The organism is Flavobacterium alvei (assembly GCF_002920895.1).
Classification (GTDB): Bacteria; Bacteroidota; Bacteroidia; order Flavobacteriales; family Flavobacteriaceae; genus Flavobacterium; species Flavobacterium alvei.
Genome location: NZ_PQVG01000007.1, coordinates 1 through 57,671 on the forward strand (window position 1 = coordinate 1; position 57,671 = coordinate 57,671).

General features: G+C 34.0%; 48 protein-coding genes (1 of these 48 running past the window's edge). 13 read left to right on the top strand and 35 right to left on the bottom strand.

What is annotated here, in order from left to right; translation table 11 throughout:
* From C3L50_RS12360 to C3L50_RS16355, 4 genes are all read left to right on the top strand, one after another.
* The coding region (locus tag C3L50_RS12360) for a T9SS sorting signal type C domain-containing protein (protein WP_133158881.1) at positions 1-1,880 on the top strand (1,880 nt) is incomplete at its 5' end.
* Between the two features lie 42 nt (positions 1,881-1,922).
* Positions 1,923-2,150 (top strand): hypothetical protein, encoded by a 228-nt coding sequence (locus tag C3L50_RS16225; protein WP_133158882.1) that lies wholly within the window; start codon positions 1,923-1,925, stop codon positions 2,148-2,150.
* Between the two features lie 674 nt (positions 2,151-2,824).
* Complete coding sequence (locus C3L50_RS12365; RefSeq protein WP_103806496.1) at positions 2,825-9,292, top strand: LamG-like jellyroll fold domain-containing protein; 6,468 nt, start codon at positions 2,825-2,827, stop codon at positions 9,290-9,292.
* Positions 9,293-9,444: 152 nt separating this feature from the next.
* A complete protein-coding gene (locus tag C3L50_RS16355) occupies positions 9,445-9,615 on the top strand; it encodes a hypothetical protein (RefSeq protein WP_165784011.1) in 171 nt (56 codons plus the stop codon).
* A gap of 97 nt (positions 9,616-9,712) precedes the next feature.
* Here the strand turns inward: C3L50_RS16355 and hisS are convergent, their stop codons facing one another.
* On the bottom strand, positions 9,713-11,083 hold the full coding sequence (hisS, locus tag C3L50_RS12370) for a histidine--tRNA ligase (protein WP_103806497.1): 1,371 nt from the start codon (positions 11,081-11,083) through the stop codon (positions 9,713-9,715).
* Between the two features lie 144 nt (positions 11,084-11,227).
* On the opposite strand from hisS, the gene C3L50_RS12375 reads away from it, so the two are divergent.
* Entirely contained in the window at positions 11,228-12,469 is a 1,242-nt protein-coding gene (locus C3L50_RS12375) for an ABC transporter permease (protein WP_103806498.1), read from the top strand.
* A 90-nt stretch (positions 12,470-12,559) separates the two neighbouring features.
* Here the strand turns inward: C3L50_RS12375 and prmC are convergent, their stop codons facing one another.
* The gene (gene prmC, locus C3L50_RS12380; RefSeq protein WP_103806499.1) at positions 12,560-13,414 is read right to left on the bottom strand and encodes a peptide chain release factor N(5)-glutamine methyltransferase; all 855 of its coding nucleotides are present in this window, start codon (positions 13,412-13,414) and stop codon (positions 12,560-12,562) included.
* A 53-nt stretch (positions 13,415-13,467) separates the two neighbouring features.
* Positions 13,468-13,953: a GNAT family N-acetyltransferase gene (locus C3L50_RS12385; protein ID WP_103806500.1), complete on the bottom strand. Its 486-nt coding sequence runs from the start codon at positions 13,951-13,953 to the stop codon at positions 13,468-13,470.
* 117 nt (positions 13,954-14,070) lie between these two features.
* Between C3L50_RS12385 and ribD the strand changes: the two genes are divergently transcribed.
* From ribD to C3L50_RS12400, 3 genes are all read left to right on the top strand, one after another.
* Positions 14,071-15,114, top strand: coding sequence for a bifunctional diaminohydroxyphosphoribosylaminopyrimidine deaminase/5-amino-6-(5-phosphoribosylamino)uracil reductase RibD (ribD, locus tag C3L50_RS12390; protein ID WP_103806501.1), 1,044 nt, complete (start codon positions 14,071-14,073; stop codon positions 15,112-15,114).
* Positions 15,107-15,715, top strand: a complete 609-nt coding sequence (locus tag C3L50_RS12395; protein WP_103806502.1) for an HAD family hydrolase — start codon at positions 15,107-15,109, stop codon at positions 15,713-15,715. The genes ribD and C3L50_RS12395 overlap by 8 nt, the downstream gene beginning before the upstream one ends.
* A 233-nt stretch (positions 15,716-15,948) precedes the next feature.
* Positions 15,949-16,551 (top strand): IMPACT family protein, encoded by a 603-nt coding sequence (locus tag C3L50_RS12400; protein ID WP_103806503.1) that lies wholly within the window; start codon positions 15,949-15,951, stop codon positions 16,549-16,551.
* Positions 16,552-16,604: 53 nt separating this feature from the next.
* On the opposite strand, the gene C3L50_RS12405 is transcribed toward C3L50_RS12400, so the two are convergent.
* Positions 16,605-17,006: an acyl-CoA thioesterase gene (locus C3L50_RS12405; protein WP_103806504.1), complete on the bottom strand. Its 402-nt coding sequence runs from the start codon at positions 17,004-17,006 to the stop codon at positions 16,605-16,607.
* Positions 17,007-17,191: 185 nt separating this feature from the next.
* Between C3L50_RS12405 and dnaA the strand changes: the two genes are divergently transcribed.
* From dnaA to C3L50_RS12420, 3 genes are read left to right on the top strand one after another with little or no spacing between them, the layout of a single operon-like run.
* Positions 17,192-18,619, top strand: coding sequence for a chromosomal replication initiator protein DnaA (dnaA, locus tag C3L50_RS12410; RefSeq protein WP_103806505.1), 1,428 nt, complete (start codon positions 17,192-17,194; stop codon positions 18,617-18,619).
* A gap of 7 nt (positions 18,620-18,626) precedes the next feature.
* A complete protein-coding gene (locus C3L50_RS12415) occupies positions 18,627-19,094 on the top strand; it encodes a low molecular weight protein-tyrosine-phosphatase (RefSeq protein ID WP_103806506.1) in 468 nt (155 codons plus the stop codon).
* 35 nt (positions 19,095-19,129) lie between these two features.
* Positions 19,130-19,855: an SAM-dependent methyltransferase gene (locus tag C3L50_RS12420; protein WP_103806507.1), complete on the top strand. Its 726-nt coding sequence runs from the start codon at positions 19,130-19,132 to the stop codon at positions 19,853-19,855.
* Between the two features lie 63 nt (positions 19,856-19,918).
* Here the strand turns inward: C3L50_RS12420 and C3L50_RS12425 are convergent, their stop codons facing one another.
* From C3L50_RS12425 to dapF, 6 genes are all read right to left on the bottom strand, one after another.
* The gene (locus C3L50_RS12425; RefSeq protein WP_103806508.1) at positions 19,919-20,557 is read right to left on the bottom strand and encodes a peptidoglycan-binding protein LysM; all 639 of its coding nucleotides are present in this window, start codon (positions 20,555-20,557) and stop codon (positions 19,919-19,921) included.
* Between the two features lie 100 nt (positions 20,558-20,657).
* Positions 20,658-21,473: a DUF2279 domain-containing protein gene (locus C3L50_RS12430; RefSeq protein ID WP_103806509.1), complete on the bottom strand. Its 816-nt coding sequence runs from the start codon at positions 21,471-21,473 to the stop codon at positions 20,658-20,660.
* Between the two features lie 103 nt (positions 21,474-21,576).
* The gene (gene mltG, locus C3L50_RS12435) at positions 21,577-22,617 is read right to left on the bottom strand and encodes an endolytic transglycosylase MltG (RefSeq protein ID WP_103806510.1); all 1,041 of its coding nucleotides are present in this window, start codon (positions 22,615-22,617) and stop codon (positions 21,577-21,579) included.
* A gap of 12 nt (positions 22,618-22,629) precedes the next feature.
* Entirely contained in the window at positions 22,630-23,163 is a 534-nt protein-coding gene (locus tag C3L50_RS12440; protein WP_103806511.1) for a GNAT family N-acetyltransferase, read from the bottom strand.
* Positions 23,164-23,244: 81 nt separating this feature from the next.
* Positions 23,245-23,652 carry a hypothetical protein gene (locus C3L50_RS12445; protein ID WP_103806512.1) on the bottom strand — a complete coding sequence of 136 codons (408 nt, stop codon included), beginning with the start codon at positions 23,650-23,652 and terminating at the stop codon, positions 23,245-23,247.
* Positions 23,653-23,684: 32 nt separating this feature from the next.
* Entirely contained in the window at positions 23,685-24,467 is a 783-nt protein-coding gene (gene dapF / locus C3L50_RS12450) for a diaminopimelate epimerase (protein WP_103806513.1), read from the bottom strand.
* Between the two features lie 136 nt (positions 24,468-24,603).
* On the opposite strand from dapF, the gene C3L50_RS12455 reads away from it, so the two are divergent.
* Positions 24,604-26,001 carry a trypsin-like peptidase domain-containing protein gene (locus tag C3L50_RS12455; protein ID WP_103806514.1) on the top strand — a complete coding sequence of 466 codons (1,398 nt, stop codon included), beginning with the start codon at positions 24,604-24,606 and terminating at the stop codon, positions 25,999-26,001.
* 74 nt (positions 26,002-26,075) lie between these two features.
* Here C3L50_RS12455 and C3L50_RS12460 read toward each other — a convergent pair whose 3' ends face one another.
* Positions 26,076-26,534 carry an Lrp/AsnC family transcriptional regulator gene (locus tag C3L50_RS12460; protein WP_103806515.1) on the bottom strand — a complete coding sequence of 153 codons (459 nt, stop codon included), beginning with the start codon at positions 26,532-26,534 and terminating at the stop codon, positions 26,076-26,078.
* A 211-nt stretch (positions 26,535-26,745) separates the two neighbouring features.
* Between C3L50_RS12460 and ald the strand changes: the two genes are divergently transcribed.
* Entirely contained in the window at positions 26,746-27,876 is a 1,131-nt protein-coding gene (ald, locus tag C3L50_RS12465) for an alanine dehydrogenase (protein WP_103806516.1), read from the top strand.
* A gap of 113 nt (positions 27,877-27,989) precedes the next feature.
* Here ald and C3L50_RS12470 read toward each other — a convergent pair whose 3' ends face one another.
* The 24 genes from C3L50_RS12470 to C3L50_RS12585 all read right to left on the bottom strand — a co-directional run.
* Positions 27,990-29,396: an APC family permease gene (locus tag C3L50_RS12470; protein ID WP_103806517.1), complete on the bottom strand. Its 1,407-nt coding sequence runs from the start codon at positions 29,394-29,396 to the stop codon at positions 27,990-27,992.
* 251 nt (positions 29,397-29,647) lie between these two features.
* On the bottom strand, positions 29,648-31,594 hold the full coding sequence (locus tag C3L50_RS12475; RefSeq protein ID WP_103806518.1) for a polysaccharide biosynthesis protein: 1,947 nt from the start codon (positions 31,592-31,594) through the stop codon (positions 29,648-29,650).
* Between the two features lie 357 nt (positions 31,595-31,951).
* Positions 31,952-32,821 carry a glucose-1-phosphate thymidylyltransferase RfbA gene (gene rfbA, locus C3L50_RS12480; RefSeq protein WP_103806519.1) on the bottom strand — a complete coding sequence of 290 codons (870 nt, stop codon included), beginning with the start codon at positions 32,819-32,821 and terminating at the stop codon, positions 31,952-31,954.
* Between the two features lie 54 nt (positions 32,822-32,875).
* Entirely contained in the window at positions 32,876-33,733 is an 858-nt protein-coding gene (gene rfbD / locus C3L50_RS12485; protein ID WP_103806520.1) for a dTDP-4-dehydrorhamnose reductase, read from the bottom strand.
* On the bottom strand, positions 33,733-34,281 hold the full coding sequence (rfbC, locus tag C3L50_RS12490; RefSeq protein ID WP_103806521.1) for a dTDP-4-dehydrorhamnose 3,5-epimerase: 549 nt from the start codon (positions 34,279-34,281) through the stop codon (positions 33,733-33,735). Before rfbC ends, rfbD begins: the two co-directional genes overlap by 1 nt.
* A gap of 38 nt (positions 34,282-34,319) precedes the next feature.
* A complete protein-coding gene (locus tag C3L50_RS12495; protein ID WP_103806522.1) occupies positions 34,320-35,387 on the bottom strand; it encodes an EpsG family protein in 1,068 nt (355 codons plus the stop codon).
* Between the two features lie 18 nt (positions 35,388-35,405).
* A complete protein-coding gene (locus tag C3L50_RS12500) occupies positions 35,406-36,563 on the bottom strand; it encodes a DegT/DnrJ/EryC1/StrS family aminotransferase (RefSeq protein ID WP_103806523.1) in 1,158 nt (385 codons plus the stop codon).
* 50 nt (positions 36,564-36,613) lie between these two features.
* The gene (locus C3L50_RS12505) at positions 36,614-37,585 is read right to left on the bottom strand and encodes an MraY family glycosyltransferase (protein ID WP_103806524.1); all 972 of its coding nucleotides are present in this window, start codon (positions 37,583-37,585) and stop codon (positions 36,614-36,616) included.
* Between the two features lie 2 nt (positions 37,586-37,587).
* Positions 37,588-38,484 carry an NAD-dependent epimerase/dehydratase family protein gene (locus C3L50_RS12510; RefSeq protein WP_103806525.1) on the bottom strand — a complete coding sequence of 299 codons (897 nt, stop codon included), beginning with the start codon at positions 38,482-38,484 and terminating at the stop codon, positions 37,588-37,590.
* Positions 38,484-39,614: a glycosyltransferase family 4 protein gene (locus C3L50_RS12515; RefSeq protein ID WP_103806526.1), complete on the bottom strand. Its 1,131-nt coding sequence runs from the start codon at positions 39,612-39,614 to the stop codon at positions 38,484-38,486. Before C3L50_RS12515 ends, C3L50_RS12510 begins: the two co-directional genes overlap by 1 nt.
* Entirely contained in the window at positions 39,614-40,453 is an 840-nt protein-coding gene (locus C3L50_RS12520; protein WP_103806527.1) for a glycosyltransferase family A protein, read from the bottom strand. Before C3L50_RS12520 ends, C3L50_RS12515 begins: the two co-directional genes overlap by 1 nt.
* 26 nt (positions 40,454-40,479) lie before the next feature.
* Entirely contained in the window at positions 40,480-41,349 is an 870-nt protein-coding gene (locus tag C3L50_RS12525; RefSeq protein WP_103806528.1) for an alpha-1,2-fucosyltransferase, read from the bottom strand.
* A gap of 3 nt (positions 41,350-41,352) precedes the next feature.
* Positions 41,353-42,240, bottom strand: a complete 888-nt coding sequence (locus C3L50_RS12530) for a glycosyltransferase (RefSeq protein WP_103806529.1) — start codon at positions 42,238-42,240, stop codon at positions 41,353-41,355.
* Position 42,241: 1 nt separating this feature from the next.
* Positions 42,242-43,456 carry an O-antigen polymerase gene (locus C3L50_RS12535; RefSeq protein ID WP_103806530.1) on the bottom strand — a complete coding sequence of 405 codons (1,215 nt, stop codon included), beginning with the start codon at positions 43,454-43,456 and terminating at the stop codon, positions 42,242-42,244.
* Between the two features lie 6 nt (positions 43,457-43,462).
* Positions 43,463-44,878, bottom strand: coding sequence for an oligosaccharide flippase family protein (locus C3L50_RS12540; RefSeq protein ID WP_103806531.1), 1,416 nt, complete (start codon positions 44,876-44,878; stop codon positions 43,463-43,465).
* A gap of 113 nt (positions 44,879-44,991) precedes the next feature.
* Positions 44,992-46,065 carry a Wzz/FepE/Etk N-terminal domain-containing protein gene (locus C3L50_RS12545; RefSeq protein ID WP_103806532.1) on the bottom strand — a complete coding sequence of 358 codons (1,074 nt, stop codon included), beginning with the start codon at positions 46,063-46,065 and terminating at the stop codon, positions 44,992-44,994.
* A gap of 61 nt (positions 46,066-46,126) precedes the next feature.
* On the bottom strand, positions 46,127-48,553 hold the full coding sequence (locus C3L50_RS12550) for an SLBB domain-containing protein (protein WP_103806533.1): 2,427 nt from the start codon (positions 48,551-48,553) through the stop codon (positions 46,127-46,129).
* Positions 48,554-48,966: 413 nt separating this feature from the next.
* Positions 48,967-49,437, bottom strand: coding sequence for a UpxY family transcription antiterminator (locus C3L50_RS12555; RefSeq protein ID WP_103806534.1), 471 nt, complete (start codon positions 49,435-49,437; stop codon positions 48,967-48,969).
* A gap of 46 nt (positions 49,438-49,483) precedes the next feature.
* Entirely contained in the window at positions 49,484-50,530 is a 1,047-nt protein-coding gene (gene rfbB / locus C3L50_RS12560; protein WP_103806535.1) for a dTDP-glucose 4,6-dehydratase, read from the bottom strand.
* A gap of 80 nt (positions 50,531-50,610) precedes the next feature.
* Positions 50,611-51,894 (bottom strand): nucleotide sugar dehydrogenase, encoded by a 1,284-nt coding sequence (locus C3L50_RS12565; protein ID WP_165784012.1) that lies wholly within the window; start codon positions 51,892-51,894, stop codon positions 50,611-50,613.
* Between the two features lie 174 nt (positions 51,895-52,068).
* Positions 52,069-53,460, bottom strand: a complete 1,392-nt coding sequence (locus C3L50_RS12570; RefSeq protein WP_103806536.1) for a nucleotide sugar dehydrogenase — start codon at positions 53,458-53,460, stop codon at positions 52,069-52,071.
* Between the two features lie 104 nt (positions 53,461-53,564).
* The gene (locus tag C3L50_RS12575) at positions 53,565-54,545 is read right to left on the bottom strand and encodes an SDR family oxidoreductase (RefSeq protein WP_103806537.1); all 981 of its coding nucleotides are present in this window, start codon (positions 54,543-54,545) and stop codon (positions 53,565-53,567) included.
* Between the two features lie 33 nt (positions 54,546-54,578).
* A complete protein-coding gene (locus C3L50_RS12580) occupies positions 54,579-57,038 on the bottom strand; it encodes a polysaccharide biosynthesis tyrosine autokinase (RefSeq protein WP_103806538.1) in 2,460 nt (819 codons plus the stop codon).
* A gap of 12 nt (positions 57,039-57,050) precedes the next feature.
* Positions 57,051-57,671, bottom strand: the 3' portion of a protein-coding gene (locus tag C3L50_RS12585) for a polysaccharide biosynthesis/export family protein (RefSeq protein ID WP_103806715.1). The gene runs 168 nt beyond the window's last position; only the last 621 of its 789 coding nucleotides appear in the window; its start codon lies off the right edge, out of view; the stop codon is at positions 57,051-57,053.

The window sequence follows — 57,671 nt, forward strand, 5'->3', positions numbered from 1 at the left end:
CATCAACTCCGTTCCCTATAACCACACAAGGAACAACAATAGTAACTTGGTCTTTCAATGATGGAAATGGTCAAATTGTAACTGCTGATCAAAATGTGATTATTGATGATACCGTAGCGCCAGTCACTCCAGTTTTAGCCAACATAACTGGGCAATGCGCTGTAACACCCACTGCTCCAACAACTACCGATGCTTGTGCAGGAACTATTACAGGCACAACCTTAACCGTTTTCCCAATCACTAATGCTGGAACAACTGTAATTACTTGGAACTTCAATGACGGAAATGGTCAATCCATAAATGTAAATCAAAATGTGATTATTGATAGTACAACCTGGAATGGTACAACTTGGTCTAATAGCGCACCAACAAGTGCTACTGCAGCAATCATATCAGGAAATTATACAGCAACTGGAAACCTAAACGCCTGTACATTAACTGTCAACAACAACGCTGTAGTTTCAATTCCTTCTGGTTTTAATGTCACTTTAGGTGGCGCGCTAACAGTAAGTTCGGGCAGTTTTACTTTAGAAAATAATGCCAATTTGATTCAAACTACCAATGCAGCCAATTCAGGAAATATTATCATTAAAAGAAATAGTTCGGCCTTATTCCGTTTAGATTATACTTTGTGGTCATCACCTGTTACTGGAAGCCAAACCTTAGGGCAGTTTTCACCTTTAACATCTACAAACCGCTTTTACGAATACAATACAACTACCAATCTATACAATACCATAGCTAACACAAATACCTTTAATTTAGCCAAAGGCTATTTAATTCGTATGCCTAACACTTGGGTAGATTATGGCGCAGGTTCGGCAGCTTCTTGGGCAGGGACTTTCGCAGGTGTTCCTAATAATGGAACCTTCACTTATACAATGTCCTTGGCAGGAACAGGTTTTAATGCTGTAGGAAATCCATACCCTTCTAATTTGATTATAGACAATTTCATTAGTGGCAACATGGGTAATATCAATGGGACTTTGTATTTCTGGAGAAAAAGAAATGATGCGGCAAATCTAACGTCCTACTCTACTTGTACTACAGCAGGATGCTCATTAGTGAATAGTCACATCTATCCAAATACCGATTACATCTCTATCGGACAAGGGTTTCTTGTTAAAGCTACTTCAACGACATTGAATTTTAATAATACAATGCGAATAGCCAATAACCAAAATCAGTTTTTCAAAACCAAAGTAGTCGAAAAAAACAGAATCTGGTTGAATCTTTATAATGATGCAATTCCTGTAAACCAAATGTTATTGGCTTATATGACTGGTGCTACTATGGAAATTGATCCTACTATAGATGGAGCTTACATCAACGATAGTCAAACGGCATTAAACTCTCTAATTGGAAGCGAAGAATATGCAGTTCAAGGGCGTGCCTTACCTTTTGATACTACTGACGAAGTGCCTTTAAGTTTCAAAGCACAAAATGCAGGAAATTATTCTATTGCAATTGACCATGTTGATGGTCTATTTTCCGAAAATCAAGACATTATCCTAAAAGACAATAGCAACGGAACAGAAACTAATTTGAAAAATCAAGCCTATGCTTTTACTGCAGCAGCTGGAGCGACAAATACCCGTTTTTCTTTGAAATACCAAAAAACCTTGGGAATCAGCAATCCTGCTTTTGATGAAAACAGCATCATAGTTTTCAAAAGTAATGACAAAACGCACATCAAATCTAGTACTAAAGCTATCGATAATGTCAAAATTTATGACATTAGAGGAAGATTGCTACTCGAAAAAAACAAAGTAAACGCAAACGAAACGAGCTTCGATAGTTCAAAATTTGCTAATCAAGTTTTAATTGTACAAATCACATCCGAAGATCAAACAATCGTAAAAAAGAAAGTAATTAATTAATCGCTTTAGATGAAAAATCAATTAAACCTCAAAATCCCAAACATGAAAAATCAATATACTAAATATTACTTGACGTTCTTTTATTTATGCTCAACCCTAATGCTTTTTGCCCAGCCTGGAGCTACCGATGAAACAGGCAATCTAGAAAGCACCGATGCTCCTGCTCCAATAAATGATTACATCTGGGTTTTAGCCTTAATTGGTTTAATTCTTGTCTTTTGGAAATTAAAAAGCTTGCAAAACGAAAAAATGGATTTAAAAACAAAATAAATTAATGAGCATTAACGCTTAAAAAAAAGACACGAATTTGGTTTGCATGTTCTCTAACGCTCGGTTACAAATTTACACGAATAAGCATTTATTTAATTTCACGGATTTTCAGAATCCGTGAAATTAAATTATTAAAACCATAAAATCAGTAAAATTCTTATCGAAAAGCTTTTGCTAAAAAAAATAAATAAAACCTTTCTGCCTCTTAGAATTAATTTTAAGATTACGGCACTTTTTTAATACTCTAAAACTAATTCCACCTATTGATTTTAAAATTCTAAATTAATATTAGGAATCTGGTTCTTGACAAACCAATTCTTAAAACAGTTTCCAAATCACCATCCTAGGGTTCAAAATTACTCCTTACATAAGTTAAGGAGCTATTTTTTTCATGTTGAAAATTTTGATATTGCTGATGACAACCACTTACAAATAAATAATTATATTAAATTTCCTACTTATTTATTTAATATTGTGCATTTCATCGATAAATAGTGCATTTAATCGGTAAAAAATTATTTTATTCTATTTTACTTTCCTACATTTGATGACTCAATCAAACCAAAATTAGATTTACTTGGTTTATTTGAGATTAAATTGAAATAGAAAATGTTCTTTTTTAGAATAATATAAAAATATTAAAATTAGCTATTCATCCTTTTTACCTTAAAGTCATGAAAAAAAATACTCTTTTTACAAAAACATTCCTCACACTAGGTTTACTATTAACAACCTATTTAGGATATGGACAATCTCCTAAAACTTATTCTTCTTCGGGTACTTTCACTGTTCCTGCAGGTGTTACTTCTGTAACCGTTCAAGCATGGGGTGGTGGTGGAAAAGGAGGTTCAAGAACTTCCGGAACTAACGGATATGGTGGTGGTGGTGGTGGTGCTTATGCTTCATCAGCAGTAACAGTAAATGCACTTAACGCACCATATACTGTTACAGTTGGTACTGGAGCTACAACAACGGCAGCTGGAAATGATTCTTGGTTTTCGACAACAGGAACTGTTCTTGCAAAAGGAGGACAATCTGTAGCTGACAACGCCACTACAGGAGCAACAGGTGGTTTAGCTTCTGCGAGTATTGGAACAACAAAATTCAATGGAGGAACAGGAGTTAGTGGAGTTGCTGGCACATATGGTGGTGGTGGCGGGTCTTCTGCAGGCACAGGATTAGCGGGTCTTACAGGAGTTACATTCACAGGTGGAATCGCTCCAGCAGGTGGAGGTAACGGAGGTAATGGTAGATCAGCTAGTAACGGAAATGGCTCGGCAGGAATTGTTCCTGGTGGTGGTGGTGGTGGTGCTTTGAGAACAAGCGGAAGCCCAACAGGTGGTAGCGGTGCAAATGGCCGAGTAATCCTTACTTGGAGTAATTTTACTTACAGCCTTACCAGTACAGCCATAGCTAGTCCGCTATGTACTGGAAATGGAGCTTCGGTTACCCTTACTGGAGGAGCTGGATTACCAACTGGTAACTACACAGTAACTTATAACCTTACTGGAGCAAATACAGCTACAGGAGCTACTGCTTCTATGAGTGTAACCACTGCTGGAACTGGAGTTTTCACAACTGGAACTTTGTCAAACACTGGTTTAACCAACATACAAATTACCAATCTTTCGAGTGGTGTATCGCCAGATAATTGTAGTAATGCAATTGGAGCTAACAATACAGCTAGTGTTACACTAACTTCTGTTCCTGCACAACCAAGTGCTATAACAGGAAATCTAACTGCCTGTTCTGGTACATCACAAAACTATAGTGTAACTGCAGTAGCTGGAGTAACTTATTCTTGGAGTTTCCCTGCCGGTTGGGTACAAACTGCTGGAGGAACAACAAACTCAATAACCGTTACTACAAGTAGTACATCTGGGAACATTACTGCTACCCCATCTAACAGCTGTGGAAACGGTACTGCAAGTACTATAGCAGTTACAACCTCCCCAACTGCCAGCGCTGGAAGTCCATTAGCAAACATCTGCCAAGGTCAAACCACCATAGCATTAGGTGGCTCTTTTGGAGGTAGCGCCACAAGTGCAATTTGGTCTGACGGAGGCGTTGGCGGAACATTTACAAACAATACAGGAAGTACACCAAACACAACCACTTGGACTCCTCCTATAGCATACACAGGTACAGCTACATTAACATTGACTACTGCTGGCGGTAGTTGTGGTATAGCTACAGCTTCTAAAACACAAACTGTAGTAGTAGGTGTATTTGCAACGGTAGCAAGTTCTGCTATAACTGTTAATGGTTCATTAACTTCTCCAGCATTAGGTGGAAGTCCATCATCAGGAACTTGGACTAAAATTTCTGGACCTTCTGGTACATTCTCATTTAGTAATGCTTCTAGTGGTTCATCAACAGCAACAGTATCATCAGTAGGAACTTATGTTTTCAGATGGACGGTGACGAATACTTGCGGAACAACTACAGCAGACATTACCGTAACTTATTTAGATGCAAATTTCCACAGAGATTACACCTTGTTCTATGAAGATTTTGATGCTACAGATGGAGGATGGACAAATACCACTAACACCAATGGATCTTGGCTACGAACTGATTCATTTCCTAGTGTAGCCGAAATTGGTGAAAATTCGTTTTGGAGAACAAACAATTTTAATGATTATGCAAACAATGCAGTTATAGAAATAACCAGTCCTGCTTATGATTTTACAGGTTATGAGGATATGCTTTTCAATATAGATGTACGTTATGACACTGAATCAAATAGAGACGGAATGCGCATTTTGTATTCTATAAACAATGGTGCATTCGTTCAATTAGGTGCCAGTGGAAGTGGCATAAACTGGTATAATTCTACATCTGTAAATGCATTAGGAAGTAATGGATGGAGTGATAACAATGCTACTGCTGCCCTAGCATTTACTCCAATTGGAGTAGGTCCTAATAGGTTTATAAGAGCTACGACTCAATTGGCCGATGCCACTTTTAGAAATCAATCGAATGTGCGTTTTAAAGTTGAATTTAGATCAGATAGCAATACAACAGACAACGGAGTAGCTTTTGATAATGTTGCTGTAGAAGGAAGTGCTATAGTAGCATTAGCAGACTCTCCTATTGCTCCAGCAAATATCAACCAAAATTTAAGTCTATGGTTCAAAAGCAATGCTGGAATATCCGCTACAGATGGAACACCATTAACCGAATGGGAAGATCAAGCATTCGATACTACAAGAGCTGATTTAATAAATAAGGAAAGTGTAAAAGCATTAGCCACAGATGCACCAACCTATCGTGACAACGCTACAAGAAACTTAAACTTTAATCCAGTAGTAGATTTTAATGGAGCCAACAAAGATTATATGAACGGTAAAGGAGGATTATACTCTCAAGATTACTTTGTAGTAGTATACCCTGAAGATGTCGTACAAAACACAATGACAACTAATACAAGACAAGTTCCTTTGGGAGGTAAAAGTGACGAACAAAGCTTTCACGAAGATCCAACAGGATTGGGACTTGGAAATACAACAGCTCGATATAGTAGTCCCGAGGTTATAGCACATAACGTTGGAGCTTATGCTCCTGGATCGGGTTCTCCTGCACCCGGGGTTGACTCTTATGGAAAATCATTTTCATCTACAACTGTCACTTATAACGAACCACTTATTATCAATGTAAAAACCAATGTAAGTGGTACTTCTACTGAAATTTATAAAAACGGAATAAAAATAGACAATCTTGATGGTAGAACTGGAGATACTGGAACTGGTAGCTTATTAAACTTTTATGAATATAAAAATTTACCTTTCTATCTAGGAACAGGACGTAGTGGAATTAGCGGTAGAGCATTATCTGCCTTAAACGGAAGACTTTCAGAAGTGGTTGTTTATACTTCTCCAAACAGTGCGCTAAACCAACAAAAAATACAAAGTTATTTAGGTATAAAATACGGAATAACGCTACATGCAACAACAAGCGACAATCAATCTGGAGTAAGTGACGTTACTAGACTAAATGATGTAAACTACATTGATTCTGCTGGAAACATCATTTGGGATACAAATACAAATACAGGACATAATTACGACATTACTGGTATCGGGAGAGACGATGATTCTCAATTATACCAAAAACAATCCAAAACTGTAAACACAATCGATGACATTACAATTGGCTTGTCTGACATTGCTACTACTAACAATTTAAACTCCAATACTTGTGGTAACAAACATTTCCTTGTATGGGGTAATAATCACGGAACATTGGCCGCTCAACCTGCTGTAATAGTCAACATGAGTTCAGGGATAACTCCCTCTTTGACCAGCGAAGTAAGTTTCATTTCATTAGGCAGAACTTGGAAAGTAGTGGAAACAGGTGGAAATGTAGGGCCAACTAAGATATCAATCCCATTAAGTATGCTTTCTTTATTACCTCCTCCTCCTGGCGATTATTTAATGTTTATTTCGAGTACTACCAATTTTGACCCTACAGCTGAATATAGAATTATGACCGTAAATGGCACTAACCTTGAAACATCTTATGATTTTGATGGTACAAAGTACATTACTTTTGGTTTTGCTCCCGAAAAAACATTTGTTCGTTCAATAGCATTTGATGGTGTAAATGACTACCTCGATGCTGGCAAAGTATTAAACTTAAACACGTCTTTCACCGTCTCTTCTTGGATAAAAAGAAACAGTACGAATCAAACTATCCTTTCTAAAAGAAATAATACTTTTACTACTGGATATGATTTGAGCATTAACAGTGCTGGAAAAGCAGAGATGAGTTGGATGAATGGTACCAAACAAACTATTACCTCATCAGTTGTAATTCCATCTGGAATTTGGCACAATATTGCTGTTTCTTATGATGGAATAACAGCCAAACTATATATTGATGGCGTTCTTGATGTTTCAAAAACAATGTCAAATGTCCTTACTAATACTCAATCTTTCTTGATTGCAGCAGCCGATGGCACAACTCCAACTTCTTTTTTCAACGGAAACATCGATGAGGTTCGTGTTTGGGATGTTGCTCTTACAGACAAACAATTGCGCTATGTTATGAATCAAGAAATCAGTAGAGATGCAACTCTAACAGGCGGAACATCTATTCCAAATTCAATAACCCTCAATGATATAAAAAGTATTCCTTGGGTAAATCTTAGTGCCTATTATCCAATGTCAACTTATACATTTACTAATGCTAAAGACATTTCGTCAAATAATTATACTGCAGCTCTAAAAAACTTAACTACTGTAGATACACAAACAGCTCCATTACCTTATGAAACTGCTAACGATGGCAATTGGACAACACCTGCTACATGGTTAAATTATCAGGTACAAGATATACCTAATAGTGCATCGCCTATTGAAGGAACTATCGATTGGAATATCGTAAAAACATCACACAATGTTTCCTCAACTGGCAATAAAACAGTTTTAGGGTTAATGGTTAATAGTAATACCATAACAGCATCAAATGACACGAAAATAGAAATAACTAATTACTTAAAATTAGACGGAAAAATAGATTTACAAGGTATGTCGCAATTGGTTCAAACATTAGATTGCGATTTAGATGTAACCAGCTCTGGTTCTATCGAAAGAGACCAACAAGGTCAGTCAAATAAATTTAATTACAACTATTGGAGTTCTCCAGTAAGCCCAATAAATACCTCTGCAAATAATACAAATTACACTGTAAATGGAGTATTTAAAGATGGAACTACATCAACTCCACAGAACATTACTTGGGTTTCAACTTACAATGGGTCAGCTACAAGTCCAATTACTTTGTCTAGATACTGGTTATATAAATTTGATGATTTAATTAATGATTATGCAAATTGGACTCAAATTACCGAAACAAGTTCTTTAAAAGTAGGTCTTGGTTTCACTTTAAAAGGTAGTGGAGCAGGTACATCTAACCAAAACTACACCTTTGTCGGAAAACCTAACAATGGGCTTATCAATACTAATGTAGTTGGCATAGACCGATTATTATTAACCGGTAATCCATATCCATCCGCCTTAGATGCTACTGAATTTATTAATGACAATTTAGTATCAACTGATGGTACTTTGTATTTCTGGGAACATTCTTCAACTAACAGTACCCACATTTTACAGGATTATCAAGGAGGCTATGCTGTTCGTAATTTAATAGCAGGAGTTGCACCAGTTGCACCTGCAGAAATTAGCGGTATAGGTTCTAGTTCAAAAATTCCAGGACAATATATTTCTGTAGGACAAGGTTTTTTGGTAAACGGAAGTGAAACTGGAGGAACTATAACTTTCAAAAATAGCCAAAGAAGTTTCCACAAAGAAAATGAAACTCCTGATGGATTTGGAAATGGAGGATCCAATACCTTGTTTAGAACTTCTGCGAACCATAAAACCAAAAACACTGTCACTAACAACAATAACAATGATCCAATAGCAAAAGACACCATAATGAAACTTCGCTTAGGATATAATTTCTTGAACAAATACCATCGACAAGTAGTTTTAGGATTCATCGACGGAAAAGCTACAAGTGGTATGGATTTTGGTTATGATGCATTGAATATTGATGAATCTCCAAATGATATGTATTTATTAAATGGCAATAATCAACTCGTTATTGAAGGCGAAGGCGCTTTTAATGAAAATGCCTCCTATCCTATTGGTGTTCGATTAGAAACAAGCGGAAAAGTTTCTTTTAGTCTTGATGCTATAGAAAATTTTGACGCTAACCAACCTGTTTTTGTTTATGATAAGGAAACAAACATTTATCATTCCATAAAAAATGAATTGTATGAACTAGAGTTACCTGCGGGAACTTACAACACTCGTTTCGCATTGCGATTTAAAGACAATTCGGTTACAGAAAAAACTTTAAGCCTTGATGAAAACAAAACCAATGATGATACCATTAAAATTGCACATATTCAAAACAGCAACACCCTTAAAATAACTAATAATTCTATAGAAAACTTAGTTGAAAAAGTCACATTATATAGCATCAACGGTCAATCTATAGCTAATTGGAAAATTGAAAACCAAGACCAACAAAACATTCAAATTTCAATTAACACAATTAGTTCAGGAATTTACATAGCAAAACTAAAAACAACAACTGGAGAATTGAGTAAAAAAATTATCATTAATTAATCTAATTATTTTGGAAAAATCAGCCAAATCAAAAATGCGATTTATTAAGGAAACATTAACTTGCTTAGTGGTTTTATATGCTTTTTTCTTACTATATTTGCTACTGATTTTGAACACTATACTTAGTTAATAACAATTAATTCAATATTAAAATGAAAAAATTATTTACCGTATTAGCAATAGCTTTATTCACTATTACAATTAGTGCACAACAAACAAAACCAGCAACTTCTACTAAAAAAGAAGCAACTGCAAAAAAATGCACCGCTGAAGAAAAAGCAAAATGCGAAAAAACAACTAAAAGTTGTTGTTCAAAAAAATAACAACCGCTTTTATATTTACAAAAAATGCCTCGAAATTTCGAGGCTTTTTTTTATGTAATTCTATTTTCAAATCTTCATTCAAAAATCAAAAGCTAAATTATTTCAAAACTTCTTTCAATCCCTCGAAATCAAGCAAATTTTGTTCTCCAGTTGCCAAATTCTTCAAGGCAAACTTCCCTTCACTCATCTCCGTTTCTCCAACGATAACGGCAAACGGAATTCCACGTTTATCAGCGTGTTGAAACTGTTTGCCCACCTTGGCTTTATCGGGATACAATTCTACTTTTATTCCAAAACTGCGCAATTGTGTGATGGCTTGCATTGAATAAAAAGCCTCTTTTTCACCATAATTAATAAACAATGCCTTCGAAGTTGAAGTCACGGTTTCTGGAAACAAATTCAATTCTTCGAGAACCAGATAAATTCGGTCTAAACCAAAAGAAATACCAACTCCACTCATATCTTTCAAACCAAAAATTCCGGTCAAATCATCATATCTTCCGCCACCGCCGATAGAACCCATCGAAACTGTTTTTGGTGCGGCTACTTCAAAAATAGCTCCTGTATAATAATTCAATCCACGAGCTAAAGTTACATCTAAATCTAAAACCGCTTTATTCAAACCAAGGTTAGTCACGTTGTCACAAATAAATCGCAACTCTTCTACTCCTTTCAATCCTTCTTCAGATTCTACCAACAAAGCCGAAAGTTTCTCGATTTTCTCAGAAATTGTTCCTGTGAAATTGAATAACGGTTGCACTTTTTCGATTGCAGATTCCGCAATTCCTTTTTCGATCATTTCCTTTTTTACACCATCCTCACCTATTTTGTCGAGTTTGTCCAAAGCCACCGTAAAATCAATTAATTTATCTTTGGCACCAATCACTTCGGCAATTCCTGAAAGGATTTTTCGGTTATTGATTTTAATCGTCACGCCTTCCAAACCTAATTGCGTAAAAACGGAATCGTACAATTGCACCAATTCTACTTCTTGCCACAACGATTTCGACCCCACCACATCGGCATCGCATTGAAAAAACTCTCTGAAACGCCCTTTCTGCGGACGATCGGCACGCCAAACCGGTTGAATTTGGTATCTTTTGAATGGAAACTCAATCTCGCTTTGGTGTTGCACCACATATCTTGCAAACGGAACGGTTAAGTCATAGCGAAGTGCTTTCTCAGAAATACTAGAAGTCAGTTTATTGCTTTCTTTATTTTGCAATAATGCAGCATCGGCTTTCGCCAAATAATCACCAGAATTCAAAATCTTAAAAATCAATCGATCGCCTTCTTCCCCATATTTTCCCATCAGGGTTTCGGAGTTTTCGAACGAGGGTGTTTCTATGGGTTGAAATCCAAATTTCTCGAAATTACTTTTTATAGTTGCTATAATATATTGACGTTTTGCCACCTCAGCTGGTGAAAAATCTCTGGTTCCTTTTGGAATGCTTGGTTTTGATGCCATTTTAATGAATTACGAATTATCAATTAAGAATTAACAATTGTCAATTATTAATTCTCACTGCAAATATCTTGTTTTTAAAATAAATATCCCATCTTCTAAAACAAACTTGTAACAAAAATTGTAATTTCGTGTCAAATAAGCACTATGTTTAAATTATTTAGAGAAAACGTCCGAATTGCTTTTGGTTCTATCCGAACCCAATTGTTGCGTACCATCCTAACGGTGTTGATTATCGCTATTGGAATTATGGCTTTAGTAGTTATTTTGACGGTAATTGCTGCTTTAGAAAATAAATTGACCTCCAACTTTGCTTCGATGGGCGCTAATACTTTCAACATCAATCAATATGAAAACACATCCCGAAGAAGAGGTGGCGAAGAAAGAGAGATTATAAATCCCATCATTTCTTACCCTGAAGCAGTGGCTTTCAAAAACAAGTACAAATTTCCCTTGACCGAAACCTCTATTTCATTTACAGCAACTTCTACTGCTGAGATAAAATTTGAATCCAACAAAACCGATCCCGAAAATAAAATTGTAGGTGTAGATGAATTTTTTATGGCAAACTCAGGTTTAGAAACCAGTTCAGGCCGAAATTTTACTGGATTTGACATCCAAAACAACACTTATTCTTGCATCGTTGGATCTGATTTTGAAAAAGGATTGCTAAAAGATGTCAACCCTATAGATAAAATAATTTCAATTCGTGGAGCCAAATTCAAAGTGATTGGAGTATTAAAAGAAAAAGGCTCTACCTTTGGCAACAGCCAGGATTTAAGAGTTTTAATTCCTATTCAACTGGCTCGTTCCTTGTTTACCGCACCTAATATAAATTACACCGTGAGTGCGATGGTAAGTAAAAACGAATTATTAGAGCAAGCTGTTGATAATGCAATAATTACAATGAGGAAAGTTCGAAAATTAAGTCCCGTAAAAGACAATAATTTTGCTGTTTCAAGAAGTGATGATTTGATTCATAGAATTGAAGATATGACAGGTTATTTAAAAATTGCCGCCTTTGTAATTGGACTGATTACCATTTTAGGTTCCTCTATAGCTTTAATGAATATTATGATTGTTTCGGTTACCGAACGCACACGAGAAATTGGTGTTCGTAAAGCATTGGGAGCCAAAAAAAGCACTATTGCCTTCCAGTTTTTCATAGAAACGTTGCTAATTGGTCAATTAGGTGGTCTTGTTGGAGTTTTACTAGGTATTTCGATTGGAAACCTTATCGCATTAGCAATGGAATTTGATTTTGTAATTCCTTGGGATGCCATAATTGTTGCCTTTGGCATCAGTTTCATTGTCGCAGTAGTTTCAGGTTCATATCCTGCCGTTAAAGCTTCTAAACTAGACCCGATTGAGGCGTTGAGATATGAATAAATAAACGATTTACGATATTTAATTGATTTCGAGAATCCATTTTTATTATAAAACCTAAAATTTTACATCGTATATCAAATATCGTAATTCTTAAATCGTACCTCGAATCATTCTGTCATTTCCATAAATATCTTTTCGTAATTCGATGTTTTTGAAACCCATTTTTTCTAATAAATCAATCATTTCTTTTCCTAAATATTGATTGATTTCGAAGAATAATTGTCCGTTTGGGGATAGGTTTTTTTGAGCCAATTCGGCTATTTTTCGATAAAAAATAAGGGCATCATTATCATCAACAAATAATGCCAAATGCGGTTCATTGTCTAAAACATTTTTCTTGATTTCTTGTTTTTCTAACTCCCGAACATAGGGCGGATTCGAAACTATAATATCAAATTGTTGTTCTAAATCTTCGGTTTCAAGGATGTTTTTCAAAAGAAAAGTGACATTCACTTCATTGATTTTAGTATTTTTTTGGGCTGTGGCCAATGCTTTTTCCGAAACATCAATCGCAAAAACTTGGGCATTCGGAAGATTTTTTGCCAATGAAATGGCGATGCAACCACTCCCCGTTCCTATATCCAAAATTTTAATCTTTTGACTTTCGGCTTTCGACTTTTGACTTTGAATAATCCATTCGACCAATTCTTCGGTTTCTGGTCTTGGAATTAAAACATTAGGATTTACCTCAAATTCCAAACCATAAAAACTGGTTTTTCCTAATAAATATTGAATCGGTATTTCCTTTTTTAATTGGTTTAAAATTAAATTCCAAACTTCGATTTCGTCATTTGAAAAAGTCAATTCAGGATTTAATGCTAGGTCAATTCTTTTCAGATTTCGTTTTTCTTCCAAAATCAAATAAAAAAAACTTTCTGCTTCACCAGCATCATAAATGGGCAAAAGTTCTTGAATGAATTGAGCTCTGTATTCTTTTATTTTCATTTTATTGGGTTATCTATACTATGAATTAATATGCTCAATTCATAACTCATAATTCATAATTCCTTTAACATCCATACCGGACAAGAAGTGTGTCCTGTGCTTCCCATTGGCGAACAAATAAATTCAAAACCTACTTTTTTGTAGAGTTTTTGGGCATCGTGCATAAAAGGCATCGTTTCGAGATAACATTTCTTGAAACCAAAATCCTTGGCCGCTTGCAAGCAAATTTCCATCATTTGGCTACCAATTCCCAAACCACGAGTTTCAGGTAGAAAATACATTTTTTGCAATTCACAGATTGCCTCGGTTTCATTTTCGAGTGGTGCGACTCCAGCTCCACCCACAATTTTACCCTCACTTTCAACCACAAAATACGCAGATTTCGGCTTACTATATTCCTCAAACATCAAATCCAAATATGGGTCAGCATAAGCAGTTCCCACTTTCGGAATATTCAATTCGTCAAAAACCGCTCTTATTAACTGAGCAACCGACTGATTGTCTTTCTTTTCTATTTTTCGGATAATCCAATTCACCATTTTTAAAATTGCTGATTGATGACGCAAAAATAGCTATTGTTTATGGTAATTTTGTAAAGATTCAAAACTAATCCCGAAGTCTCGGGACTAAACTCAAAATTCACTATTTTTGAAACCGTGAAAATTCAAGAAAAATACATCCGTCGCTGCATAGAATTGGCCAAAAATGGTATGGGAACTACTTATCCTAATCCAATGGTAGGTAGCGTGATTGTATATAATGACAAAATCATTGGCGAAGGCTGGCACAAAAAATCGGGCGAACCACATGCCGAGGTGAATGCTATAAATTCGGTTAAAGATAAGTCATTACTCAAAAAATCGACCATTTATGTGAGTTTAGAACCTTGCAGTCATTTTGGAAAAACACCACCTTGTTGCGATTTGATTATTCAAAATGAGATTCCAAATGTAGTTGTCGGTACAGTTGACCCGAATATAAAAGTGGCAGGAACCGGAATTAAAAAATTAATCAAAACTGGCGCAAAAGTCACTGTTGGCATTCTTGAAGCCGAATGCTATGAATTGAATAAACGCTTTTTTACATTTCACGAAAAGAAAAGACCTTATGTGATTTTGAAATGGGCCGAAACTCAAGATGGATTTATCGCTCCTTTGACCAAAATAGAACAAAAACCCGTTTGGATCACCAATGAATTTTCACGCCAATGGGTTCATAAATGGCGAACTGAAGAACAGGCAATTCTTGTGGGAACCAACACCGTTATCGAAGACAATCCGAAATTGGACGCGAGAGATTGGACAGGAAATAACCCAATTAGAATTGTTTTGGATGCTAATAATCGAATCCTAAAAAACAGTCCTATTTTTGATAACCGAGTAAAAACCATCATTTTTTCGAATATCATAAAGCCAATTAATACAGAAAACATTATCTTTGAAGGAATCGATTTTAAGAAAAATATTGGAAAACAAATACTAAATGTATTGTATAAACACCAAATTCAATCCGTGATTATCGAAGGAGGCTCTCAAACTTTGCAAACATTTATTGACGAAAATCTTTGGGATGAAGCACGAATATTTATAGGAAATCAAAATTTTGAAACAGGAATTAAAGCACCCATTTTAGCTTTAAAAAACACCGAGAAACAAATCATCGAAAACGACATACTTCTAATATCTAGAAATTATGATTAACACAATTATTTTTGATTTTGGCGATATTTTTATCAATTTAGATAAAGAAGCCTCTATCAATGGACTGAAAAAACTGGGTTTGACAGCTTGGAATGAAGATTTGAGCCAACTAAATTTTCAATTTGAAAAAGGACAAATCTCAGAAGAGAATTTCCTACTTGGCATTCAAAAACACGTCCCAAACGCTTCTATCGATGAAATCCTAACAGCTTGGAATGCCATTCTACTAGATTTTCCGTTGCGTCGATTGGAATTCCTTCAAAAACTCACCACTAAATACCGCTTGTTTTTATTGAGCAATACCGACTCCATTCATATCGAAACTTTCGAGAGAGAACATGGCGCTTCGTTTTACAGCGATTTTTACCAATGTTTCGAAAAAGTATATTATTCGTTCGAAATGGGAATGCGCAAACCCGATGCCGAGATTTTTAATTATGTCTTAAAAAAACACGATTTAACTCCAGCTTGTACCTTATTTATTGATGACAAAAAAGAAAATACTGATGCAGCAACTGCCCTTGGAATTCAGGTATGGAATTTGCAAGTAGGTCAAGAAGATGTTATAAATTTGTTCTCTAAAAAAGAATTATCACTTTGACAAAATAAACCACTATAGACTCAAAGTCAATAGATTTGGTTTGGCTGACTAAAAGTCTGCAAGGCTAGAAAACTTTATTTCAACCACAAATTGCACAAATTTCCACAAATTAATCTGTGAAAATTTGTGCAATTTGTGGTAAAAAGCATTTTTAGAAGCTGAAAGCGAAATGCACTAAAATACATAGTTTTAACTATTTTTGAGACCTATAAATTTCAATCCCTAAATTTCATTTGGAAGATACTTACAAAACCATTGCATTTCCGTCATCGGAGATTCTTTTCAAAGAAAAAAGCAGTAAATTCTTTGGCTATGCCTTTCCCATTCAATTTGAAGAAGAAGTAAAACCCCTAATTGATGACTTGCGCAAACAACACCCTCATGCTGTACATTATTGTTATGCTTATAAAATTGGCGTAGAAAATGTAATTTACAGAGCCAACGATGATGGAGAACCTAGCAATACTGCAGGAATGCCTATTTATGGACAAATTCAGTCTTTTGGAGTAACCAATATTTTGGTTGTAATTGTCCGAATTTTTGGTGGTGTAAAATTAGGCGTTGGCGGATTAATTTCTGCCTATAGAACAGCAGCTCAAATGACCCTAGAATCTGCTAAAATAATCGAAAAAACAATCGATGTTCGTTTCCTAATTGCTTTCGATTATAAAAACATCAACAAAGTGATGCGTGTGGTGAAGGAAAAAAATGTAGAAATCGTTTCCCAAAAAATGGAAATGAGCTGCGAAATAGAAATTATAACCCGAAAAAAAAATGCCGAAATGATTTTCGACATTTTTAATTTGATGTTTGAAGTGGAAATTAAACAGCTATAAAAGCTTCAAAAAAAGTTGTTTTTTATCAAATTTGCAATAAAATAGTCCAATTTCTAAACTCTATTCAAAATGTCTATAATATTTTGTGGGGGACTAATTGGTTTTCCTGATTTCATATCAACAAATACCAAAATCGAGTTACCAGTTGTTAATAACTCCTCCTTTTCATTATAGAGTTCGTAGTCAAATTCAATCTTAACAGTTGTCCTATTTTTTAGTATAGTTTTTAAAGTTAAAAGTTCGTCATAACGAGCTGATTTTTTGTAATTCATAGTCAAAGAAACCACCGGAAGCATAATTCCGTTGTCCTCCATCCATTTATAAGAAATCCCTTTGTTTCTAAGCCATTCGACTCTTCCTATCTCAAAATATTGAGCATAATTCCCGTGATAAACCACACGCATTTGATCGGTTTCTGAATAACGAACACGAATTTGAGTTTGATGATATTCCATTAAATTACCTGTTAAAAAATTAAACCTAAAAAAAACCCATACAACAATATTTTGTAAAAATTACATCTAAAATATTTTTTTTTAGCTAAATTTATTCACATATTTGTTATCCCAAAAATAAAGATAAATTTAACCTTATTTTTTATTAGAAATCATTACCAAAACGAAATAATTTAACCAAATTTATGAATAAGACTGCACAATCAGTATGGGAAAACTGCCTATCTTTTATAAAAGACAATATCGCAGACCAAGCTTTTAAAACTTGGTTTGAACCTATTAAGTCAGTTGAGCTTACCGATAATGCATTATACATTCAAGTTCCAAGTAAATTCTTTTACGAATGGCTAGAAGAACATTATGTTAAATTATTAAAAGTGGCACTAACCAAAGAACTCGGTAAAAATGCAAAGTTACTCTATAAAATCAAAATGGAAAACACTTATGGCAATAAACAACCGTTTACTGAACAATTGCCTAGTGCAAATCGTGTGCCCATGAAACCACAAGATGTTGATGCCCCATACAAAAATCTAAATCCAGAATTAAAAAACCCTTTTGTAATTCCAGGTATTCGAAATTTAAAAATCGAATCACAACTGAATCCCAATTATAGTTTTGACAATTTTTTAGAAGGTGATTCTAATAGATTAGCTCGTTCAGCAGGTATGGCTGTGGCCAATAAACCGGGCGGAACATCCTTTAATCCATTATTGATTTTTGGTGGTGTTGGTTTAGGAAAAACCCATTTAGCACACGCAATTGGTGTTGAAATTAAAGATAAATACCCAGAAAAAACGGTCTTATATATTTCGGCCGAAATTTTCACTCAACAATATATTGATTCTGTAAAGAAAAATAATCGAAATGATTTTATTCATTTCTACCAATTAATAGATGTTTTAATCATTGACGATGTTCAATTCCTATCTGGAAAATCAGGAACTCAAGATGTGTTTTTCCATATTTTTAATTATTTGCACCAAAATGGCAAACAAGTTATCCTAACTTCGGATAAAGCGCCAGTAGATATGCAAGACATTGAACAACGACTGTTATCCCGTTTCAAATGGGGATTGTCGGCAGAATTGCATCAACCCGATTATGAAACCAGAATTTCAATCTTAAAAAACATACTTTATCGTGATGGCGTTGAAATTCCAGATGAAATCATAGAATATGTAGCTCGAAATATCAAATCGAATGTAAGAGAATTAGAAGGTGCTATAATTTCCTTAATAGCTCAATCGTCTTTCAACAAAAAAGAAGTAACTCTTGAACTAGCCAAAAATGTTGTCGAGAAATTCGTCAAGAATGTAAAAAGAGAAATTTCTATTGATTACATTCAAAAAATTGTTTCTGATTATTTTCAATTGGATTTAGAAACACTTCAATCTAAAACTAGAAAAAGACATATTGTTCAAGCCCGTCAATTAGCTATGTTTTTCGCTAAGAAATTTACCAAGGCATCATTAGCAAATATTGGTTCCCAAATAGGTGATCGCGATCATGCTACCGTTTTACACGCTTGTAAAACCGTTGACAATTTAGTGGCCACTGACAAACAATTCAAAAAATTTGTTGACGATATCAATAAAAAATTAACGCTATAAACGCTGTATGCCCATCAAAATTTTAATGGTTTGCTTAGGTAATATTTGCAGGTCTCCTTTGGCCGAAGGAATATTAGCTTCAAAACTTCCCAAAAAAGAATTCCATATAGATTCAGCTGGAACAGGTTCTTGGCACATTGGCCGACAGCCTGATGAGCGTTCTATTGCAGTAGCAAAAAAATACAGAATAGATATTTCAAATCAAAAAGGCCGACAATTCTCTAAAAAAGATTTTGATGCTTTTGACTATATTTATGTGATGGATAATTCCAACTATCAAGATGTAATTAGACTTGCCACCACCATAGAACAAAAAAACAAGGTACAACTCATCTTAAATGAATTGTTTCCCAATGAAAATGTTGATGTACCCGATCCATATTATGGCGTTGCCAATGGTTTTGAAGTAGTTTATAAAATGCTAGATGAATCTTGTGAAATTATCGCACAGAAACTCCTAGAAAAACACTCGTAACTATTTTTTTTCAGATTTTTCTAAAAACCAAATTTATGAAACCCAACCTTTTTTTAGGAAAACTATATTTAATTCCAACTACTTTAGGAGAAGAAGGCGACCCGAATGATGTTTTGCCACAAACCATAAAAAGAAGCATTGATTTCATAGATGATTATATAGTAGAAAACGAGAAAACAGCTCGAAGATTCATCAAAAGTATTCAACCTCAAAAAGTTCAAGCCTCACTTAGACTTAGTGCTCTAAACAAACACACCGAAATATCCGAACACGCCAAAATGCTACAGGCTTGTATGGAGGGAAAAAATGTGGGTTTAATGAGTGAAGCAGGTTGTCCAGGAGTTGCCGATCCAGGCGCTGTGATCGTAAAATTGGCTCACGAAAAAGGAATTCAAGTCATACCACTAGTTGGTCCATCCTCTATTTTATTGGCGATTATGGCTTCTGGAATGAACGGACAAAGTTTTGCTTTCAATGGTTATCTTCCTATTGATAAAGGAGAGAAAAAATCGGCTTTAAAGAGTCTGGAAAAATTATCTCAAGACAAAAATCAGTCCCAAATTTTTATTGAAACTCCATATCGAAACAACAAAATGCTAGAGGATATCATTCAAGCTTTGAATCCTTCGACTTATATTTGTGTTGCTACAGACATCACTATGCCAACTGAATTTATCAAAACAATGCGAGCATCTGAATGGAAAAAAACGCAGGTTGATTTACACAATCGCCCTACGATATTTATTATTCATAAAATGTAAAAATACTACTCGAAAAAAAAACCACGCTAAGGTGGTTTTATTATTTTTTACACAAAACTGAAATTACAATTTCACACTTGCTTTACTATCTGCAACGATTCCTGAAGTTTCATAACCTCCAAATTCTCTCATATAACTTCGTATCGAAGTTCCATAAGCATCTTTGAAATAACGCTTTCCATCGTACTTAAAAAACTTTTTAACTGAACCTACTCCACCAAGATGAGCAGCCGCCAAGATACCCGATTCCGTAACGAGAACCCCTGCGACAACTTGCCCCTCGTATTTTTGGATAATATCTTTCAATTCTGACTTGTTTTTGGCTATAAGTGCCACAAAGGCTTTTTCTTGAATTCTAGGATTATTCAAAAAATGATTGCTATCGTGAATTCCAATGGTTTTTAAGGTTTCCTTACCGAACTGGTATTTTCCCATATACCCTAAAGTATTCACTTTTTTATATTTTCCTTGAGATTCTTTGAAGGCAATCGCTTCTTTGTAACCGATAAAAAATTTTCCAGTATAAGGAACATTCAAATTCGAATAATCGGTTTGTTTTTGTGATGGAAATAAGTAGTGAGTTCCATCTGTTTCATTCGTTAGAAACCATTGATTGGAATCTATATCGGAAGGCTTAAAACCTGAGCTTAAAAAAGCAATAATTAAAGTCAAACTAGTATAAAAAGACCATTTGTTTATCATAAATTGTTTTTCTTCAAAACGCTGTCCCGTTATGAAATTTCTACGGTGCAAATATACAATAAAAAATATTTATGCTGATTATCAAGCAGTTAAAAAAAACCTAAAAATACAAGGCGTGAAATTTCAATCCTCGCTGAGGCGAGTATTCAAGGGCAGGCGCAGGGATTTTGACCGTATTTAAAACTGAAAAAACAGTCTTCAAAAAGTGTGATTTTGAGTTAATTTTTGTCAAATCTAAATCCAAACTTAGGTAAAATTGTCGGTAATTTTCTTGTTTTGTAGCTAAAATAAGATTGTTTTTAGTGTCGTTTTCACCCAACATTCCTTCGGCTCCATAACCCAAAGCAATATTAAACCACTTTGGAATTTTCGATTTTTTGGCAAAAGAGTATAAATTTACCGAAAACCAATAGGTTTGTCCGTTGTAATCTTTTAGGATTTGTTCTGAGAGTGAATTTCCTAATAAATCAGGTCTATAATTAGCATATTGAGTGGTATGAAAAGAGAATTTTGGAATGATGCGTTGTTCGTTCCAAACCAGTTCTTGCGAAACATACAACGCTGTTCCTGTAGCATTGGCAAAAACATCGCCTATCGAGGCTCCCCATTCAGCAGAATGACCATCCATAACCTCAACTGCCGTTAAGAATACAAAACCTAAACTAGCTCCATAAATCAATTGATTCTTTTTGCTTGCACCACTCCAATTCAGAACTTCTGCACCAAATCTTCCAATGTGATAAGACGAATACATATGTCCCAATTTATCCATTTGCAACCACTCGGAATTGTCATTTATAAAATGAAAATCGGATTGGGGATAATCGGCATACCAAAGTTGGTTCAAGCCAATCAAAGCGCCAGAAGCCAAAACGGCTTCGGTAATGAATACCGAATTTTGCCTTTTCTGGTTCAAAGAATCGGAAGGTTTTAGAAAAGATTATCGAATGAATTTTGCGCCAAAACACTTTGGAACACCAGAACAAACAAAAAACAAATCGTCTTTTTGTAAATCAAAATTACCTATTTACACCCTGACTATTAATCCAATCGGCATATTTTGCAGCATTTACATTATGCTCAGGCAAAGTAGCAGCAAATTCGTGATACCCAAAACGTTCTACACTAGCACAGAAATAAATAAAGTTGTGTTTCTCGGGATCCAAAACCGCATCAAGAGCAGTAACGTCTGGCATAGCGATGGGTCCTGGCGGAAGTCCAATTACTTTGTAAGTATTATAAGGTGAGGTTAAAAACAAATCATTATAAAAAACTCTTTTGATAACTTGATCAAAATCATTGTCTTTCTTTTTTATGGCATAAATCACAGTGGGATCAGCCTGAAGTGGCATACCAATTTTCAAACGGTTCAAATAAACACCTGCAATTCTAGGTCTTTCGTCTTTTTTGACAGATTCTTTATGCACAATTGAAGCTAAAATTGTTGCTTCAACAGGAGTTAGCCCTTGTGCGGATGCTTTTGCTATTCGCTCTTTATTCCAGAAGCTGTGGTATTCCTTGATCATTTTATCACGGAATTTAACAGCTGAAATATTCCAATACACCTCATATGTATTAGGAATAAACATAGCAAATACATTCTCTTCGGTAAAACCATTTTCTTTCAAAAAAAGAGAATCCTTGAAGGTATTCATCAACATCAAACTATCGGGCTCAATTTGCGAACTCACTCTTACTGCAAAATCCTCTAATCTTTCTTGATTATTGAAAGCCAATTTCACAGGAATATTGCTTCTCAGAGCTTTTACCAATTGGTAACTATTCATTCCTTTTGTGAATAAAAAGCGCCCTGATTTTACATTTTCGGGATAGCTTCTTTTATTGGCTACCATTTCAAAACGATCCATATTATCAACAAAAGGCTCTATTATTTTTTTGACTTCTTCATAAGTTGAACCTGTTGGCACAAATACATATACTTCAGTTTGAGAAAATTTGGTGTTTTTAGAAAAAATTTGATTAGCCAATATTCCGCCATAAATTAGTAATCCTGTTATTACTACTAGAGTTGCTATCGTTATGATTTTTTTTAAATTCAAAATTGAAATTTTTTAAAGTTGATGATTGATTAATTGAAAAATAGCCTCGTCTTTATAAACGCCATTGACCAAAGTCCAATCTTTTTTTGTGCCTATTTTTTGGAATCCAAATTTAGTAAAAAGAGCTATACTAGCTTCATTTTCGGTGCTAATATTTGCATAAAATTGATGTAGATTGAGATGATAAAATCCATATCGAATTAACAACTCCAAAGCTTCAGAACCAATATTTTGTCTTCGATTTTCTGTTCCTTGAATTACGATTCCTATTCCTGCTCTATTATTCTTTGGGTCAAAATCAAACAAATCGATTAGACCTAGTGCTGGAAAATCTTCATCCTGACAAATGGCCAATCGCAATTGCTTGGCTTCATAAATATCTTGATGGGCATTTTCGAGATATTGCTTTACCAAAAACCGACTGTAAGGCGTTTGCGTATTGCTGACTTCCCAAATACTTTGGTCGTTTTCCATGGCATACACAAACTCCAAATCATTGGGTTCGAGTGCTCGGAGGTAAATGTTTTCGCCTTTTAGTGTGATCATTTTTGATTTGGGTTTGAGGTGCCAAATTGGCTCCTCAATTTTTATTTGTTTCTTTAAATAAGCGAATCCTAATAGTTCCTTTTACAAATTAACATCATTGTAATAGATTAAAAACCATTTTCCATCTATTTCCTTAAATTTTCTTTCAACAAGGAAATCACTATTATCAATCCAAAATTTTTCTACTACAACTTCATCAGTTTTTCTTACCGAATGTTTATATTTAGGAAGTAAAGATTTCTCTGAAACTGGGATTTTCATTAACTCCCAATTTTTAGATGTCCAATTTTGTTTTTCAAAACCTTCAATTAATTTGCCTTCAATTGGAAAATTAATTCTTGAAAGTTGAAAAATTGAATCAGAATGAAATTTACGATTAAAATCTTCGAAATTTTCTGAATGATTTGAAGATATTGATTTAATAAATAAGCCAAGCAATATTGACACCACTATTACAAGTCCAAAAATTACTTGAAGCTTTTTACTCATTTTATTCCTTTTGTATTGAAGCTAATTCCTAATTAAATTTCAATTTGTCCTTTAAACACAAATTCCGCTGGACCAATTAAGAAAACATTGGTAAAAACATCTCCCATTTTATCAAAAGAAACAGCTAATTTTCCACCTTCAACGTTCAAATTAATGGAAGAAGCATTGGTTTGTCCCGTGGCATTCATTGCAATCGCAACCGCTGTAGCTCCAGTTCCACAAGCAAGAGTTTCGTCTTCTACTCCTCTTTCGTAGGTGCGAAGTGAAAAAGTATCTTCATTGATTTTTTTTACGAAATTGATGTTGCTTCCTTCTGCTCCGTACAAAGAACCGTAACGAAGAGCCGCTCCGTTTTCTTTTACATTATAATGTTCCAAATCGGCCACCATTTGCACGTGATGCGGCGAACCGGTATTCATAAAAGTATAATCTTTCTCTTTTTTGATATCGGCAACATCAATCATTTGCAAAGAAACAATTCCATCATTGGCAACACTGGCGTGATGCAAACCATCGGTAGCGATAAAAGTACAACTGTCTTTAATAACGCTCAAATCTTTGGCGAAAGCCACCAAACAACGGCCACCATTGCCACACATCGAACTTGGGTTTCCATCGGAATTGTAATAAACCATTCTAAAATCGGTGTTGGTGTCGTTTTCCAACAAAATCAATCCATCGGCGCCAATGCCAAAACGTCTGTCACACAAACGCGCCACGAGTTGAACATTATCCTTTGGAAAAAACCCTGAGCGATTGTCAATCATCACAAAATCGTTTCCTGTTCCTTGGTATTTATAGAATTCTAATTGCATTTTTTTTTGTTTGAGAAGTACAAAAGTACAAATATTAATGATACGTTAAAGATTGTTAACCGAGCGTTAAACTGTTTTTTTGAATTGACATAATTTATAATTTTACAACTATAATTCTTAAATAACTATAAAAACTATGAAACGATTTTCAAGCTTATTTTTAGTGCCATTGTTGAGCGGAGCCGTAACATTGGGTTCTTACAAATTGTTATTTGACGACAATGGATATTTTTCTAAAAACAATTCAATAGTCACCCAAGCGTCGAATTCGTATGAAAGAAATGTAGGTTTATCAGCCGAAGCTATTGACTTTACCGAAGCGGCAGACAAAACCATTCACACCGTAGTTCACGTAAAAAATGTCTCCAAAACAATTGTCACGAATCCTATGCTGGAATATTTCTATGGCTTTAGGGGCGGACAAGAGCAGGAACAGGTAGGAACGGGTTCGGGAGTAATTATTTCGGAAGATGGTTATATTGTAACCAACAATCACGTGATAAAAGATGCTTCTGAAATAGAAATCACCCTAAATAATAAGGAATCCTACACCGCAAAAGTCATTGGAACCGATTCGAAGATGGATATAGCCTTATTAAAAATTGATGCTAAGGAGAAATTACCTTACACCACTTTTGCTAATTCAGATTCAGTAAAAATTGGCGAATGGGTGTTGGCTGTTGGAAACCCTTATAACTTAACTTCTACCGTAACTGCTGGAATTATTTCGGCCAAAGCCAGAAACTTGGACACTAGTGGTATTCAATCGTTTATTCAAACTGACGCAGCTGTAAACCCAGGAAATAGCGGCGGCGCATTGGTCAACACTCGTGGCGAATTGATAGGCATTAACACAATGATATCCTCTCCAACGGGTTCCTATACAGGCTATTCTTTTGCCATTCCATCGAATAATGCTAAAAAAATAATTGATGATTTAATAGAGTTTGGCAACGTACAAAGAGGTGTTCTTGGTGTTGAAGGTGGCGAATTGAACGCAAAAGCCTCGAAAGAATTGGGTGTAAAAGAAACGCAAGGATTCTACATTAATAGAGTTCAGAAAAAATCGGGGGCAGAAAATGCTGGTTTGCAAAAAGGCGATATCATTATCAAATTAGACCAACAAAACATTTCGACATATGCAGATCTTGCGGGTTATATTAACACCAAAAGGCCGAATGACAAAGTGCAAGTTACCTTCATAAGAGAAGGAAAAAACAAAGTTGTGCCTGTAGTTTTGAGCAAAAACGAATTTTTTAGCGCCGAAATCAAAGGAATCGAATTGGAGAACATCGATGCCAATGACAAAAAGCGTTTTCATTTAGATGGAGGTGCAAAAATCAAATCGATTACCAATGAAAATCTAAAACAATACGAACAAGATTTAAAAGGAAACATTATCTTGAGTATTGATAATGTCAAAATCAAAGACATCGAATCGGCTTCGAAAATTCTAGGCAACAAAGCCGAAAATCAAAGCGTTCAAATGGAAATGATTAATAAACGAGGAGAGATTATTCGAATTATAATTTAAAATAATTCTAAAAATTAAATAAAAATACCGCAGATTCACAGATTAATAAAATCTAGAATCTGCGGTTCTCTTTTTTAAATCGGCAAAACCGTTGTACTCTTCACTTCCGAAATAATAAAAAAGCTATTAATCAGAGAAACCTCGGGCAAAACCGATAGTTTCTTTTGATGAAAATTGTGATAACTCTCCATATCGGGCAAGATGATTTTGAGCATATAATCAAAACTTCCTGAAATAAAATTGCATTCGACCACTTCGGGCATATTCATAATCGACTGATTGAATCCATCCGAAACATCGTAGGTTTGCTTGACTAAAGTCACTTGGCAATACACCATCAAATTATTACCCAATTTCTTCTTGTTCAAAATCGAAACATATTTTTCGATGATGCCTTCCTTTTCCAAACGCTTCACTCGATCGTGAACAGGTGTTAGCGAAAGATTTATTTTATTGGCAATGTCCTTTAAGGTCAAATGCGCATCTAATTGAAGCAGTCGCAGGATTTTTTTGTCGGTTTCGTCTAAAATCATAACAATAAATCTTTGGTTTGTGATTTTTCAAACACTTAAAATCAGATATTTTTTCGTTTTAGAAATACAAATAGCATTCTATTCAGAAATATTTAATGTAAAAATAGAAAATAAAAATAATATTTTCTTAATTAAACATCATTCAACACAATATTTTCTTTAAGTAGTAAATTTGTATATATTATTGAACCAACTACTAAAAAAACATATTATGATCATTGGAGTTCCTAAAGAAATCAAAAACAACGAAAATCGTGTAGCACTAACTCCAGCTGGAGTAGCCGAATTTAAAAAACACGGACATTTGGTCTATGTGCAAAAAAGCGCAGGAGAAAACAGTGGATTTAGCGACGAAGCCTACGCTAAAGCTGGAGCTGAACTATTACCAACCATTGAAGCGGTTTATGAAATTGCCGAAATGATTATCAAGGTTAAAGAACCAATAGCTTCAGAATATCCGTTGATAAAAAAAGACCAATTACTATTTACATACTTTCATTTTGCATCATCAGAACCATTGACTTATGCAATGATCGAACGCGAAGCGGTTTGTTTGGCTTATGAAACGGTTGAAAAATCAGATCGCAGTTTGCCATTATTAGTTCCAATGTCGGAAGTGGCAGGAAGAATGGCCATTCAAGAAGGAGCCAAATATTTAGAAAAACCGATGAAAGGAAAAGGAATCCTTTTGGGTGGTGTTCCCGGAGTTCCTCCAGCAAAAGTAGTCGTTTTAGGCGGCGGAATCGTTGGTACTCAAGCTGCAAAAATGGCCGCTGGTTTTGGTGCTCAAGTAACAATTTTGGATGTAAGCTTGCCACGTTTACGCTATTTGTCAGACGTGATGCCAGCTAATGTAACCACTGTGATGTCTAATCATTACAATGTTATGGATGCCATTTCACAAGCCGATTTAGTTATTGGAGCCGTTTTGATTCCCGGAGCAAAAGCACCCCATTTAATCACTCGTGATATGCTAAAATTAATGTCTCCAGGAACAGTTCTAGTTGATGTTGCTGTTGATCAAGGTGGATGCATAGAAACCTGTTCCCCAACAACACACGAAAATCCAACCTTTATTATTGACGATATTGTTCATTATTGTGTGGCAAATATGCCCGGTGCTGTACCTTATACTTCCACTTTGGCTTTGACCAATGCCACTTTACCTTATGCTTTGCAATTAGCAAACAAAGGCTGGAAAAAAGCTTGTACTGAAAACGAAGAATTGAAAAAAGGACTTAACGTAGCCAATGGAAAAATTCTTTATAAAGGCGTTGCCGAAGCTTGGAATTTACCCTTTGAAGATGTAGAAACGGCCTTGAAAGATCTCGTTTATGCGTAATTTCAATAAAGAATTAAGTACTAAGACTTGATTTCTCTATAAATCAAAATCCGTCAAGTTAGAAAGTAACGAGACGGATTTTTTTATTTTTCCTGCCAACTGCAATCTGAAATCTACTTCTTCTGTTTAGTCAAATAATAAATCGGAATTCCAATCAACATTATAAGAACTCCCCAACCGCAAGTACTAGGTTTGGTATATAATAATGTGATTCCTATAGCTATTGCCAAAACAATGTAAAGTGCTGGCAAAAACGGATAACCAAAAGCTTTATAAGGTCTTTCGGCATCGGGAACTTTCTTGCGAAGAATAAAAATTCCGTAAATGGTCAGGATATAAAAGACCAAAACAATGATTACTACAAAATCCAGTAAATCACCATATTTACCCGTTAAACACAAAGCCGAAGCCCAAATACACTGTACCCACAAGGCCCATGCTGGAACACTAGCCTCATTCAAATGAGATGCTTTTTTGAAAAACAAACCGTCTTGCGCCATCGTATAATAGACTCTTGCACCAGCCATAATCAAACCATTATTGCAGGCAAAAGTCGAAATCATGATCATTACAGCAATAATAATTGTTCCAACATTTCCGAAGATATTTTGCGAAGCCACCACAGCTACTCTATCCGATTCAGCAGTAGCAATGTCTTGCAAAGGAACTACAGCCAAATACATAATATTAGCCAAAATATAAATACAACTTACAATCAAGGTGCCTAAAAACAAACTCAATCCCACATTTCGTTTTGGATTTTTGATTTCGCCAGCAATAAAAGTTACACCTTCCCAAGCCACACTCGAAAACAAAGAACCCACCAACGCCGCCGACATTGCCGAAATCAAAGCTAATCCACTTATGGGAAGCCAAGAACCAGTATCAACATTCATAGATTGCGAAGTCCAAGCATTGGCCCAATTGGCATCCCAAACTTCGGCTTTAGCAGCCACGAATCCGAAAATAATTAATCCAAAAATAGAGGCCACTTTAATAACCGTCAAAACCGTTTGCAAAATCTTGCTATTTTTTACGCCACGACTGTTGATATAACTCAATAAAATAATGGTGATTATTGAAACAATTTGCGCGGCGTGCAATTGGAAATCACCTAACTCAAAAATTACATTTTTTTCACTGACTGGTGGATACAAATAAGCCGTAAATTTAGAAAATGCTACACCTACAGCAGCAATTGTACCAGTTTGTATTACGGCAAAAAAGCTCCAACCATACAAAAACCCTATCAATTTTCCGTAGGCTTCCTTAATATAAACATATTGTCCTCCAGCTTTTGGAAACATCGAACTCAATTCGCCATAACTCACAGCTGCAATTACAGTAATAAATCCTGTAAACATCCACATTGTAATCAACCAACCAGCAGAACCCAATTGGCGAACCATATCCGAGCTTACAATAAATATCCCAGAACCGATCATCGAACCCACAACAAGCATGGTTCCATCTAATAATCCGAGTTCTCTCTTAAAATGTTCTTGATTGTGGTCTTGCATATCTTTAGTTTTTTTTTTGGTTGGCTAAAGATATACTTTTTTTGGATATTTTAGAAAATAGTTGTAAAACTAGCAATTATTTAAACTAATACATAAATAATTAGAAGCGAACTAGTTTTAAGTTTGTCAAACTAGACACGGTCAAAGTGCTACAAAAAAATTTTAGAAGGAGCAGACTGTAATTTTTTTTTTAAGTTTTTAGAAAAACTATATTGATAAAACGACCTTCTTCTTTTTTGGATTAGAAATAACTACTTATCTAATATTTCGAAGGTTGAATTCATACTAATAAATTCAGGTACTATCCTTTTCATTTTGGCAACGATATCATCATTATCAAAAAAAGCAGCTATGCCAATAAGCTCATCTATATTGGCATGCAAGTCAAAAAACTCTTCTTGAATTTCCTGTGCAATCATGATTTTTTCGTGATAAGTAGGCAAGGTTTTCGAGGTATCATTAAGCAATTCTTCGTATAATTTTTCGCCCGGTCTCAAACCAACAATTTTTATTTTTATATCTCTATCTGGGATATAGCCCGCCAACTTAATCATCTTGCGAGCCAAATCGATAATCCTAACTGGTTTTCCCATATCAAAAATATAAATCTCTCCTCCATTTCCCATAGATCCTGCTTCCAAAACGAGTTGACACGCTTCTGGAATAGTCATAAAATATCGGATAATATCGGGATGGGTAATGGTAATTGGTCCTCCTTCAGCAATTTGTTTGGTAAACAAAGGTACTACTGAGCCATTGGAACCTAAAACGTTTCCAAAACGAGTAGTGATGAATTTAGTGGCATATAATTTATTATTTTCTTGACATTTCAGGTGAAGCGATTGCACATATTTTTCGGCAATTCTTTTACTTGCTCCCATTACATTACTAGGATTTACGGCTTTATCTGTTGAAATCATTACAAATTTTTCTACACCATACTCACAGGATAAATCGGCAAGATTTTTAGTTCCATTTACATTGGTCAGAATTGCTTGAGAAGGATTCTCTTCCATCAAAGGCACATGTTTATAAGCCGCAGCATGATAAACCATCTCTGGTCTATAGAGTTTAAATATTTTTTCTACAGCTACTCTATCCCTTATATCTGCAATTACCGAGTGAATCACTGTTGAACCCTTAATACATTCGACTTCTAAACTAATGTGATGCAATGGCGTTTCTGCCTGATCTAAAATAATAACTTTTTGGGGTTCAAAGTTCAATACTTGTCGTACAATCTCACTTCCTATTGATCCTGCTGCTCCCGTAATTAAAATAGTCTTGCCTCTTAACTGTTTGGATATGGAGATATTATCTAAAACAATGGGTTCTCTTTCGAGTAAATCTTCAATTTGAATATTTTTTACTTTTTGTGAAATTTCTTTTTGATCTTCCCAGTCGGAAATAGAAGGAATAGTAAATACTTTATAATTATACTCTATACATTGGTCTATAATCACTAATTGCTCTTCTTTAGACAAACTTTTGTCTGCAATTACAAGAGCTTCAGCACCAATAGAACGCATTAGTGATGGAATTCTTTTTCGGAGAACCAAAATAGGTAAATCCAACATTCTCTTGGAAGCATTTTGATTGTTTCGATCTACAAAACCTAAAATTTTAAAACGAGAGGGAGTTTCAAATCGCAAAGCATTAGCAATAGATATAGCATTGGCATCGGTACCATAAATAATAGTTTTAATTAATTTGGTATCGTTTTTTTCAATAAAATAAAGTTCAAAAGTTTGCTTTACAACCACTCTATACAAAAACAACCCACAAAAAGAAAGGACTATATTAATAAAAAAAGCAGTATTTAAGAATGCTTTTTGGTGGTAATACAACTCAAACAAAAAATTAAAAACTAAGAAGAATACCAAAACCGCTGTTTGCGAAAATAGAAGCTTAACTGCATCTATATAAGAAGAATGCCTGATAATACCAGCATAGGTTCTAAACAACCAAAAGAAAAAGATATTGACACTAAACAAAAGACTCACAAATACAACTGAGTGCTTGGTTACAATATATTCTAACCCAGTGCCATCAAAAATCAAAGAAGTAAAACTGAAAGCAAGAAGTAGGACAGTAAAATCTATTAAAACAATAATCCAACGAGGCAAATAACTCAAATTATGAATATTGAATCTTAAGTTATCTCTTGAAAAATAACTTTTTGAATTATCTCTTTCCATCTTAAATAAAGTATTTCTTATTCGTCGAATTCGTATCTGTTAACAAAAGTACAAATTAATCTTAAAAAAAATCAAAAACACCCTACTCATTTTCATTTTATAGATAAACAACACAAAACAACGACAAAAAGTAAAAATCGTCTTTTTTTATATAAATTAATAAAATACATCATAACTCATTATACTTTAAGCTTTTTCAAAAAAAGTTATCATTTACTATATCTAACGCACTTAAAAACCTTGCATTAACAAGTCAACCTACTATTTTTAATTACATTGACAAATTATAATACAAAAAAAAAATCCCCTAAAAAGCATCGACTTTTAGGGGAAGTATGGTAAAATGAAAATTGATTTTTATTTTTTTTGTTTCAACAATTGAATTAAATAATCGCCATAACCAGATTTTTTGAGCGGCTCTGCCAAAGCTTGAAGTTTCTCACTACTGATAAACCCTTGACGCCATGCAATTTCTTCAATACAGCCTATTTTCAATCCTTGACGCTCTTCAATAACCTGAACAAATTGTCCTGCTTGCATCAAACTATTAAATGTACCCGTATCTAACCAAGCTGTTCCTCTATTTAAAATCCCTACTTTCAAAGTGCCTTTTTCAAGATATACCTTATTCACATCGGTAATTTCATATTCACCTCGCGCACTAGGTTTAATATTTTTGGCAATCTCCACAACCGAATTATCATAAAAATACAAACCTGGAACAGCATAATTCGATTTAGGCACCAAAGGTTTTTCTTCTATCGACAGTGCTTTGTTATTCTCATCAAATTCAACTACGCCATAACGCTCAGGATCCGAAACGTGATAAGCAAAAACCACCCCTCCATTAGGTTTAGTATTCGACTGTAATAATTCTCCCATATTGGCACCAAAGAAAATATTATCACCTAAAACCAAAGCAACATCATCTGTACCAATAAATTTCTCTCCTATTACAAAAGCTTGCGCCAATCCGTTAGGAATAGCTTGTTCAGCATAACTAAATTGACAACCAATTGCTGAACCATCACCCAATAACTTCTCGAAATTCGGCAAATCATGAGGGGTTGAAATAATCAATATTTCATGAATTCCTGCCATCATTAAAGTGGACAAAGGATAATAAATCATCGGTTTGTCGTAAACTGGCATCATTTGCTTACTCATGGCTAAAGTCAATGGATGCAATCGAGTACCGGATCCACCGGCTAAAATAATTCCTTTCATCTGTTGCTGTTTATTGTTTGTTCATATTCCATCTTTCTGTTCCCTTTTAGAGGACTAGGGGGTCAATCTCTCCATCATAATCTTAAGGCTCACTTTATAATCGATAGGTTCTATTCCGTAAATAGTTTTAATTTTCGATTTGTCTAACAGGGAATAGGCAGGTCTTTCAGCAGGAGTGGGATAATCTGCTGCAGGAATTCCTTTGATTTCACAAGTTTTATGGGCTATTTCTTTGATGTCTTTTGCAAAATCAAACCAACTAATTTCCCCTGCATTCGAGTAATGGTAAATCCCCGATTCCCATTTAGTACTATCTAAAATAGTTAAAATAACTTGAGCCAAATCGGCTGCATAGGTTGGCGAACCTATTTGGTCATTGACTACACTCAAAGTATCTCTTTCGCTCATCAAGCACAACATGGTTTTTACAAAATTATTTCCAAATTCCGAGTACACCCATGCGGTTCGAATAATAATACTCTCTGGACAATTTTTCAAACAAGCGATTTCACCTGCTAATTTTGTTGCTCCATAAACACTCTTTGGGTTAGGGACATCATCCTCTTTATAAGCTACTGGTGAGCTACCATCAAAAACATAATCGGTTGAAACATGAACTAGTTTTGCTCCTGATACTGTACACAAACTAGCTAAAGTTGCGATAGCCAAATGGTTAATAGCATCAGCAACTACAGTATCTTGTTCTGCTTTATCTACAGCTGTATAAGCGGCACAATTGATGACAATATCAGGTTGAATACGGTTGAAATTGGCAACAATCACCTCAGTTTGGTCTAATGGAAAATCATCAATATCGGTAAAAATAAAATCGAAATGAGGATAATGGGACGCTATCATTTTGATTTCCGAACCCAATTGTCCATTGGCTCCAGTTACAAGAATTTTTTTCATCAGAATTGGGAATTACAGTTTTCGAAATTAGGCAAAATCATATCTTTTTCTGAAACAATGGCTTCCTTCAAATCCATTCCCCAATCGATATTGAGAGTGGCATCATCAAATCGAATACCTCCTTCACTTTGCTTGTTATAATAGTGGTCGCACTTATATGAAACCACCGCAGTTTCACTCAAAACCGAAAAGCCATGAGCAAACCCTTGAGGTACCAATAATTGTTTTTTGTTCTCAGCCGACAATAGAACACCAAAATACATACCATATGTTGGAGAATCTTTTCTCAAATCTACGGCAACATCCATAATCTCGCCTTCTAAAACTCTCAACAATTTAGTCTGTGAATAGGGTGGATTTTGGTAATGCAATCCCCTCAAGGTACCTCTTTTAGAAAACGATTGATTGTCTTGTACAAAATCGATGTGGATTCCTAAACTTGCAAATTTACTTTTGTTGTAAGATTCAAAAAAATAACCTCTTTCATCTTCGAATACAGTTGGTGTTAGGACTACTAAATCTTTTATAAAAGTTAGTTCTATTTTCATGGTATTTTATTTTGGATGCAAGTTTAATTAATTTTCAATTAATTCCCTACTTTTAATGATTTAAACAAAATGCTATTATACGGAATTAATTTACACTTATAGTCCTTTTCTATATCCATCTTTAATGTATAAACAAAAATACTGCTATAATAAATCATAAAACCGCTGAATAACCATACTCTAAACTCTTTAGCTCTTAGAAAAATAAAATCAGCGATGACTACTATTTCAAAAATTTTAAAATAATAAGCAATTCGGGTTAGATCTCCGTATAAACTAAAAAAATTGGTGATTATCACTGATAAAAAAAACAAAACCATCAGATATTTTTGATTGAAATATTTTCTTTTCATTTCCTCAAAATAAAACAACATGAAAATTGCCACTCCATTCAAAATAATTAATTTCAAAGGGTTTGCAGGAATTTTCATTATGGTAAAGTAAGCTGTATATCTTGAATCTTTAAAAAGCGAACTAAAGAAATCTACCAATCCTAGTTGAGAAAACAACAAAGAACCTATCAACAGTATTAAAATATGATTCACTTTAATTTTGTCTGCAAATTGATAAACAAGGAAAAACAGGAAAAACGGAAGGATAGCCGTTCTGTGTAATGAGATTGCCAAAAACATCAGAATTAGGTAATAAAAATACTTTTTATTTATTAAAAAATAGAACGCATAAAAACATATGGAAACTGCAAAGGACTGTCTCATTGTGTTTAATGACAACAAAAACATACTTGGAATTAGCAAAAAAATAAAAATAGCAAGATTTTGATTTTGCGTGAATTTTTTAACACCCAAAAACAAAAACAAATAAGTAAAAAATGATATGAAGAAAAAAAGTGCCGTATATCCAATATTAAGAGTTCTAAAAACATTCATCAAAGCGACATACCCCAACTCAAAGTCCTGATCCCTTACTTTCGACTTATACCAAATTACATAATCCCCAAAGTCAGCTCCAACAAAATCTCGAAAACCTACAACGCCTACAATTAACAGAAATGTTACTCCCTGAAATATTCTATTTTTTTCTGGGTATAAATAGCCCAACCATAAAAGTGAGCCTGCAATCAATATAAATAGGAAATAAAATAGCATCCGACTGATTAAATAAAATTAGGAATTCTTTATTTCTTTCTTGAAAACAACTTGAATTGTTTTAGATATTCTTTCTCTATCTTCATCCGAAAGATTAGAGCCCGATGGTAAACACAATCCGTTTTCGAATAAAGTCTCTGCAACTTTGGCTCCATAATAAGGATAACCTTCAAAAACAGGTTGCAAGTGCATCGGTTTCCATAAGGGTCTGGATTCTATGTTTTCTGCTTCTAATGCTGCTCTTAAAATCTCTCTCGTAATCCCTCCATTTTTAGTTTCATCTACAAGTATTGCCGTCAACCAAAAATTAGAAAAAAAATCTGCTGAAGGCTCATTAAAAACCAAAACACCATCTATGTTTTCAAATAAATTAACATAAAAATCATGCATTTCTCGACGTAAAATAACGTGATTATCTAATACTTCCATTTGCCCACGACCAATACCAGCACAAATATTACTCATTCTATAATTATATCCAATCTGGCTGTGTTGATAGTGGGGTGCCTCATCACGCGCTTGAGTAGCTAGAAAAATAGCTTTGCTTTTTTGTTCCAATGTCTTAGTCACAATGACCCCTCCACCTGAAGTGGTAATAATTTTGTTTCCGTTGAAAGAAAGAATCCCAATTTCACCAAGGGTTCCACATTTTTTTCCTTTATAAGAACTTCCTAAAGCTTCTGCACTGTCTTCTAAAATTGGAATCTCATATTTACAAGATATTGCTCGAATTTCATCAACTCTAAAAGGCATTCCATAAAGATGAACAGCGATGATAGCTTTGGGTTTTTTTCCTAGTAAAATTCGATGTACAATAGCTTTCTCTAGAGCTACTGGACACATATTCAAGGTTTCAACTTCACTATCTATAAAAATTGGCGTAGCACCAAGATAAACAATAGGATTGGCTGAAGCCGAAAAAGTCATGGTCTGACAAATTACTTCGTCACCCGACTTTACACCCAATAATATAAGTCCAAGATGCAGTGCTGCTGTTCCAGAATTTAAAGCTCCAACATGAACTTCTTCCTGTAAATAATTTTCTAAATCACTTTCAAATCCAACAATATTAGGACCTTCAGTAGCAATCCAATTATCCTTGAAAACTTCTTGAATATAAAATAATTCTCTTCCTCCTTTATGAGCTTCAGATATATAAATCCTCTTTTTTTTCATTTTGCTCTAATTGATAGAATGACTGTTAAAAAATTAATTTAAAAAACCAATTAAGCTTTTCCTATTTTGATTTTTTCACTGTTTTTCAACAAATAAAACTTTGTTAGATACAATCCCATTAATGGAATTAAAACAATAAACCATATCGTAATTTGGGGTAATTTTCCATCTAAAAAAAACACCACTATACCTACTAAAAGTTGAAGGAGTGCATAAATAACCGATGTCAGTTGATGAGGAAACTTAAATACTTTACTCAATATTTGGTAAAAATGCCAAGAATGAGCCTCGAAAATGTTCTCTTTTAGATAAAGGCGATGCAAGATAGTAAAACTAGTTTCAATTCCATATACGGCTAAAAAAAGCAACCATAAATAGGAATCTGAAGCAATTATTAATTTTATTAATAGATAAATAATCCAAAATGCAATTGAAATACTACCAACATCTCCTGCAAAACATTTTGCTTTTTTTCTAAAATTAAAAAACAAAAAAACAACACTTGCCAACATTGGATAAATAATAAAATCATTGGCTATAAAATAATACAGATAAGTATTAACATACAGCAATGACCCTAAAACAACTAAGGTATAAAGACCTGTTATTCCGTTGATTCCATCCATAAAATTGTAGGCATTTAAAATACCAATTGCTACAATATAAAATAAAAGTGTAATCAAAAAACCATAAATAGTAATTAATTGTAAATCATAAAAAACTAAAGTAAAGGCAATAAAATGTGCTGCTAATCTAATTTTATTAGGCAAACTTTGAATATCATCCCAAAAACTAACAATACTTAAAATAGTAATTCCAATAAAAAAGAAATAATTATCTGAACTATTCTGAATAAAATAAAACAATGCAGCAAACCAAAAAATGACTCCACCTCCTCTTAAAGTAACATCTACATGAGCACTTCTAAAATTAGGTTTGTCAACAATATTGTATTTATAGGCTATTTTAAAATAAATCAATAATAGTATAAAAAAAACAAGCAATAGTAAAATATATTCCATACCTATTTGTTGAAACTTTTTAGTGTGTTTAGCAATCCTTCTCTAGCAGAAACTGGTAATTCTTTGCCAATAGCTTGTTTGATTTTGGAATTACCTACAAGATAACTTTCTGTCAATTTATCCAATCGCTCAGAATTGAGAGGAAGTAATAAAAAATCACCCAACCAAGCTATTTTTCTAATGTAGGAAACTGGGATTTTCCAGATAACTGCTTTTTTATTTAGGCTACTTCCCATAATTTGAATCAACTCATTAGTCGAAACATCATCATCATCAGCAAGATTATAAATACCTGATGGAATTCCTGGACGACTTAATAATTCTTTAATGACATAACAAAGATTTTCAATACTCAAAAAGGAACGTTTATTCTCAAAACTACCCAATGGCCAAGGAAATCCTTTAGAAACCATTTTAAATAAAAGATTCAAATTGCCTTTATTCCCCTGCCCATGAATCATACAAGGTCTCAGAATAAAAACTTGTTTACCCTCAGGAATTATCTGATTTTGGATGTAATCTTCTGCCATTTTTTTAGACTTCCCATAAGGAGTCTTGGGATGCCCTATTGATTCCTCTGTCAATATACCATTCACTTTATCGGCAACAGCTTTCACCGAGCTTACAAAAATAAATGTTTTAGAATTTGAGCCTAGAAAAGCATCAAATAATTGTTTGGTCAATTCGTAATTAGCTTCATAATATTCAGCTGGATTTGATATTTTTTTTAAATCATGTGCTTTTCCAGCTGCATGAATAATATGATCAGCATTCAAATCAATAGTTTGATTTATTTTATACCTTACTGAAAACGGAAGGATAACAAAATCTTTGGCCAAATAGGTTTGGAGATTCTGTCCAACAAATCCTGAAGCTCCGCTAAGCTGACATGTTTCCATCAATTAAATTTATTTTTATAGTAGTTTAACCATTCTTGCGAAATTAATTCAGCCGAAAAATTACTCAAGACATAGGCTCTTCCGCTTTTTCCCATCTTTTCCCGTACTTCTTGATCCATCAGTTTTTGCATTTGCTCAAAAATAGAATCAACATCCTTCACTTTATGTCTAAACCCTGTTTCATTCTCTATTATGGAGTCTTTCACACCATAAGTATCACTGCAAATAATTGGTTTTTCTAGCAATGATGCTTCTATAATACTCGAGCCAAAACCTTCTCTATAGCTTGGCAAACAAAACACATCAGCCATTTGTAAAATATCTTGTGGAGCTGTAGTAGCACCGCTAAAGAATATAGATGGACAATAGTTTCCCAATTTATCAATTTTTTGTTGCATCATTTCTTCATCTGGACCAACAAAGACTAATCTTGTGTTTGGATATTTGCCATTCAGTTTCAGAAAAGCAGCTACTAAGTCTAATAATCCTTTGTCAACATTTAGTCTTCCCAAATACATAAAAACGACTTCGTCTTTAAAGTTGAATTGGTTTCGGAAATTTTGAGCTATTATAGCATTAGGGATAAATTTTTGTACATCGACACCACTTATTGATCCTTTTCCTAAAACTTGAGAATTAGTAGTATTAATTATGCCGTTATCAATCAAAAATTGTCTCTGAGAAATTCCATCGACTAGAATATCGGTTGAACAAAGCACTATAAATCGGTCAATATTTTTCAGTAACCATTTGAAAAAACCCTTTTGTGTGTACCAAACTTGTCCCGTAAAAATATGAGTTCTTATTTTTATTCCAGCCAATTTTGCTGCAAAAGCCCCTATTAATCCCGCTTTGGGTGTAGCCGAATGAATCGCATCGAATTTATTTTTTTTGAGAAAGCTACGGAAAGTCAAAAGTGCTTTTACATCTTTAAAAATTGAAATTTTGCGTTCAAAATCTAGATTTTCTACTCCTTTTATGTAATTAAAAGCCGAAAAAAACGAACTATATCCATTAAAATTAGAAACCAAATACACATCATAATGTTCCGATAAATATTCGAAATGTTTCTTCAAATAAATATTTGCAAAATTGGGAGTTGCTACAATAAAACAAATCTTTTTTCTCATTAATCCTTTTTTAAAACTTCTGCAATAGTCAGTTTATTGATTTTAATGGCATTTCTTCTGTTTACCAAAATATTTTCTTTGCCTACTGAATTAAACAAACAATAAACTACCCCTGCTAATGAATATTTTATTCCAAATTGCAACAAATCTAAATCATAATTGTGTTTTCTTAACGCATACAACATATACTTGAATCCTTTGAAATATTTTTTATAATAATCATTGCCAAATTCTCTATAAAAAAACAAAGGCTCTGTCAAGATTTGAAAATTATATTTTTTGTGAGTTCTAAACCACAATTCCTTATCATCAATTCTTTCAATTTTAATATCATAAGGATTGGCAACAAACCAAGCTGTTTTAGCAACAATAGTAGGATGAATAAAAGTATCTACTGTACTTAATTCCTCTCCTTCTGGAAATTTTAATCGAATCCCTTCAATAATACTTTTTTCATTAATAGAATACGCATTGGTTCCTAAAACATCAATTTCGGGATGCAATTCTAAAATTTGTAGTTGTTTTTCAATCTTATTGGGATGCATAATATCATCTGCATCCATTCTAGCCAAATATTTTGTGGTTACTTTATGGGCAAACTCATTCAACCGGAAACTCATATTTTTATTTTGTCCATCAGAGTATATCGTCACTCTCGGGTCGTTTTCGAATTTACGAGCAATCGACAGAGAATGGTCTGTTGAGCCATCATCAATCAATATTAATTTCCAATTTTGATAAGTTTGATCAACAATAGACTGAATAGCTAGTTCTAAATATTTTTCAGTATTGTAAAACGGTATAGCTATCGAAATTAAAGCTTCTTGATTATTAGACATATAAAATTATTTTACTATTTGGCTCTTTAAAGTCTTTTCCATTCAGATGGAATTAAATCTAAAGTTAAATCATTGATTTCGCCTTTATACCAATTTTTAGGAGCAATTACTTTTTTTTCTTTTGAAGGATTCAACCACGCTCCCCACCAACTAAAGGTACTGTTTGCAATAATATGATGTTTACAACTTGACATTAATTGCAAATCGGCAAGGGTTGCATTTTCAGTATCAGTATTGTCAACATAAAAAAAAGTATGTTCTGTTGTGGTTTTCAAATTGTTTTTTACCCAGTTTAAATCATTCGAAAAAACATAGAATTGAGGATTATCAATTTCTTTCAAAAAATAATCTATGGCAGCTTGATAATAAGCCAAAGGAATGTTTTCATAAATTTCTGTGTTCTTTCCTTTTAAATAATCACCTCTTCGGATATGAAGACTAACGGAATTGCCCTTTTTAATTTCTGAATATAATTCTGTATTCAAAATCAGATTTTTTTTAGAGACAAACTGAGTTCTCAATTTTTGCTCAATAGGCTCAAGGTATTTATACGATTGCCAATAGCCGTCAAATAACGAATACTTGTCTGAAATATTGGGTCTGAACCCTGATATATTTTCTACCATTATTTTTTGACTCCAAAGAGGAAATTTTTGAATCAATTTTCTTTTCGCTCTGTATAAGAAATGGTTTTGAAAACTATATCCGTTTTTTTGTAGTGTTTCTTGCAAAAGTAAATCAATCGATACCTTAAAATAATCAATATCTAAACTCTCTATTGTATTGAAATCAGTAAAAAAATAAGGTTTTTCATTTCTTTTTTCGGCTAAATAAAGTCCAAAGGCATATTGAAACATTTGATTACCTAATCCTCCCCAAAGTTTTACTCCAATCATAGCTTAATATATAATTTGCTTCAAAAGCACTTCTATTTTTTTAAAGAAAATATAGAGCATCGAATAGAAAGAATTGAGTCCACAATATTTTTGAAAATAATACAGTTCACTTTCACGCTTGAATTTTTCCATTCGAACATTTAACTGCTGCGCTGTACTTTTGGTTGACATTCCCTGCAAATGTTTCAATGACGTCTTGCCATTAAGAAGACAAGTTCCGCCAGCATCTAAAATTTGTCGGCCCAAAATAACTTCCTCAAAAAACAAGAAGGTGCCTTCGTCTAAATAATTATTTTTCTTCATAAAATCAGCTTCAACAATAAACGCAGCTCCATTGATGCTGTCGCAGGCTAAATAGTTATCGATATAAGGCATTTCTTTTTTGTAAACGTATTTAGCAAACCAATTCTTTGTAAATAATTTAAAAATAGTACAACAAACGAAAAATAATTGAAAAGTGGGCAAAACTCTTCGTACTTGAATTTGCTTTTCGAGTGGTAATTGGGTAGATACCGTATTGACTAAAGGCGAAATAGCAATAACTTTTTTTGGACTAACCCAGTTAAATGAGGCTACTAGTTTTTCTAATAAATCATCATCTTCGATAATCACATCGTTATTCAAAACAAAGAAATAATCGGGTTCAACGGCTGTTTTAATTCTCATTCCAATATTATTGCCACTAGAATAACCTGAATTTATATCGGCATAAATACACAAAATATTTTTGGGTAAATTGTCCTTTAGAAATTGACGTTCTGATTCGTTACTAGCATTATCAACAACTACAATCTCATAATTAGTATAAGATTGCGTTTCAAGATTTTTAATAACATCTAAGGTATATTGCGAACTGTTATAATTTAAAACAACTATTCTGATAAACTTCATTTCAATTGGTTAAGGTTGGCATTTCATATTTAAACCGCGTTAAAAACTTAATGATAAAAATCTTTACAATTAATAACACAAATGTGAATCGAATATATTCATTGTTCATAAATATAAAAGAAGCAAAATAACATATCGTTGAATATAAGATCAAATCGAAAATACTTTTATTTCTATAATATTTCAAGTATATTATTTTACTGATATATCCCAATATATAAGAGCCCAAAAAGGCACCAATGACACCAAAATCTAGTGTAAAACAATCTAGATAAGTGTAAACGTTTGTAGGCAAATCTTGATCATATTCTCTAACTAAATCAGGATAGGTTTTTATAATCCGAAAGGTTTTCAAAACATAGTTTATAAAATCAAAACTATAAAAACTGCTATCAAAAACATCGTAGGTAAAATATTTGCCGTTCAAAAGATTTTGATAAGCGGTAATCCCTCCATATACATAAAGTTCGATTGCTGAATTTGTATCTACGGCCCCTTGACTGACTTCGCCAATAAAATAAGATGATACAGCAAAAATCAGAACCAAAATAGAAAACGAGGTTAAAATAAGTTTATACGGAATTTTTTTAGCTTGATAGGAATAAAACACAACCGAAATAATGATCAAATACAACATCGGAGCTCTTGTAAAAGCGGCCACAGCAATCAATATCGAAATCAAATAAATAATCGTTAGCATCAACGAATTTATCTTTTTTTCCATAAAAAGGTAAATCGCTAAGGGCACATAAATGTTTGAAGTATTTCCGAAAATTGTATAAAAATAGTTTCCGTCTCTATAGTCTGAGAATGCTTGATCATTCCTCATTTTAGCCCAAACCTCAAAAGAGGAAAAATTAAAAAACACATCCTTGAGAATGGTCAAATTAGCTAAAAAAGATAAAATAACTAAGACATAGCAAGCCGTTTTTATTTTATCAAGATCGATTACTTTGATTTCTAAAGAATCAAGGTTGATTTCAGCTTCTCGAAGATAGGAGCCAAATAAATAAAAGTACCACGACAGATAAACGACAAAAAGTGTGAACCAATGAAATTCTGCATATCCTGAAAGTTGAGCCCCCAGAATAATCATTAACCAAACGGCGGTAAATATACTAACATGATTAATAGAACTAGAATACCGCTTATTAATCAAAACAAAAAGGTTAAGTCCTAAAAACAGAAATAATATATTTACAATAATATTCATCATTTAATACTATTTTGCTTTTAGCTCTTTAATAAAACTTACAATATGAATTATCTCTTTTTTAATCAAAATTAGATATAAAACATAAAAGGATAAAAAAACAACAAACCCTTTTATAGGTTCAAATGCAATCATTACATAACAAAATAGAACAGAAAGAAATATATTGTAAACCGTTTTTTTGAAGCTCGATAAACCGAAAAAATTAGAAAGATAGGTTTCAATTATTATTGACCTTATTGCTACAGCGATTGTCATCGAAAAAAGGACAAAATTGAGATTCTTCATCATAACACCTATTATAGAAAACAGTGTAACTATTACCAATGAAATGATGTTAAACAACAGTAATAACTTTTCTTTTCTCAGTATTTTCATATACGTACTAAAAAGAATTTGCATCTTACCATCAAACAAACACAATGGCAGCAGAATTACAAAATAAGTAATACTATCAGTATAAGATGGCAACCAAACTTTAATAAACAATACTACAATAGGAAAAAACAAGAATATTCCATTCAAAATGATGTTTAAGAAATCTAATCCTACCACATATACCTTTTTTTGTTGTTCACTTCCCCGTTGAATCAATAGAGGAAATAAAACAATACTAACCTGACTAATAAACAATAAGAAAAAAGCGGTTAAGGATAAGGAAAGAGAAATTTTTCCAAAAATTACGATTCCCCATGTTTTTTCAATCAAATACCTACCTACTCCCAAGACGAGCATTCCTGCAATATTAGACAACATCAATAGGGAACCAACAGATATGTTTTCTTTAAATTCAATCAGACTTTTTTTCAAATCTAAAGCCTTGGTGAATAAAATTGCTTTTCCTTGATAGATAGCGTAAATCAGTCCAAACAAACGGGCAATAACATAAAAAAAAATATAATATTCAGAATTCTTTACTTGGAACGAGAATAAAAAAAACAAGAAAACTAAAAAAACAACTTTATCAATAACAGTTGAAATTGAAAACAATTTCATTTTATTAAAAGCTTGAAAAACGGTTCCAAAAAAAGTGGATAGATTGGAAAGAATCAAATATATAGAGGCAAAAATAAGGATGCTCTTTTTGTGAGGATCGTTTGAACAAAATAGGGCAAAGAGAGTAACAAACAATCCAACAATCAGTTCTAAAGCAAATAAAATTCTAAATTGAGAATGCAATAAGGTATTATTTACATCCGAAAAAGACTTTCCTCCGTATCTAAGATAAATCCCGTCTAACAATCCTAAATGAAAAAAACCAACATAGGAACTTAAGAATAAAAAAAATTGCCAATAGCCAAACCCTTCGATTCCTAGTATTTTAGGAACAATAAAAGACATGGATATACTCAAAATAAGTGAGAACCCTTGTGAGAGAAAAACGTATGAAAAATTTAGTATAGCCTCTTTAGCCGATTGTTTCATTGATGTAATTAGGAATAATCTCAGGATTTCTAAAAAAAGCTGAATAAATACACAAACTTGAAGATAAGTTGTCTAATAAGTATTTGTTTCCTTAAAATGGATAATCTTCCAGACTATTTGGCCATTAATTGTTTCAATCTGACTCTTCCAACCAGAAATAGCATTACAGAAAATCCACCCATAAATCCACCCATAATCAATCCTTTCAGTTTTCGAAATCTTTCCATTTTCAAAGGATAAATGGGTCTATCTAAAACTTGAATTAATGGTGTTTCTCTCCTAACAGTAACTTTAGCTAATTCGGTTTGCTTTACTAATTCAGTGAGTATAGCTGCATTTGCCTGAACATCAACTTGTTTTCGTGAAGAAGGAACTCTGCGGGCATTTAGGGCAGGATTCAAATTAAAAGTATTGTCATTTGCTGTTGCCACTCCTGCAATAGCATTATTCAATTCACTTCTAATAGAATCAGTTTGTCTTTCAAGAATTTCCATATTAGTTCTTGCTTTTTTGCTTTTGGTAGTGATATAAAACAATCCTACTTGCCTCGCTAAAGCCTCGCAAAATTCTTTTGAGAACTGTTCGTTTCCAGAAGTAAACTCCATAGTGATAATATCAACTTTTTTATCTTTTTGTCCAACGGACAAAGAATTTTTAGACAAATCACCATAAATCGCCCCCAAAATACTGTCATGTACTCTCGTGAAATACTTTCTTTTGGTGTTTGGTGGAAATTGAATTTTAGCCAATTGGGGTTTATTTTTCCAATTATCCCTCCACTCCTTATTCTGAATATACATCTCTGCAAAGGAAATCGTTTTCCCTTTATAAAAAACAGGCTTCATCAAGGTCTGTTCAACCATGTTTCGAGACTTAAATAACTCACTCAAATTGGAGCCTTCAAAAATTCCTCCTCCACTACCTCCTAAACTCAACCCAAATTGACTTGCTAAACTTAAAACCCCATTAGAACTTCCTGATTTATCACCTTCAAGTGCAAAAGTAAGTGTTGCTGTATATACAGGTTTTTGGGTAAACGAATATCCCAATCCTAATATTCCTCCTATAATTCCAGCCAATACAATAGTCTTCCATTTCAAAAGAAAAAAATGATACCATTTGGCATATTTATCGAACAATCCTTTTAATGTTATTTCATCTTTGACTATAGGTTCTTTTGTTGTCATTCGAATATCAGTTTTGATTTTGGTTTAATTTTTTCTTTTAAATTTAATATAAAAGTAAGTACTATTTAAAAGAGGTTACAATCAATAAAGCAAGACTAGTTATTACACTACCAATACTTACCCATTCTCCCGTACTCATTTTTCTGGTTTCTGGTTTCTCTGGTACTACAATTTGAGAACCAGGTAACACTTTTGGATAAGACCGAATAAAAAAGAAAGAACTAGACACAGCTGCTTTTCCATTCGGATAAATTATATATGCTTTATTCTTCCATCCTTTTGCATCGGTTCCTCCAACAGATTCTAAATAATAATTAAACCCTTTCCCTTTGTTATAAGGAATCTCAGAAGTCAACAAAACACTACCCGTCACTTTTACGCTTTCATTGTAAACCGAAACTTCTATTTCATCACCTGGAAATAAAGTAACATTGGTTTTATCTGTTGGGTCTTTAACAATTTTTCGCCAATCTACCGGAATGGTCGCATATTTCAAATCTTCCTTAAGCTTCTTAGCCAATTTATTTTGAATAGAATCTTTCTTACCTAAATTTAGATTTACATTTTCTATTGCTTCAATTTGCTTCGCTTGAATTGGACGCTTGATTTTCACTCCATCAACATTAGCAATAGACGACAACCCTCCAGCACGCTGAATCACATCGTAAATTTTTTCTTTTTTACTGGCCAAAACATATTTCCCAGTATAATTCACTGCTCCACTCACAGTAACCATTTCTGGTTTTTCATAAACAGCCATTCTTCGAACATTCACTACATCAAAAGGTTCTAATACAAAATTTCTGACTTCTTCATTATTCACTTCAGTATATTCCAAATTAAACAATTGAACTTTACTTGAATTTGTTGCATTTATTTCGTCTGATTTGATCATTCGAGCTACTTCTATCCTTTTGGATGCCGACCCTGTCAATCCTCCTGCTTGTAGCAATAAATCTTTCAAAGTCAGATTCTCGTGAAACTCATATTCACCTGGTATTTTTATTTCGCCATCAATGGTTATTTTGTAATCCTCCTTGAAATCTAATACTGAATACACTGTGATGATGTCTTCTTTTTGCAAACTAATATTCGCTTCGGCATCTCCAGAAAGAACTTTTTCTAGATTCACATGTGCTGCCTCTGTGGTCAAATCTGCTTTTGTTCGAACTATTGTGGCTCTTTTAGTATAAGCATCTTCTTTGAGCCCATCTGCTTGTTGAATCAAATCCGAAATGCGCATTCCTTCATAAAAAGAATAAATATTAGGTCTAAAAACAGCTCCTTCAATTCGAATACGATTCTCAAATCGGTTCAATATCTTCGAAACTCGAAAAACATCTCCAGCAAGAGGCTTGTAGCTGCCAAATTCCGAAAATTTAATGTCTTTTACTTTTAAATCTTTTGATGTTTTTTGTAAAACATTAACCGATGCAGTATAAGCAAACTCATTAAATCCAGAAGCAAACGCTAATAAATCCTTGAAGGTTTCTCCCGACTTCATCTCGAAAATTCCAGGACGTTTTACTTCTCCCTCTAAAGTAACTCTTTGCGAATAGGCAGGAATACGAATCACATCATTGTCTTTCAAGCCCACATTATCGGATTGATTGCCATTGACTAAAAAGTTATAAATATCTATTTTTCGATACACTTTGTTGTTTCTCAAAAGCTCAATATTTCTATAACTCCCATTTTTTCCTGGGCCACCTCCCAAAAACAAAGCATTGTAAACCGTAGCCAAAGAAGATATAGAATAATTTCCTGGTTGCTTACTACCAATAATTGTGACTTTTATAGTGCGAATCCGACTCAAACTAATTCCTACTTGCGATTGTCCTGATGCTACTGTACTGTAAACTCTAGCAATTGCACTCTTTATTTTTTGAGTAGCCGCTTCAATGGTCATGCCTGAAACTGGAATTTGACCAACATATTGAATACTAACTTTACCTTCTGTAGTTACAGGTACGCTAGCATTATATTCCTGAACACCATAAACACTAATTTGCAATTCATCCCCTGGACCTAAAACATAATTCACTGGTGTCGCCAATTTTAAATTCGGTTCAAAATTCAAATCGGGATTATCAAACAACTCCGATCCAAAAACTAATGAATTTAAGGTATCCTTTACTTTTTTATTTACTATTTTTTCTTGTTTACGGTTTTGCTCTCCCTTTTTCTCATCATAAACATCTCCATTAGAAACTCCGGTTGTTCCGGTTGCAAATTGTGATCCCAATCGAACTTTTAATTTAGCAAACTCTGTAGCCGACATCCCTTTGGCCAAAGCCATAGGCTCTACTTGCTCAATAGTAGTATTGTTGCTTTGCAATTGCGATTTTATTTTGGCAATCTCAGCATCTGATAAATAATCAACTTTAACAGTGCTCAAATCCGTTCCTTTTAATAAATCTTGGGCCTTCAAAGAACCCGATTGAAAAAGGGCAAATACTAATAAAAAAACAGTAATTATTTTTTTCATATTGAAAAGGGAATAAATAACAATTATTAAAAATTAAAAAAAGGAAACGCTATCCTTTACTTTTTAGTATAGCAAAAGGCTAATTTGCCTATATTAAATTCATCTTAAAACAAGTACTCGATCATAGGCTTATCAACTACAGAACTCCCTGCATTTTGTTCAGTGAGCTGAGAACTAAAACTAAACATGGCTTCGCCGTTGCCACTCCCATAATGGGGCTGCTAAACTTCAAGCGTTTGCAAATTTATAGTAAAATAAAAAGAAAATAAGTTTTTTAATAGCTGAATATAGTATCTTCAAACAACTAAAACACAGAGTACATTTTAACTCTATTTCACTATCAATAAACCTATTACTTCTCAAATACACACTAAGCACTAAATATGTATAATTAATTTATTTCAAAAACAAAATTATATCTCTTTTTTATTCACTTTAAGCACACAACCTAACGATTCTAAAATCAAAACATAATGATTCTGTTTAACCTCCTTTATAACGGCCGATTGACTTACAAAAGGACCCGATTCTAATACAATGGTATCTCCTTTTTTCCATCCATCTATTGAAACTTCATATGTTTCTGGAGCAGAAAGCCAATTTTGAATCGCTTCTATTTCCGTATTTTTTACTACTGCGGGTTTTCCCAACCAAAACAAATAACGAACAACTCCAGGTGCTTCAAATATCCGATTGCGATCCTTTTCTTCTAATTGAACAAAAATATAAGAATTGAATAAAGGTACATTTACCTTTTTTTTCCGATCCGACCATTGACTCATTTTGGCAATTAACGGACAATAAGAGGTAACCCCAATCTCATTCAACCGCTCGGCTACCTTCTTTTCCCACTTGGGCTTAGTATATACTACATACCAATTCATATTTGCGATTGTTTGTTGTTCGATTTTCGATCATCGATTTTCGTTCCTAAGAATACATCTGCTCATAATACTTGACATAATCTCCCGAAGTTACATTGTCAAGCCATTCCTGATTACTCAAATACCAATCGATGGTTAACTCCAATCCTTGTTCAAAAGTTACAGAAGGTTTCCACCCCAACTCTTTATTAATTTTATTGGCATCGATAGCATAACGCAAATCATGTCCTGGTCGGTCTTTGACGTAAGTAATCAGTTTTTCAGATTCCCCTGATTCTCTTCCCAGTTTGGTATCCATAATTTGACACAATACTTTTACCAAATCAATATTTTTCCATTCATTAAAACCGCCAATATTATAAGTTTCATGAGTTGCACCTTCGTGAAAAACCAAGTCAATTGCAACAGCATGATCTTTTACGAAAAGCCAATCACGGGTATAATTCCCATCGCCATAAACCGGCAAAGATTTATTGTTAATAATATTATTGATAAACAATGGAATTAATTTTTCAGGAAAATGATTGGGTCCGTAATTATTAGAACAATTGGTCAATACAAAAGGCAAACCATAAGTCTCGCCATAAGCTCTCACAAAATGGTCGGAACTCGCTTTGGAAGCCGAATATGGGGAATTTGGATCATAGGGAGTGGTTTCAGTAAATAAACCCTCGACTCCTAAAGAACCATAAACTTCATCTGTGCTCACATGATAAAAACGCTTGCCTTCACTATCATTTGCCCATTGTTTTTTGGCTGCATTAAGCAAATTCACAGTGCCAATAACATTGGTTTTTACAAATGCCATTGGATCTTCAATAGAACGATCTACATGAGATTCAGCAGCCAAATGAATGACTCCATCAAACTGATGTTCTTGAAACAATTGATTGATAAAAGGTTCATCAGTAATATCCCCTTTCACAAAAGTATAATTCGACTCTTTTTCGATATCTTTTATATTCTCTAAATTTCCAGCATAAGTCAATGCATCCAAATTAAAAATTTGGTACTCTGGATAATTTCGAACAAAACGCCTAACAACGTGTGAACCTATAAAACCTGCACCCCCAGTAATTAATATTTTTTTCATTTTCTAATGATATTAAAATTGTATATCTATTTTCAATTAATTTTTAGCTTTTCTATTATCTTTATTCTAAATTCTATATCTTACAACTTCCCATCTGCTTGATTACCCAAAACGCCTTTGACATCATAAACCACACTATTTTGTTTTTTTAGAGCATCAAGATCCAATGCTAAAAACTCCTGATGCGCTACTCCCAAAACAATTGCATCAAATCTGGTCGTAGGAATCTCATTATGTGTTGTCAATTGGTATTCATGCAAAACCTCAACTGGATTGGCCCAAGGATCATAAGTACTCACTTGAATACCATAATCTTCTAAAGCACGGATTACATCGACAATTTTTGTGTTGCGAACATCTGGACAGTTTTCTTTGAAAGTAATTCCTAACATAAACAAATTGGCACCGTTTATAGTAATCCCATTTTTAATCATCAACTTGACCACCTGCGAAGCTACATAATCGCCCATACTGTCATTCAAACGGCGTCCAGCAAGAATTATTTCGGGGTGATATCCATTTTCTTGTGCTTTTTGTGCCAAATAATAAGGATCGACACCGATGCAATGTCCGCCAACTAATCCTGGTTTAAAAGGAAGAAAATTCCATTTCGTTCCTGCTGCTTCCAATACAGCTTGGGTATCGATTTCTAATATATTGAAAATTTTAGCCAATTCATTGACAAAAGCAATATTAATATCGCGTTGTGAATTCTCAATAACTTTAGCAGCTTCGGCTACTTTTATTGAAGGCGCAAGATGGGTTCCAGCGGTAATCACAGATTGGTACAATTCGTTTACTTTTTGTCCAACGGCTGGAGTAGATCCCGAAGTAACTTTAAGTATTTTATCAACAGTATGCTCTTTGTCTCCCGGATTGATACGTTCTGGTGAATAACCCGCAAAAAAATCGACATTGAATTTTAATCCTGATATTTTTTCTAAAACAGGTACACATTCCTCTTCCGTAACTCCCGGATAGACAGTAGATTCATAAATGACAATATCTCCTTTTTTTAGAACCTTACCAACGGTTTCACTTGATTTATACAAAGGAGTCAAATCGGGACGATTGTTCTTGTCCACTGGTGTAGGAACAGTAACAATATAATAAGTACAATCTGCAATTTCACTTAGTGATGAAGTGCAATACAAACCGTTTTCTGAAGTTGAAGTGGCAACCAAAACCTCTAGTAAACTTTCGGAATCAATCTCAAGTGTTTTGTCAATCCCTAATTTAAGAGAGTCAATTCGAGACTGATTAATATCAAATCCCACAACAGAATATTGAGTAGCAAAAAGTCGTGCCAATGGCAATCCAACATATCCCAACCCGATAATACCTATTTTTATAGTTGTATTCAATTTTATATTTTTTTTGTTTCCAATAATGAAAACTTAGTTTTTTATTTCGTGTTTATAGAGAAGCCTTAGCTTCTAAATAATTTGTGCTTAACCGCATATTTGGTTAATCGCATCTAAACAACAAAGCTTTTCTAAACAGTTTAACAGTTTAACATTTTTCCAAACAACCCCTAACTAACTTCCAACTGCTTGATAAACGAACCCTATCGCTTCTAACTCTACTTTATTCAATATATTCCTGCCATCAAAAACAAATGCAGGTTTTTGCATGTTATCGTATATTTTTTGCCAATCATAACCCACAAATTCATCCCATTCAGTGAGGATAGCAATAGCGTGAGCCTCTTTACAAGCATCGTAAGGGCTTTCAAAAGAGCTAATGGCTTTGGCATTTTTCTCAGTACTTCTGGTCTCTAGATAATCCAAATCAGCTAAAACTTTTTTATGAGAAACTTTTGGATCATAAACCGCAATTTGTGCTTGTTCGTTGATTAAATCATCTGCGACAAAAATCGCTGCTGATTCTCTAGTATCATTAGTATCTTTCTTAAAAGCCCAACCCAAAAAGGCTATTTTTTTATCGGCAACTGTGTTATAAAGAGTTTGAACCACATTATTTGAAAACCGTTTCTTCTGATGGTCATTCATTATAATTACTTGCTCCCAATAATCGGCCACAGCTGTCAAACCATAAGATTTGGCAATGTAAACCAAATTCAGAATGTCTTTCTGAAAACAAGAACCACCAAACCCAACAGATGCTTTAAGGAATTTAGGACCAATTCGGCTGTCCATTCCAATGGCTTTTGCCACCTCATTAATATTGGCTCCTGTTTTTTCACAAAGCTCAGATAAAGCATTAATTGAAGAGATTCTTTGTGCCAAAAAGGCATTGGCAGTCAACTTCGACAATTCGGAAGACCACAAATTGGTAGTCAATATTTTTTCGGGAGCTACCCAATTCGAATACACATCAACCAAGGCTTGAACTGCATTCTGTCCCTCAACCGATGGGTCTCCACCAATCAATATGCGGTCTGGATTCAACAAATCTTCTACTGCAGTTCCTTCGGCAAGAAACTCTGGATTAGACAAAATTTGAAACTGAACATGATTTCCAGTATTGTCAAGAATACTCTTGATAGCCTCTGCAGTTCGAACTGGTAAAGTTGATTTCTCGACTACAATTTTATCATCTTTGGCAATTTTGGCAATCTGTCTAGCACACAATTCGATGTATTTTAAATCGGCAGCCATTCCTTTACCTTTACCATATGTTTTGGTAGGAGTGTTGACTGAGATAAAAATAATTTGAGCGTCATCAATTGCTTTTTCTACCTCTGTCGAAAAAAAGAGATTTCTTCCTCTGGCTTCGGCAACAATTGCACTCAATCCTGGTTCATATATCGGAATATTATTGACATCCTCATCATTCCAAGCAGCAATTCTATCCGTATTCAAATCCACAACAGTAACCTGAATATGGGGACATTTTTGAGCAATAACAGCCATAGTAGGTCCCCCAACATATCCTGCACCTATACAACAAATTTTAGTGATTTTCATTTTAACAATTTATATTTATAGCATTTCTGCGTTCTTTTTAATCTAATTACTAATCCAGCATCACCCAAAACCTAACACCTAGCACCCAAAATTCATAACCCAATTCACAAATTCTTCCAATACCAACTCACGGCTTCCTTCAACCCTTCTTCTAACGAAAATTGTGGATTATAACCCAACAATGCTTTTGCTTTTTCGATACTGGCCAATGAATGGGGAATATCACCCGCTCTATTGGGGCCATATTCTATTTTTACCTCCGCTATTTTCGGATTGTATTCTGATAAATATTTTTTTAAATAATCGACCAAATTATTTAGGGTATTTCTATCGCCATAGGCAGTATTAAAAACCGTGTTAATAGAAGCTGGATTTTGTGTGGTCATCGCCAACTCATTCATTTGAATTACATTATCAATATAAGTAAAATCACGCGAATAGTTGCCATCTCCATTTATTTTTGGGCTTTCGAGTTGCATCAATTGCATTACAAATTTTGGAATTACTGCTGCATAAGCCCCTTGAGGATCTTGCTTTCGACCAAAAACATTGAAATACCGCAAACCAATAGTTTCTAATCCATAGGTTCTTCCAAATATTTCGGCATACAATTCATTGACATATTTCGTGATCGCATAAGGCGAAAGTGGTTTCCCAATAACCTCCTCTACTTTAGGTAATCCCTCTGAATCGCCATAGGTTGAAGAACTGGCAGCATAAACAAATCGTTTGACTTTAGCATCTCGCGAAGCCACAAGCATATTTAAAAACCCAGAAACATTGACCTCATTAGTCGTAATCGGATCATTTAAAGAACGAGGAACAGATCCTAAAGCAGCCTGATGTAAAACATAATCAACTCCTTTGACTGCATTCTGACAATCTATTAGATTGCGAATATCACCTTCTATTAAACGGAAGTTTTCATTAGTAACAAAATCTTTCAGATTATGACGATGACCAGTTGCAAAATTATCTAAACAAATGACCTTGTACCCCTTGGATAAAAAATACTCACACAGATTTGAGCCAATAAAACCAGCGCCTCCTGTTATTAATATGCTATTATTTGCTTTTGCTTTCACACTTTTTTAAAATAAATCAATCTCCTAAGCCTTTTAGTTTCCCTTCAATTTATGAATTACTTTTTCTACGATGTTCTTTGGTTTATCTTCATCATTATATCCGTTAGAATAAGTTGTAGTACCATAGCCATAACCATAACCATAGCCATAGCCAGCTCCATATTTGGCTTTGTTTTGAAATCCATTCAAAATAATACTCGTATTGTTAAGCTCACCTCGTTTGACTCTATTATTCAACAAAGTAATCATATCTTTTTTGGTGAAATTCTGTCTAACAATATACAAGGTTACATCACAATATTGCGCCAATTCTAATGCATCCGAAACCAAACCAACTGGTGGTGTATCTAATATAATATAATCGTATTTTTTCTTTAACTCATCAATCAGTTCTTTCATTCCGTCGCTCATAATCATCTCGGCTGGATTGGGAGGAATCGGACCGGATAAAATGACATCCAGAAACGGAATATGAGTAGAATTAATAATTTCGTCCACCGTTTTTTGTTTGATTAAATAATTAACTACACCCACATCATTGGCCAAATTAAATTCTCCAAACAACTTAGGTTTACGCAAATCCAAACCAATAATTACAGTCTTTTTTTCGCTCAATGCAAATACCGTTGCGATGTTCAACGAACAAAATGTTTTGCCTTCACCACTGACTGAAGAAGTAATCATCAAGGTTTTTGCACCTTCCAACTGTTGCTGTTTGTAGAGATACTGAAGCGAAGAACGAATAGCTCGAAACGACTCTGATAAGGCCGATTTGGGTTTTGAAAAAACGGCCAAATCAGTAGTATCTTTGCTCAACCCAATAACACCTATTAACGGAATTTGGGTCAACCTACTAATATCTTCTGTGTTTTGAATGGAATTATTAATGAAGAAGATTCCAAAAACCAATAGCAAAGGAAAAAGTAAACCTAGAAATAAGGCTAAAACATAATTGACTGATGTTCTTGGCCCAATAAGGCCACCTCCAATATCTTTTGCAGGGTCAATAAAATGAATATCCGAAAGATTGGCCGCTTTCACAATATCGGCTTCGCTCCTTTTTTGAAGAAAAGTACTGTAGATATTATCGCTTAAATCGTATTTCCTTTTAATTTTTATAAGCTCTTGTTGATCTTCTGGCAATTGCTTGATGGTACTTTCTGCCTCATTGATTTTGCTTTGAACTAAGGCCATATCGTATTGCAAGGAAGTTTTGGCAGTAGCTATATTCTCTAACAATACCTTTTTAACCGCTTCCATTTGATTGTCAAAATCCTTGAAAATCTTTTCACTTTTTACAGCATATGCCATCTCTGATCTTTGGGTCGAAAGCGAAATTAATCTCGAAATATTGGTAACAATATTGGGATCTTCAATTCCTGCGACAGAGGGAGCTGGAAGTTTAGCATAATCCACACTGTTTTTTAAATAGGACTTCAAGGAATTATAATAAGCCAATTTTCGACTTAGCTCATCTTTCTGAACATCATATTCTAATACTTTATCCGAAAACTTAGACCCGTCTCCCTCTATATCATAAATATTTTTGTCTTTTCTAAAAGATTTGAGTTCATTGGTAGTTTCTTTCAATTGCGCTTCCATAGCCACCAAAGTACTATCGATAAATTGAATTGTATTGGTAGCAAATTGGTTTTTGCTATCCAATTGTCTTTTAATAAGCATGTTTACAGTTGAATTCAAATATTCGACCATTCGAGCCTTATTCGTTCCTTGCATTCCAAGGGTAATAATTGAACTTCCCTTGTCATCAGACTTCACACTGACCCCTCGATAACCCGAAACGGTACCATCAAAATCGTTAAATTGAACAAAATATTCGTTCCCTTTATAAAAACCAGGATTGTCTTTGATTTGTAATTTCCAATTCAGAAAGGGCAATGAAACCTGCTTACCCACTTTATATTTTTGGACAAATTCACCAACGGCAACGTTCGTGTTACTATAAGAATTGTTAGCATAAGTAATCAAGGAAGCCGAATTACTTCCAAAAGGAATCCGGATTTCATATTCATTTTCACTCAGAAATTTAATTCCAATAAGGGTTCCAGCAAGTTGACCACGAGTTTTATCGATAGCAACATAAAACGGCACAGAACCATATGCGTCAACCAGATTGTATTTGCCTTGTGCCAAATAACCAATATAATATTGCAACTTATCAACAACCAGCTCGTTGTGAGAACGAGATTGAAGAGTGGTAGCAATGGTTTGAACCTGATCGGATGTACCTCCCCAATTAAAAACTAAGCTGGTATTAGAAGTAAATAGAGGATTCGTTTCTTCTTTAACAGAAATCACCGACTCCATTGCATAAATCTTCTCTTTACGGATATTGACTTGGTAAGCAATGGTAAAAGTAATAGCCAAACTTAACAAAAACCATTTCCAATAACTTCCAATTTTGATTAAAAATCCTTTAAAATCAAATCCCGTTTCAGCTTCAAAAATTGAAAAATCCTTTATATCTAACATTGCTGCTTTTTATTATAATTTTAATAATACTAATGTAGTGGTAAATAAAGAAAGTACAGTAATAATGGTTGACATCGATTCTATCCCTGTTTTACCAGTTCCCCATGTTTTTTGTTTGAGTGGTTTTACATAAATAAAATCATTGGGTTGCAAATGATAATAAGGAGATTTCATTACATTTACATCGGTAAGATCAATATCATGCATCTCTGTTCCTGTGGGAGTTTGACGAATAATCGTAACTGCTTTTCGATCACCCGTTATAGTAATATCTCCTGAATTAGCAATAGCCTCCATAATGTTGACATGATCTTGAAATAGAAATTTAGTTCCCATACTTCCTACCTCGCCATTAATGGTATATTTGAATCCTGCCATACGCACGATCACAAATATGTTGGCTTCTTTTTTAAAATATTCGTCCAAAAGTTGTTTTTCAATTTTAAGCCTCAACTCTTCGACGGTAAATCCTATTGCATTAATTTCTCCTAAAACTGGAATTCGAATGTTTCCATGATCATCAACCGTATATCCAGAAAAATACAAAGAAGAGCCTACATTATCCGTTTCTCCTTTATTGGTAGGATTAAAAATGGTGACTAACTTGGGATCGTCTGCTTTGATGGTAATACT

Bases quoted from the DNA above. Each gene is read 5' to 3' on its own strand.
- C3L50_RS16225 (WP_133158882.1), top strand. From the start codon at position 1,923: ATGAAAAATCAATATACTAAATATTACTTGACGTTCTTTTATTTATGC.
- C3L50_RS12365 (WP_103806496.1), top strand. From the start codon at position 2,825: ATGAAAAAAAATACTCTTTTTACAAAAACATTCCTCACACTAGGTTTA.
- C3L50_RS16355 (WP_165784011.1), top strand. From the start codon at position 9,445: ATGAAAAAATTATTTACCGTATTAGCAATAGCTTTATTCACTATTACA.
- hisS (WP_103806497.1), bottom strand. From the start codon at position 11,083: ATGGCATCAAAACCAAGCATTCCAAAAGGAACCAGAGATTTTTCACCA.
- C3L50_RS12375 (WP_103806498.1), top strand. From the start codon at position 11,228: ATGTTTAAATTATTTAGAGAAAACGTCCGAATTGCTTTTGGTTCTATC.
- prmC (WP_103806499.1), bottom strand. From the start codon at position 13,414: ATGAAAATAAAAGAATACAGAGCTCAATTCATTCAAGAACTTTTGCCC.
- C3L50_RS12385 (WP_103806500.1), bottom strand. From the start codon at position 13,953: ATGGTGAATTGGATTATCCGAAAAATAGAAAAGAAAGACAATCAGTCG.
- C3L50_RS12395 (WP_103806502.1), top strand. From the start codon at position 15,107: ATGATTAACACAATTATTTTTGATTTTGGCGATATTTTTATCAATTTA.
- C3L50_RS12405 (WP_103806504.1), bottom strand. From the start codon at position 17,006: ATGGAATATCATCAAACTCAAATTCGTGTTCGTTATTCAGAAACCGAT.
- dnaA (WP_103806505.1), top strand. From the start codon at position 17,192: ATGAATAAGACTGCACAATCAGTATGGGAAAACTGCCTATCTTTTATA.
- C3L50_RS12415 (WP_103806506.1), top strand. From the start codon at position 18,627: ATGCCCATCAAAATTTTAATGGTTTGCTTAGGTAATATTTGCAGGTCT.
- C3L50_RS12420 (WP_103806507.1), top strand. From the start codon at position 19,130: ATGAAACCCAACCTTTTTTTAGGAAAACTATATTTAATTCCAACTACT.
- C3L50_RS12425 (WP_103806508.1), bottom strand. From the start codon at position 20,557: ATGATAAACAAATGGTCTTTTTATACTAGTTTGACTTTAATTATTGCT.
- C3L50_RS12440 (WP_103806511.1), bottom strand. From the start codon at position 23,163: ATGATCACACTAAAAGGCGAAAACATTTACCTCCGAGCACTCGAACCC.
- C3L50_RS12445 (WP_103806512.1), bottom strand. From the start codon at position 23,652: ATGAGTAAAAAGCTTCAAGTAATTTTTGGACTTGTAATAGTGGTGTCA.
- dapF (WP_103806513.1), bottom strand. From the start codon at position 24,467: ATGCAATTAGAATTCTATAAATACCAAGGAACAGGAAACGATTTTGTG.
- C3L50_RS12455 (WP_103806514.1), top strand. From the start codon at position 24,604: ATGAAACGATTTTCAAGCTTATTTTTAGTGCCATTGTTGAGCGGAGCC.
- C3L50_RS12460 (WP_103806515.1), bottom strand. From the start codon at position 26,534: ATGATTTTAGACGAAACCGACAAAAAAATCCTGCGACTGCTTCAATTA.
- ald (WP_103806516.1), top strand. From the start codon at position 26,746: ATGATCATTGGAGTTCCTAAAGAAATCAAAAACAACGAAAATCGTGTA.
- C3L50_RS12470 (WP_103806517.1), bottom strand. From the start codon at position 29,396: ATGCAAGACCACAATCAAGAACATTTTAAGAGAGAACTCGGATTATTA.
- C3L50_RS12475 (WP_103806518.1), bottom strand. From the start codon at position 31,594: ATGGAAAGAGATAATTCAAAAAGTTATTTTTCAAGAGATAACTTAAGA.
- rfbA (WP_103806519.1), bottom strand. From the start codon at position 32,821: ATGAAAGGAATTATTTTAGCCGGTGGATCCGGTACTCGATTGCATCCA.
- rfbD (WP_103806520.1), bottom strand. From the start codon at position 33,733: ATGAAAAAAATTCTTGTAACTGGAGCCAATGGACAATTGGGTTCGGAA.
- rfbC (WP_103806521.1), bottom strand. From the start codon at position 34,281: ATGAAAATAGAACTAACTTTTATAAAAGATTTAGTAGTCCTAACACCA.
- C3L50_RS12495 (WP_103806522.1), bottom strand. From the start codon at position 35,387: ATGCTATTTTATTTCCTATTTATATTGATTGCAGGCTCACTTTTATGG.
- C3L50_RS12500 (WP_103806523.1), bottom strand. From the start codon at position 36,563: ATGAAAAAAAAGAGGATTTATATATCTGAAGCTCATAAAGGAGGAAGA.
- C3L50_RS12505 (WP_103806524.1), bottom strand. From the start codon at position 37,585: ATGGAATATATTTTACTATTGCTTGTTTTTTTTATACTATTATTGATT.
- C3L50_RS12510 (WP_103806525.1), bottom strand. From the start codon at position 38,484: ATGGAAACATGTCAGCTTAGCGGAGCTTCAGGATTTGTTGGACAGAAT.
- C3L50_RS12515 (WP_103806526.1), bottom strand. From the start codon at position 39,614: ATGAGAAAAAAGATTTGTTTTATTGTAGCAACTCCCAATTTTGCAAAT.
- C3L50_RS12520 (WP_103806527.1), bottom strand. From the start codon at position 40,453: ATGTCTAATAATCAAGAAGCTTTAATTTCGATAGCTATACCGTTTTAC.
- C3L50_RS12525 (WP_103806528.1), bottom strand. From the start codon at position 41,349: ATGATTGGAGTAAAACTTTGGGGAGGATTAGGTAATCAAATGTTTCAA.
- C3L50_RS12530 (WP_103806529.1), bottom strand. From the start codon at position 42,240: ATGAAGTTTATCAGAATAGTTGTTTTAAATTATAACAGTTCGCAATAT.
- C3L50_RS12535 (WP_103806530.1), bottom strand. From the start codon at position 43,456: ATGATGAATATTATTGTAAATATATTATTTCTGTTTTTAGGACTTAAC.
- C3L50_RS12540 (WP_103806531.1), bottom strand. From the start codon at position 44,878: ATGAAACAATCGGCTAAAGAGGCTATACTAAATTTTTCATACGTTTTT.
- C3L50_RS12545 (WP_103806532.1), bottom strand. From the start codon at position 46,065: ATGACAACAAAAGAACCTATAGTCAAAGATGAAATAACATTAAAAGGA.
- C3L50_RS12550 (WP_103806533.1), bottom strand. From the start codon at position 48,553: ATGAAAAAAATAATTACTGTTTTTTTATTAGTATTTGCCCTTTTTCAA.
- C3L50_RS12555 (WP_103806534.1), bottom strand. From the start codon at position 49,437: ATGAATTGGTATGTAGTATATACTAAGCCCAAGTGGGAAAAGAAGGTA.
- rfbB (WP_103806535.1), bottom strand. From the start codon at position 50,530: ATGAAAAAAATATTAATTACTGGGGGTGCAGGTTTTATAGGTTCACAC.
- C3L50_RS12570 (WP_103806536.1), bottom strand. From the start codon at position 53,460: ATGAAAATCACTAAAATTTGTTGTATAGGTGCAGGATATGTTGGGGGA.
- C3L50_RS12580 (WP_103806538.1), bottom strand. From the start codon at position 57,038: ATGTTAGATATAAAGGATTTTTCAATTTTTGAAGCTGAAACGGGATTT.